At 40.5% G+C, this 57,671-nt stretch carries 51 protein-coding genes (2 of these 51 cut by a window edge); 30 read left to right on the top strand and 21 right to left on the bottom strand.

What is annotated here, in order from left to right; genetic code table 11:
* From FTV37_RS05880 to yccS, 3 genes are all read right to left on the bottom strand, one after another.
* Nucleotides 1-1,603, bottom strand: the 5' portion of a protein-coding gene (locus FTV37_RS05880; RefSeq protein ID WP_180063255.1) for a sulfite reductase flavoprotein subunit alpha. The gene continues 1,100 nt to the left of window position 1, outside the view; the window shows 1,603 of its 2,703 coding nt (coding positions 1-1,603); its start codon is at nt 1,601-1,603; the stop codon falls past the left edge of the window.
* Nucleotides 1,604-1,791: 188 nt separating this feature from the next.
* On the bottom strand, nt 1,792-2,352 hold the full coding sequence (locus FTV37_RS05875; RefSeq protein ID WP_078191438.1) for a YcxB family protein: 561 nt from the start codon (nt 2,350-2,352) through the stop codon (nt 1,792-1,794).
* A gap of 85 nt (nt 2,353-2,437) precedes the next feature.
* Complete coding sequence (gene yccS / locus FTV37_RS05870; RefSeq protein WP_180063254.1) at nt 2,438-4,606, bottom strand: YccS family putative transporter; 2,169 nt, start codon at nt 4,604-4,606, stop codon at nt 2,438-2,440.
* Nucleotides 4,607-4,741: 135 nt separating this feature from the next.
* On the opposite strand from yccS, the gene FTV37_RS05865 reads away from it, so the two are divergent.
* From FTV37_RS05865 to FTV37_RS05820, 10 genes are all read left to right on the top strand, one after another.
* Entirely contained in the window at nt 4,742-6,001 is a 1,260-nt protein-coding gene (locus tag FTV37_RS05865; protein WP_180063253.1) for a multidrug effflux MFS transporter, read from the top strand.
* Between the two features lie 645 nt (nt 6,002-6,646).
* The gene (locus tag FTV37_RS05860; RefSeq protein ID WP_180063252.1) at nt 6,647-7,924 is read left to right on the top strand and encodes a DcaP family trimeric outer membrane transporter; all 1,278 of its coding nucleotides are present in this window, start codon (nt 6,647-6,649) and stop codon (nt 7,922-7,924) included.
* Between the two features lie 633 nt (nt 7,925-8,557).
* Entirely contained in the window at nt 8,558-9,799 is a 1,242-nt protein-coding gene (gene gltS / locus FTV37_RS05855; RefSeq protein WP_180063251.1) for a sodium/glutamate symporter, read from the top strand.
* A gap of 59 nt (nt 9,800-9,858) precedes the next feature.
* On the top strand, nt 9,859-11,334 hold the full coding sequence (locus FTV37_RS05850; protein WP_180063250.1) for a sodium:alanine symporter family protein: 1,476 nt from the start codon (nt 9,859-9,861) through the stop codon (nt 11,332-11,334).
* A 242-nt stretch (nt 11,335-11,576) separates the two neighbouring features.
* On the top strand, nt 11,577-12,569 hold the full coding sequence (locus FTV37_RS05845; RefSeq protein WP_180009823.1) for a patatin-like phospholipase family protein: 993 nt from the start codon (nt 11,577-11,579) through the stop codon (nt 12,567-12,569).
* A gap of 386 nt (nt 12,570-12,955) precedes the next feature.
* Nucleotides 12,956-13,132: a hypothetical protein gene (locus tag FTV37_RS05840; RefSeq protein ID WP_171263721.1), complete on the top strand. Its 177-nt coding sequence runs from the start codon at nt 12,956-12,958 to the stop codon at nt 13,130-13,132.
* A 282-nt stretch (nt 13,133-13,414) separates the two neighbouring features.
* On the top strand, nt 13,415-13,936 hold the full coding sequence (locus FTV37_RS05835) for an acyl-CoA thioesterase (protein ID WP_078191431.1): 522 nt from the start codon (nt 13,415-13,417) through the stop codon (nt 13,934-13,936).
* 197 nt (nt 13,937-14,133) lie between these two features.
* On the top strand, nt 14,134-14,730 hold the full coding sequence (locus FTV37_RS05830; protein WP_180063249.1) for a TetR/AcrR family transcriptional regulator: 597 nt from the start codon (nt 14,134-14,136) through the stop codon (nt 14,728-14,730).
* On the top strand, nt 14,727-15,932 hold the full coding sequence (locus FTV37_RS05825; protein WP_180063248.1) for an MFS transporter: 1,206 nt from the start codon (nt 14,727-14,729) through the stop codon (nt 15,930-15,932). The genes FTV37_RS05830 and FTV37_RS05825 overlap by 4 nt, the downstream gene beginning before the upstream one ends.
* Nucleotides 15,932-16,825, top strand: a complete 894-nt coding sequence (locus FTV37_RS05820) for a LysR substrate-binding domain-containing protein (RefSeq protein WP_078191428.1) — start codon at nt 15,932-15,934, stop codon at nt 16,823-16,825. The genes FTV37_RS05825 and FTV37_RS05820 overlap by 1 nt, the downstream gene beginning before the upstream one ends.
* Before the next feature lie 119 nt (nt 16,826-16,944).
* Here FTV37_RS05820 and FTV37_RS05815 read toward each other — a convergent pair whose 3' ends face one another.
* Nucleotides 16,945-17,853 carry a DUF4349 domain-containing protein gene (locus FTV37_RS05815; RefSeq protein WP_180063247.1) on the bottom strand — a complete coding sequence of 303 codons (909 nt, stop codon included), beginning with the start codon at nt 17,851-17,853 and terminating at the stop codon, nt 16,945-16,947.
* Nucleotides 17,854-18,068: 215 nt separating this feature from the next.
* Between FTV37_RS05815 and FTV37_RS05810 the strand changes: the two genes are divergently transcribed.
* Entirely contained in the window at nt 18,069-18,677 is a 609-nt protein-coding gene (locus tag FTV37_RS05810) for a glutathione S-transferase family protein (RefSeq protein ID WP_180063280.1), read from the top strand.
* A 175-nt stretch (nt 18,678-18,852) separates the two neighbouring features.
* On the opposite strand, the gene FTV37_RS05805 is transcribed toward FTV37_RS05810, so the two are convergent.
* From FTV37_RS05805 to FTV37_RS05795, 3 genes are all read right to left on the bottom strand, one after another.
* The gene (locus FTV37_RS05805) at nt 18,853-19,356 is read right to left on the bottom strand and encodes a hypothetical protein (protein ID WP_180063246.1); all 504 of its coding nucleotides are present in this window, start codon (nt 19,354-19,356) and stop codon (nt 18,853-18,855) included.
* 298 nt (nt 19,357-19,654) lie between these two features.
* Complete coding sequence (locus FTV37_RS05800) at nt 19,655-21,259, bottom strand: bifunctional 3-(3-hydroxy-phenyl)propionate/3-hydroxycinnamic acid hydroxylase (RefSeq protein WP_180063245.1); 1,605 nt, start codon at nt 21,257-21,259, stop codon at nt 19,655-19,657.
* Between the two features lie 343 nt (nt 21,260-21,602).
* Entirely contained in the window at nt 21,603-21,824 is a 222-nt protein-coding gene (locus FTV37_RS05795) for a hypothetical protein (protein ID WP_078191424.1), read from the bottom strand.
* 570 nt (nt 21,825-22,394) lie between these two features.
* On the opposite strand from FTV37_RS05795, the gene FTV37_RS05790 reads away from it, so the two are divergent.
* From FTV37_RS05790 to FTV37_RS05775, 4 genes are all read left to right on the top strand, one after another.
* A complete protein-coding gene (locus FTV37_RS05790) occupies nt 22,395-23,408 on the top strand; it encodes a GTP-binding protein (RefSeq protein ID WP_168379278.1) in 1,014 nt (337 codons plus the stop codon).
* A gap of 65 nt (nt 23,409-23,473) precedes the next feature.
* Entirely contained in the window at nt 23,474-24,004 is a 531-nt protein-coding gene (locus FTV37_RS05785; protein WP_180041946.1) for a YaeQ family protein, read from the top strand.
* A gap of 504 nt (nt 24,005-24,508) precedes the next feature.
* Nucleotides 24,509-24,847, top strand: a complete 339-nt coding sequence (locus FTV37_RS05780; protein ID WP_180055505.1) for an FKBP-type peptidyl-prolyl cis-trans isomerase — start codon at nt 24,509-24,511, stop codon at nt 24,845-24,847.
* 187 nt (nt 24,848-25,034) lie between these two features.
* Nucleotides 25,035-26,831, top strand: a complete 1,797-nt coding sequence (locus FTV37_RS05775) for a diguanylate cyclase domain-containing protein (RefSeq protein ID WP_180063279.1) — start codon at nt 25,035-25,037, stop codon at nt 26,829-26,831.
* 145 nt (nt 26,832-26,976) lie between these two features.
* Here the strand turns inward: FTV37_RS05775 and FTV37_RS05770 are convergent, their stop codons facing one another.
* A complete protein-coding gene (locus FTV37_RS05770; protein WP_180005311.1) occupies nt 26,977-27,423 on the bottom strand; it encodes a GNAT family N-acetyltransferase in 447 nt (148 codons plus the stop codon).
* 435 nt (nt 27,424-27,858) lie between these two features.
* Here FTV37_RS05770 and FTV37_RS05765 point away from each other — a divergent pair, with 435 nt between their 5' ends.
* Nucleotides 27,859-28,347, top strand: a complete 489-nt coding sequence (locus FTV37_RS05765) for a hypothetical protein (RefSeq protein WP_180063244.1) — start codon at nt 27,859-27,861, stop codon at nt 28,345-28,347.
* Here the strand turns inward: FTV37_RS05765 and FTV37_RS05760 are convergent.
* From FTV37_RS05760 to FTV37_RS05750, 3 genes are read right to left on the bottom strand one after another with little or no spacing between them, the layout of a single operon-like run.
* Nucleotides 28,329-28,892: a TetR/AcrR family transcriptional regulator gene (locus tag FTV37_RS05760; RefSeq protein ID WP_180063243.1), complete on the bottom strand. Its 564-nt coding sequence runs from the start codon at nt 28,890-28,892 to the stop codon at nt 28,329-28,331. The genes FTV37_RS05765 and FTV37_RS05760 overlap by 19 nt on opposite strands.
* 50 nt (nt 28,893-28,942) lie before the next feature.
* Nucleotides 28,943-29,833 (bottom strand): alpha/beta fold hydrolase, encoded by an 891-nt coding sequence (locus FTV37_RS05755; protein ID WP_180063242.1) that lies wholly within the window; start codon nt 29,831-29,833, stop codon nt 28,943-28,945.
* 54 nt (nt 29,834-29,887) lie between these two features.
* Entirely contained in the window at nt 29,888-30,673 is a 786-nt protein-coding gene (locus FTV37_RS05750) for a crotonase/enoyl-CoA hydratase family protein (RefSeq protein ID WP_180063241.1), read from the bottom strand.
* Between the two features lie 223 nt (nt 30,674-30,896).
* Between FTV37_RS05750 and pnuC the strand changes: the two genes are divergently transcribed.
* The 4 genes from pnuC to FTV37_RS05730 all read left to right on the top strand — a co-directional run bounded on the left by pnuC (nt 30,897) and on the right by FTV37_RS05730 (nt 32,927).
* Entirely contained in the window at nt 30,897-31,481 is a 585-nt protein-coding gene (pnuC, locus tag FTV37_RS05745; RefSeq protein WP_180021225.1) for a nicotinamide riboside transporter PnuC, read from the top strand.
* Nucleotides 31,482-31,561: 80 nt separating this feature from the next.
* Entirely contained in the window at nt 31,562-31,861 is a 300-nt protein-coding gene (locus tag FTV37_RS05740) for a hypothetical protein (protein WP_180063240.1), read from the top strand.
* Nucleotides 31,862-31,970: 109 nt separating this feature from the next.
* Nucleotides 31,971-32,264, top strand: coding sequence for a hypothetical protein (locus FTV37_RS05735; RefSeq protein ID WP_180063239.1), 294 nt, complete (start codon nt 31,971-31,973; stop codon nt 32,262-32,264).
* A 165-nt stretch (nt 32,265-32,429) separates the two neighbouring features.
* On the top strand, nt 32,430-32,927 hold the full coding sequence (locus FTV37_RS05730) for a DUF2505 family protein (protein ID WP_180063238.1): 498 nt from the start codon (nt 32,430-32,432) through the stop codon (nt 32,925-32,927).
* Between the two features lie 406 nt (nt 32,928-33,333).
* Here FTV37_RS05730 and FTV37_RS05725 read toward each other — a convergent pair whose 3' ends face one another.
* The gene (locus FTV37_RS05725) at nt 33,334-34,614 is read right to left on the bottom strand and encodes an MFS transporter (RefSeq protein WP_180063237.1); all 1,281 of its coding nucleotides are present in this window, start codon (nt 34,612-34,614) and stop codon (nt 33,334-33,336) included.
* 377 nt (nt 34,615-34,991) lie between these two features.
* Between FTV37_RS05725 and def the strand changes: the two genes are divergently transcribed.
* The 7 genes from def (at nt 34,992) to FTV37_RS05690 (ending at nt 41,755) form a co-directional block, all read left to right on the top strand.
* On the top strand, nt 34,992-35,474 hold the full coding sequence (def, locus tag FTV37_RS05720; RefSeq protein ID WP_180063236.1) for a peptide deformylase: 483 nt from the start codon (nt 34,992-34,994) through the stop codon (nt 35,472-35,474).
* A gap of 190 nt (nt 35,475-35,664) precedes the next feature.
* Complete coding sequence (locus tag FTV37_RS05715; protein ID WP_180063235.1) at nt 35,665-36,876, top strand: GGDEF domain-containing protein; 1,212 nt, start codon at nt 35,665-35,667, stop codon at nt 36,874-36,876.
* Nucleotides 36,877-36,894: 18 nt separating this feature from the next.
* Nucleotides 36,895-37,347, top strand: a complete 453-nt coding sequence (locus FTV37_RS05710) for a hypothetical protein (protein WP_180063234.1) — start codon at nt 36,895-36,897, stop codon at nt 37,345-37,347.
* Nucleotides 37,348-37,411: 64 nt separating this feature from the next.
* Nucleotides 37,412-38,689 (top strand): glutaminase, encoded by a 1,278-nt coding sequence (locus tag FTV37_RS05705; protein ID WP_180063233.1) that lies wholly within the window; start codon nt 37,412-37,414, stop codon nt 38,687-38,689.
* A gap of 90 nt (nt 38,690-38,779) precedes the next feature.
* Nucleotides 38,780-39,820, top strand: coding sequence for a molecular chaperone DnaJ (locus FTV37_RS05700; RefSeq protein WP_180063232.1), 1,041 nt, complete (start codon nt 38,780-38,782; stop codon nt 39,818-39,820).
* A 197-nt stretch (nt 39,821-40,017) separates the two neighbouring features.
* On the top strand, nt 40,018-40,401 hold the full coding sequence (locus tag FTV37_RS05695; protein WP_180063231.1) for an endonuclease domain-containing protein: 384 nt from the start codon (nt 40,018-40,020) through the stop codon (nt 40,399-40,401).
* A gap of 58 nt (nt 40,402-40,459) precedes the next feature.
* The gene (locus tag FTV37_RS05690) at nt 40,460-41,755 is read left to right on the top strand and encodes a hypothetical protein (RefSeq protein ID WP_180063230.1); all 1,296 of its coding nucleotides are present in this window, start codon (nt 40,460-40,462) and stop codon (nt 41,753-41,755) included.
* 46 nt (nt 41,756-41,801) lie between these two features.
* Here the strand turns inward: FTV37_RS05690 and FTV37_RS05685 are convergent, their stop codons facing one another.
* Nucleotides 41,802-44,696 carry a valine--tRNA ligase gene (locus FTV37_RS05685; protein WP_180063229.1) on the bottom strand — a complete coding sequence of 965 codons (2,895 nt, stop codon included), beginning with the start codon at nt 44,694-44,696 and terminating at the stop codon, nt 41,802-41,804.
* 184 nt (nt 44,697-44,880) lie between these two features.
* On the opposite strand from FTV37_RS05685, the gene FTV37_RS05680 reads away from it, so the two are divergent.
* The 3 genes from FTV37_RS05680 to FTV37_RS05670 all read left to right on the top strand — a co-directional run bounded on the left by FTV37_RS05680 (nt 44,881) and on the right by FTV37_RS05670 (nt 47,494).
* The gene (locus FTV37_RS05680) at nt 44,881-45,552 is read left to right on the top strand and encodes a hypothetical protein (protein ID WP_180063228.1); all 672 of its coding nucleotides are present in this window, start codon (nt 44,881-44,883) and stop codon (nt 45,550-45,552) included.
* Between the two features lie 44 nt (nt 45,553-45,596).
* Nucleotides 45,597-46,403, top strand: coding sequence for an SDR family oxidoreductase (locus tag FTV37_RS05675; RefSeq protein WP_180007565.1), 807 nt, complete (start codon nt 45,597-45,599; stop codon nt 46,401-46,403).
* Nucleotides 46,404-46,477: 74 nt separating this feature from the next.
* Complete coding sequence (locus FTV37_RS05670; protein WP_180063227.1) at nt 46,478-47,494, top strand: hypothetical protein; 1,017 nt, start codon at nt 46,478-46,480, stop codon at nt 47,492-47,494.
* A 34-nt stretch (nt 47,495-47,528) separates the two neighbouring features.
* On the opposite strand, the gene FTV37_RS05665 is transcribed toward FTV37_RS05670, so the two are convergent.
* From FTV37_RS05665 to sdsA, 8 genes are all read right to left on the bottom strand, one after another.
* Complete coding sequence (locus tag FTV37_RS05665; protein ID WP_180005074.1) at nt 47,529-47,972, bottom strand: YbjQ family protein; 444 nt, start codon at nt 47,970-47,972, stop codon at nt 47,529-47,531.
* A 3-nt stretch (nt 47,973-47,975) separates the two neighbouring features.
* Nucleotides 47,976-48,332, bottom strand: coding sequence for a YbjQ family protein (locus tag FTV37_RS05660; protein WP_078192212.1), 357 nt, complete (start codon nt 48,330-48,332; stop codon nt 47,976-47,978).
* A 150-nt stretch (nt 48,333-48,482) separates the two neighbouring features.
* Entirely contained in the window at nt 48,483-49,934 is a 1,452-nt protein-coding gene (gene adeK / locus FTV37_RS05655; RefSeq protein WP_180005082.1) for a multidrug efflux RND transporter AdeIJK outer membrane channel subunit AdeK, read from the bottom strand.
* A complete protein-coding gene (locus FTV37_RS05650) occupies nt 49,934-53,113 on the bottom strand; it encodes an efflux RND transporter permease subunit (protein ID WP_180063226.1) in 3,180 nt (1,059 codons plus the stop codon). Before FTV37_RS05650 ends, adeK begins: the two co-directional genes overlap by 1 nt.
* Nucleotides 53,114-53,125: 12 nt before the next feature.
* Nucleotides 53,126-54,391, bottom strand: a complete 1,266-nt coding sequence (locus FTV37_RS05645) for an efflux RND transporter periplasmic adaptor subunit (protein ID WP_180063225.1) — start codon at nt 54,389-54,391, stop codon at nt 53,126-53,128.
* Nucleotides 54,392-54,433: 42 nt separating this feature from the next.
* Nucleotides 54,434-55,030 carry a phosphatase PAP2 family protein gene (locus tag FTV37_RS05640; protein WP_180063224.1) on the bottom strand — a complete coding sequence of 199 codons (597 nt, stop codon included), beginning with the start codon at nt 55,028-55,030 and terminating at the stop codon, nt 54,434-54,436.
* A 152-nt stretch (nt 55,031-55,182) separates the two neighbouring features.
* Complete coding sequence (locus FTV37_RS05635; RefSeq protein WP_180063278.1) at nt 55,183-57,234, bottom strand: site-specific recombinase; 2,052 nt, start codon at nt 57,232-57,234, stop codon at nt 55,183-55,185.
* Between the two features lie 31 nt (nt 57,235-57,265).
* On the bottom strand, nt 57,266-57,671 hold the 3' end of the coding sequence (gene sdsA, locus FTV37_RS05630) for an All-trans-nonaprenyl-diphosphate synthase (protein ID WP_078191391.1). 572 nt of this gene lie beyond the right edge of the window; only the last 406 of its 978 coding nucleotides appear in the window; its start codon lies beyond the right edge, outside the window; the stop codon is at nt 57,266-57,268.

The following is a 57,671-nucleotide window of genomic DNA, read 5'->3' as shown; positions in this document are numbered from 1 at the left end:
CTAAAGCTAATACGGCAAACTGAACATGACTCAAATCGAGGCTTTGTGTCATCAGTTTACGTTCAAAGCTTGAAGCAAGGTCAGGTGCTTCGCCAGTGCCATAGGTACTTGCAACAAATAAAACCTGAGCGGCTTGCGTTAAGTCATCTGCTGAAAGTTGCTGAACAGCTTTCACTGTTACAGGCTGACGAGCCTCTTGTAAGCTTGTTGCTGTACGCCATGCCAATTGTTCAGACTGACCTGTTTGTGATGCATAGCAAATTAACCAAGGCTGTGCATTTGGGTCGATGGTAACTGGTGCTAAGCTTTGACGGGCTTGCTGTGTCAGTTTTTTCTGTTTACGACGTTTGAGATAGAGCATCCATCCTGTGACAAAGAACAGCGGCATCATGAGGGATGCAATAACCACAAAGAACTGATAAATCGGTCCGAAGAAACTACCGCGATGTACAGGCAACATGCTGGTCATGATTTTTTCATTTAGCTTTTTATCTTCGTATAACTCGATATCGGTGAGTGCAGCCGTTTGGTAGTTATAAGTCGCTTTGTTGCGCGCACGCTCATGTTGAGGGACGGCATCCACAAAGTTAATTTCTAATTCACCATTGGCTTTTTTCGGAATATTAAAAGTGACACTTGAGTATTCACGACCAATATTTTGATTAAAGCCGTTCCAACTTTGCGTTAGGGCAATATTCACTTGTTCAGGTTTTAGACCACGTTTTTCTCCGCGACCTTCAGCACCATATTTATTTTCTTGAGCGCCGTGTTCAGATTGGCCTGACGTTGCAGGATTTCTTTCGGAACGTGCTTGGTGTTCACCTCGAGCTTGTCCTGCTTCAGTGGCTTGTTTTTCACCACTTTGCTTTTCACCCGCCTGTTCAGCAGGTTGCCCATTCGGTTTTGGACCTTCTTGTAATTGCGGCTGTGGACGTTCAACGCCCATGACCTTAAACATGCCATTACGCCACCAGTCATAAGACCAATACAAACCTGTACATGCCAAAATGAGATAAAAAACAATCACCCATGTGCCGACGACTGCATGTAAATCCCATAGGAAATTACGTCCTTTGAGCTTTGGTTTAACTGCAAGCCATTGTTTTACAGAATGTCTTTTTGGCCAACGTAGATACAAACCACTCAATACAAAATAAATCAGCATCAGTGTACATGCGCCGGTAATTTGTTTACCAACAGGGCCAACAGTTAAATTACGGTGTAGCTGCTGTACAAACTGGAAGAACTTTTGACCTTTGATTTCAGGTAAAACTTCGGCTGTATAGGGGTTAACCATCATGTTATAGCCACGACGAGCACCTTCTTTGACAATATTCACGGTACTTGAGGCGGTAGCATCTGAGGCAATAGAGATGCTGTTAATTTTCATGTCAGGATCAGACTGACTAAAGTGCTGATAAAGCTCAGCAGGGGTTAGTTTAGGCTGCTGTTGAGCCTGAACCACATAACTGTCCTGATTGATTGCTTTAAGTATTTGCTGTTCATAGGAATAAATGGCACCTGTAACCCCCATGAGCGAGAGTATTAAGCCGGCACTAATCCCCAAGAACCAGTGAATCTGGAAAAGGGTTTTCTTAAACATGATGAATTTAATATTGATAAAAGGTTGCTGAATTGCGACAAATTATAAACGATGATTTAGTAGAGAATGTGGAAAAAGTAAGTAATATTCATTCTCATTATTGTAATTATCAATAATTATTCAAAAATTAAACACATAAAAAAACCTCCAAAGAGAGGAGGCTTTTTATAAACAAATGTCTGTTAGGCTTAAATTGCTTTAGCAGGGCCTACAGTTTCATTTAAATGTTTACGAATGGTCGAAAATGGAAACTTCTTGCTATCCATACGTTTAGGCAAGATGTATGCGCCGTCTTGACCCTTTACTTTAAAGTTCAAAAGGATGAAGTCTTTGGTGTCATACCATTCATGAATGTCTTTCCAACCGACAGTCATCGTCCCCATGTTTGCGCCCATACGTTGCTGCATAGAGATCCCATGCGGCTGAACACCCATACGGATGCCTTTAATTTCTTGAACAGGGACTTCGTTCAGTTTGCGTTTCGCATACCATTCGATACCGAATTTACGCACAAGGAAGTAAATCACGACACAGACAATAGCTACCCAGCAAAATACTGTTGAATAGTTCTTAATAAAGATGAGGCCCAAGAGTGCCAGTGCAAGAATTGCACCCATAATTAGCCATGCTTTTTTGCCAATTTTGAAGTTACTGCGAGACAGAACAAGTTGAGCATAACGTTGTTCTTCTTCAGAAATTTCATAAGCCACTGGCTCTAGCGTGTAGGCGTATAAATTTTTTGCGGTCATAGTGAAAGTAACAGATTTAAAACTGTAAAAAGTTTAGCATTATTTATACCAATTCAGTGAGTATATTGTTCCAAAATCATCCAAATTATAGTGAAGCCAGTTCCGTCGATGCTTGATCATGCTCATGACTGAGATTTTGTTTCAATTGGCTAAATTGGTTCAACACGTTAAACATTAAGGATAGCTGTTGTAGCACAATCAAGGATTTTTGATCTTCCTCACTGTTTTGTGACAAACGCTGACGGATTTCTTGCAACATATTTTGCGCAGATAAGTCTGGAACTTCGTCACGCAGCAATGCACCTTGAATGTCATCCGTGGCTTTATCCAATAAGGTTAAGACTTGTTGATCTTGAATTTTTTCACGGTGTGCACCCAAGGCTGCGATATAACTAATAAAGGTATGATTGAGGCACAAAAACTCAAAGGCTAAAGCTTTTTGAGTCGGATCGGTATCGGGTTCGGTGGCTAAAGTGGAAATCAGTGAAGCCACTTCTGCATCGGTATTATGGGCTGCACGACGGACCACACGATAATTCAACCCGTTATTACGACCAGATTTGTATTGTTCAACCACTTCGGCCAAATAATCACACTGCGCTTGAATCGAACGGCTGATGGTTCGAGGCAGGCGACGGAATTTCCAATCTGGGAAAATGAAACTCACACCAAACCATGCCAAGGCACAACCAATCAGTGTATCAATCATACGCGGCATAGCTGCGGCAAAACCCATGCCATCTAAGTTAAAGTTGATCAGCGCCAAAATGGTAATAAATGCAGTAGCTTGTGCATATTGCTTACTGCGTAATTCAAAAAACAGTACGCCACTTAAAATGAGCAGTAATAACTGACCTTCGACAGAAGGGACAAAATATAAAATTGCATAACCTAAAATAATCCCGACCAAGGTGCCAATGATACGTAAATAGAGGCGGCGCTTGGTGGCGTTAAAGTTCGGCTGGCTGACAAACAGGGCAGTCAATAAAATCCAATAGCCATAACTGATATTGGTGACTTGGACAAAAATATAACCAATAAATAACACGGTCGACAAACGCACAGCATGACGGAACAGCACCGACTCAGGACTCAAATGTTGTTTGAATCGAATGACGATGTCGTCCCAACCTTTTAAATCATCATCTTTTAAACGATTTTCAATCAGGGCTTGTCGGTCAATATAACGCTCAGTTTCGACGTTGCGTAATTGTGCATCGATGCCTTTTAGGTTTTGGTATAAAGCAAATAAAGAGTTGATCCAAACTTCATCGTATTTTTGCTCTTCACGCAGCTTTTCGAGTGACAATTTTAGATTGTGGAATGCATGCTTAAAACGTTGATTATGATGATAGGGTTTTCGCTGTAAGATGCTGATACTCAAATCTTTACAAGCTTTTCCTTGAATCGAGAGCACGCGTTGAAAGCGAAATAAAATATCACTATGTTCAAAAATACGGGTCAATTTTTGATAATCAATATGTGCGGAATCGGCACGTTCATGAATGTCTTGCGCTACAAAATAATATTGCAGGCTACGACGCGTATCTTTTTGTCCACGGTCACCTTTTAAACGCGTTAATAAGACCGTTTTCATATCGTTGAAAATGCCAATTAATTTGCCATTTTCTAGTGATAGCTCAATCAAACTTTGCTGGTAACTTTCTGGTGTCATATCGACATCAAACAAGTTAGATTTTGCAAATAAGAAGTCACCTAGAGATGAATAGCTTTGCGCCAATTTGTCCTGAACTTGACGTACAGGAAACAGTAGAAAGCTCAAAGTCGAAAGCAGTCCATACCACATCGCACCGATGACCAATAAACCTGCTTGTGTATACCAATTTTCAAAAAGTTCGACCCCTAGCATGGAATACACGGAGATCACCAGACAGCCATAAGAAATGGTGGCATAGCGACGACCCAATGAACCCAAAAGAATCCAACCGATACAAGACACAATCAGGCCCAATGCAAATAAGATCGGATGCGGGAACAACAGATAAATGGATACCGCAGTAACAAAGAACCCAATATAAGTATAAATTTGATTGAGCACACGGACTGAAAAGCGGTCATCGATATCACTTAGACCAGCGGCAACCACACCCAAGGTGAGGGGAATGGTCATCAATTGCTGATCTAAAAAATATGGGACAAAGGCTGTTCCTGCGAAGGCAATGACCATGCGCAAGTTATACATAAAGGTCGTGTTATAGGTTGCTTGTTTCAGTCGTGCGAGCCAGGCGTTCAAAATTTTTCCTTTGCTAAAGCGATGGGGCAGTAAGCAATGTGTATCGTGTGAATTTTCACATTGAAGCCAAGAAATAATACTATGTGCAGTGTAAACTTGTCTGCAAAACTTGCTTGCGATAAATGAATTATTCTTATGAAAAGCGTCGAATCACAAAAGGAATTTTCTCAACGCTGGATCGTCTTATTGGCGTTACTGACTGCTTTAGGTCCACTTTCAATCGACATGTATTTGCCGGCTTTACCTCAAATGGCCGACGATTTTGGTGTGACAACGCAACAAGTGGCCAATAGTCTTCCAGCGTATTTCTTGGGTTTGGCGATTGGGCAGTTAATTTACGGGCCGGTCAGCGACCGCATTGGGCGTAAAACACCGCTATATTTCGGTTTGGTTTTATATATTTGTGCCAGTTTTCTGTGTGTCTTTGCCAAAAGTGAATGGAGCTTGATCGCGGCTCGCGTTTTGCAAGCCTTGGGTGGCTGTGTTGGTGTGGTGATTGCCCGTGCAGCAATTCGTGATCGCTTAAGTATGCAAGCTTCTGCTCAAGCCTTTGCCAGTATGATGATCGTGACAACAATTGCACCGATCATTGCACCTACTTTAGGCGCATGGGTATTGCAGGTGTTTGAATGGCAATACATATTTGCGGTATTGGTACTTGTCGGTATTTTTTGTCTTTTCTGCGTACATTTTTTCTTTCAAGAAACCCTGCCTGTTGAGCGACGCTTAAAATTAAGTTTGAAACAAGTCTTAGGTTTATATGGTGCGATTTTACAGGACGAAACTTTCCGTAAACCGATGCTCACAGGCTGTTTTTCTGGCGCGATTTTACAGGACGAAACTTTCCGTAAACCGATGCTCACAGGCTGTTTTTCTGGCGCAATTTTATTTTGTTATATCAGTGGCTCATCTGCCATTTTAATGGATGGTTATGGTCTGAGCCAACAGCAATTTGCTTATGTATTTGGGGCGAATGCTTTAGGGATTATGGTGTTTTCAACCCTCAATAAGAAACTTGCAAATCGACTGGATGTTCGCCATCGTTTGCAATTGGGTAATGCACTCCAATTGTGTGGTGTGCTGATCTTATTGGCGGCAGGATTATATAATCTTTCCTCTATCATTGTTGTAATGTTTGGCATGTTCTTATGTGTTGCTTCAATCGGCTTCACTGGGCCAAATGCCATGGCATTGGCGATGTCTGAACAAGGCTCACGAGCTGGCACAGCCAGTGCCATTATGGGAAGTATGCAATTTGCCTGTGGTCTATTGGCCGGAGTGTTTTTGAACTTTTTAGTATGGTCAGCGCTAATCAATATGGCTCTGATTATGCTGCTATTTGTGGTTGTTGCAATGTTCAACATGCGTAGTTTAAAAGCTTCAGCCATGGGTTGAACTGAATGCAGGTGATGACGTGTATAGCTAGTTTGACTTAAACGTCGGTCATCAACGTACGTGTCTTATTGATCAAATATCCGCGTCACTCATGATAAATGTTCATCATCCATAACGATGAATGAGGGCGCTATTTTCCCATTGTGAGTTCAATTGCTGTTTGCTCGAAACATATATCTAAGTAATCATGCATTTGAAAATAAAAAGTGAAACGGTGGATCGCTGTTGTCCCACTCGAATGAAATAGAGCAACTGATAAATAAGTATTATTTGCATTAAACACAGTGCTTTATGCTGAATCACTATCTATCGAATGCCTCTATCGGTAATGTGTCGGATTTTATCGTTTTTATGACATACCTATAGAGTATGGAATTTTACCTTTAAGGTATGGGTGTTGAGCTTTTTTGCCATCTGAATCGGCTAAGTCTGAATTTTAACTAAATATTTCAGTCTATTTTCAGTGATGGATTCAGCGTTTTTGCTTTTTGCTTTCAAGTATTTCGTTATTAAGGGCTGCAAGTTGGGACTTTAATGCGACTAAAGCACGGATATGCAGCTTGAAATTTGTCCGCTCAAATAGGCGAATAACAAAGCGCCCAGAGTTAGGGCATACAACAATGACAGGACAATAGAGAGCTTAGGATGAAAACTCAAACTGTATTCCACCCAATGAAAACCCTTGTTGTTGCCATGAGTTTGGCTACGGTCTCAATGGCTCATGCAGGCAGCAATACTTCTGAAATTGAACAATTACGTGCAGAAGTCGCAGAACTAAAAAGTTTGATTAAAGCGCAGCAGCAAGTTCAACAACAGCAACAAACAGAGATTCAGCAAGTTAAAGCGCGTCCTGTTGCACCACCGCCACCAGCTACTCCAGCGGCAAGCTTGAAATCTAAAGCAGGTGCAGATGTAAATCTTTACGGTTTTGTTCGTGGTGATGCGAACTACATCATTGAAGGTGCGGATAATGACTTTAACAGCGTACATACATCAACTGGTGCGACAAAAGACAAATTGCGCGCGACTGCTAAAACAACGCGTTTTGGTTTAGATTTTACCGCACCAGTGGGTGGCGATAATAAAGTCGGCGGTAAAATTGAAGTCGACTTTGCAGATGCGAGTGGTTCAAATGATGGACTTCGCTTACGTCACGGTTACTTAACCTTTAACAACTGGTTATTTGGTCAAACGACATCTAACTTCTTATCTAGCCATGCACCAGAAATGATTGATTTCAATACAAACTTGGGTGGTGGTACTACACGTATTCCTCAAGTTCGTTATAACTACAAATTAGCTCCAGATACTCAATTATTTGTTTCTGCGGAAGAAGGGGATAGTAAAGGGACTGTTGCTGCAGATCCGACATATCGCCTTCCAAACTTAACTGCCAAAGTGACTCAAGGTTTTGCAGCAGGTAAAGGCACAGCTTCAGCTCGTGCATTGGTTGAAAACTACAAATCTAAAGTTGCGGATGATACAGAAACAGCTTGGGGTGTAGCAGCGGGTGCATCTTATGCAGTGACTGATCAATTGAAATTGAATGGTGATGTCTCGTATACAGAAGGCAACAGCAACTATTTATATGGTTCTAACTCGGCTTACTCTGTGGTAGATGGCAACATCGAGCAAAACAAATTCACTGCTGTACAAGTGGGTGCAACTTATAAGTTTAATGAAAAACTACGTTCGACTTTAGCTTACGGCGCGCTATTTGCGGATGATGGCAGCGCGTATGCGAAAGATGAATCTAACTCAAATGCGAATGAAGAAGCACAGCAAGCTTGGTTAAATGTGATTTATACACCAGTGAAACCAATTGATTTAGGTGTTGAATATGTGAATGGTAAACGTGAAGCGTTTACAGGGAAAACATATAAAGATAACCGCGTTGGCTTAATGGCTAAATATAGCTTCTAAGCTCAAATCATCGATCAGAATCGATCAAAAAAGCCTGACTTAGTTCAGGCTTTTTTTGTTTAAACAGAGGATGTATTAACACAAATGAACTCACAGCACTAAACAGATAGATTCATTAAATCGCCTGAGTCATGATGTCGTACTGGTTAAAGCAGGCGTTGAACCACGTACAGTATATGGATTACGCTTAAATCTTTAATATTTTATATAGATTAAAAATGCGAATGTATTTAAATAAAAACAATTAGATATAACTTTAAATTATAGAAAAATTAACTTTTTGTAATAAAAAATACTGAAATTTTATTGTTCAGGCTGCATAATGTGCGACTTTTCAGAAATAGTGCGAAACAGTACAGACATACACAATGTTCTGTCATTGAATTTGCTTCATTTGAGGCTGTTTCTCAGTTTAAAACTTTTAGCGATTTGTTAGTCATTTTGAGTTAATTTTTAAAGCTCAGACTTACTTATTTGAATCAGATGATGAATATTTTTCAAACTCTTTAGCTTGAGTCGTTGAATTGCATTATTGATTTGAAATTACAAAATGTAGTTGTATTTCAGACCATAAAGGCAGCTAATGCTGATAGAAGAGCTTTAAAAATATTCAAATAATTTTGGACAAATTATATGGAATTTAGTTTTAACGCGTTTTATACCTTAATCGCAGCGGTAATTGTGCTTTTGTTGGGACGGTTTCTTGTTAATCGTATTGGTTTTTTAGGCCGATATAACATTCCAGAGCCTGTTGCTGGTGGTTTGGTTGCTGCAATAATTTCATTGGTTGTACATAGCATTTGGGGTTATAGCATTACTACGAGTAGTGAATTACAAACCAGTTTTATGCTGATTTTCTTCGCTTCTATTGGCTTAAGTGCAAACTTTGCCAAATTAAAAGAGGGCGGAATCGGCTTGGTCATCTTTATCGTCGCTGTTGCTTCATTCATCATGGTGCAGAACCTCGTAGGTATCAGTCTTGCGACGGTGCTAGGTATTGACCCTCTTATTGGTTTGATTGCAGGTTCTATTACCCTTACCGGTGGTCATGGTACTGCAGGCGCATGGGGTGAAATTTTAGAAGTTGAACACGGTATACAAGGTGCATTAGCCTTAGGTATGGCAAGTGCGACATTTGGTTTGATTATTGGCGGTATTATCGGTGGTCCACTGGCTAAGCTATTAATTAACCGCTATCAACTTGCAACGCCTCGTACTCATGAACAAATTGAAAAAAGTGATAACACTCCTCTAGCAGATATTAATTCAACAGAATATGTGCCGTTTGAATATCCGCATCGAGTTCGTCTCATTACAGCAGATAATGCGATTACCACATTAGGTTTATTTGCAGGGTGTTTAGCATTTGCGGACTTCATGACCGATTTTAGTAAAGGTACTGTATTTGAATTACCGACATTTGTATGGGCTTTAGCTGGTGGTGTCATTTTACGAAATGTACTGGAAGGTATTTTCCGCGTACAAATATTTGATCGTGCAATTGATGTATTTGGTAATGCTTCATTATCACTGTACTTAGCAATGGCACTATTATCGTTGAAACTATGGCAGCTATCAGATCTTGCAGGACCATTAGTTGTGATTTTGGGAGCCCAAACATTAACAATGGCACTATATGCTGCGTTTATCACTTTCCGTGTAATGGGCAAAAATTATGATGCTGCGGTTTTAGCGGCGGGTCATTGTGGTTTTGGTATGGGGGCAACACCTACCGCAGTTGCAAATATGCAAGCCATTACCAATATGTATGGTCCATCTCATAAGGCTTTCCTAATCGTTCCTTTATGTGGCGCATTCTTTGTTGACTTAATTAATGCGACGGTTATTCAATTAATTCTCAAATTTTTCGCTTAATTCTACAAAGGCTCTAATTTAGAGCCTTTGTTTTTGTATTCGCATTTTAGGTATTGATTATGGATGAACAATTAAATGCAACTCTCATGGGCTGGGTCAAAGTTTTTAATGATCCGCTTTGGGATTTCTTAGTCGTATTCTTAGTGGCGGTTGGTATTTTCTATACCTTAATCACTGGCGCAGTTCAGATTCGTCTATTTTTTCATAGTATTAAAGTGATGAAATCTAGCCGTAAAGAAGGCGATGATGAACATGGGATTACACCATTCCAAGCCTTTGTGACGGGACTGGCCAGTCGTGTCGGCGTAGGTAATGTCGCAGGTGTTGCAATTGCGATTGCGATTGGTGGGCCGGGTGCGGTGTTTTGGATGTGGTTTACCGCATTTTTAGGCATGAGTTCAGCATTTGTGGAGTCTTCACTTGCACAGCTCTTTAAAGTGCGTGATACGCAAAATCAGCAATTCCGTGGTGGCCCAGCGTATTACATTACACAAGGTTTAAAGCAAAAGTGGTTGGGTGTGGTTTTTGCCATCGCGCTGATTTCAACCTATGGTTTTGTCTTTAATGCAGTACAAGCCAATGCCATTACGGGTGCAACTTCACATGCTTGGGGTTGGGATAAAGCCAATCTAGTATTGAGTTTGGGCAGTTTTAGTTTTGAAATTTCATGGGTAGGGTTATTCCTTGTCTTTATAACAGCGCTGATTATTTTTGGCGGGATTAAACGAATCGCCAAAGTTGCAGAAAGATTTGTACCCTTTATGGCGTTGCTTTATCTCGCAGTTGCTTTCTATGTTGCATTTGCTAACTTTGCGATTCTCCCAGATATTTTCCAGTTAATTTTCAGTAAAGCCTTTGAATTTGATGCTGCGGCAGGTGGTTTTTTCGGTGCTATGGTTTCTATGGCAATGATGCAGGGGATTAAACGTGGATTATTCTCAAACGAAGCGGGTATGGGCTCTGCACCCAATGCTGCGGCAGCATCAGATGTTAAACACCCGGTCCATCAAGGCCTAGTTCAGATGCTCGGTGTCTTTGTCGATACATTTGTGGTGTGTACCTGTACGGCGATCATTATTTTGGCATCTGGCTTGTATGAAAATGCAGGCTTTGAGGGTGTTGCTTTGACGCAAATGGCGCTTGAAAGCCAGATTGGCGCATGGGGAGATGACTTCCTTGCCATAATCTTGTTCTTATTCGCTTATTCTTCAGTAATCGGTAACTATGCTTATGCTGAAGGTAATGTGCAGTTTATCAATAACAATCCTAAGGTCATGTTTATATTCCGCGTAGTCGTCCTCATGATGGTGTACTTTGGCTCAATCATGAGTGTTCCACTGATTTGGAACTTAGCGGATCTCTTCATGGGCGTAATGGCGAGTATTAACCTCTTTGCGATTTTATTGCTGACGCCATTCTTATTGATGCTGATGAAAGACTACACCTCACAGTTAAAACGGGGTGTAAAAGAGCCAGTATTTAAAATGGATGAACATCCAAAATATAAGGATCGCGTTAATTCCGATATTTGGTAAAGTCAAAAATTAACTTTAAAAAGCTCCGTTATCGGGGCTTTTTTTGCTAGATAAGGGCTTGAATCCTGATGTGGAAATTCTGCTAGACATTGAAATTTTGACAGCCAATGAATTTCTAGGTTGTATGTCAATATAATGTGCATCGGTCAGAGGCATTAACGAATAATAACAGTGACGTGAATGTGGACTGATTAGACTACTTTTTCTCTTCAAATATCGAGTTGCATTTGGAATATCTCTCAATGAAAAGCATAACTGTTTTGATGACTGCATTCGCAATCAGCCTTGTAGGTTGTCAAAGTGTGGGCTCAAAAAAGGTCAGCGCTGAAACAACATCACAAATTCGAACTTATACAGCAGCACCTGCTCAAGTGGCGAATAACCGCATTGACTTTAAAAAAGTGAAAAAGCAGGAAAAGCGTCCGATTGTTGCTTTGGTTTTAGGGAGTGGTGGGGCACGTGGTTATGCACACATTGGCGCCATTCAAATACTTGAACAGCAGGGAATACACCCAGATTTTATTGTTGGAACCAGTGCGGGTAGCATTGTGGGTTCAATCTATGCTTCAGGTAAAAGTGCCAATGAGTTAAGAGATATCGCCTTAAATATGAAAGCCAATGATGTTCGAGAAATACGCTTGGACAAAAAAGGCTTTTTTGATGGTAAAAAAGTTGAAGATTATATTAATGAGCAAGTTGATGACGTGCCTTTAGAGTTGCTAAAAACCCCAATGTATGTGGTGGCAACCGAGTTAAAGGATGGCAAAAAAGTCGTGTTCAACTATGGTAATACGGGACAGGCCGTTCGTGCTTCGGTGTCGATTCCGAGCATGTTTATTCCAACGATTATTGAAGATACAGAATATGTCGATGGTGGCTTGGTCAGTCCTGTTCCTGTGGACGTTGCACGCGATTTAGGGGCAGATATTATTATTGCGGTGGATATTTTGGCACGACCGATTCATACCGAAACGTCGAATGTTTGGGGCTTGTTTAACCAAAATATCAATATTATGCAAAATCGTTTAGCTCAAGAAGAGCTCAAGCGAGCAGACATTGTGATTCAACCTGATTTACGTGAAAAAGCACATATATTTGATGTGAAAGGGCGTGAAGCGACGATGCTTGCAGGTGAAGAGGCGACCTTAGAAAAACTTGGAGAGATTTCTCGGGTTTATGCTGAACATCAATACAGCAAGGGGCATCATATTCCTTATTTAGCAGCCAAAGATTAGGCAGGTACGATCAGCAAATTGATATGCATCCTGTTCACCTCTCAGGGTGCATTTTTATTTCAGCAAAGCATTTTAATTTTTGCTCTCAGCTTTTCCCATGCTCAATAGTATCCAGTAATCATTAATATATTGGATGTTGATTGGTTTTAGGTCTTAATCACAAGATTTGCCAAATATAAAAATCGTAATGATAAGAAAATATACAGTTAATTATTTGAAATTAATTAAGAAAATCATATTAATTGGTTTTACGTAGATTTTAAGAGTATATACCTATATTAGCGTTTTTATTCATGTGCTTACGTTTACCAATACTGTTGAAGTGTTTAGAATATCATCAGGTTATTAATACTTAAAACCAATAAATATTTTAAAGGTGGCTGTAGATGAAAACGCTTGATGTAGGACAAAAAGTAAAGCTTGCGATGATGGAAGATAACGTATTTATTGTCACTCATGTACATGTAGATAATTCTTACACGCTAGAAAGTACCAATGATGGTGGACAAAAAACCAGCTATGACAACGTATCTTTCGAGATGTTAAAAGTCTTAGAAGATTAAGTTTAATGCCGTGCTATGTTGAATCGATGAACAACGCGTTTTAATGAATATGTTTTAAATATAAAACACAGCATAGCTTGGATTAAAAAAAACTGATAGATAGCGCGATAAATACTTGTTTATCGGGTGTATATCGTTATCGATATATATTTTACTGAATGATGGTATGATCACTATAAATAATAATGATGGTTTTTTTGCCGATTTGAACATTTAATTTTGATTAAAATCTATATAATAATCACATTAATCATTGTTATATCACGAGTCTAGAGAAACAAGATGTCCCCATTAGATCAAATTGCGAATGCACTAGACGACCAGTCAGAATTATCGATGTCAGTTTTAATGACTCCTGACATGGCGAATTTTTCGGGTAATGTGCATGGTGGAACGATTCTAAAATTGTTAGACCAAGTCGCGTATGCTTGTGCAAGTCGCTATTCTGGTAGCTACGTGGTGACACTATCAGTCGATAAAGTAAATTTTAAAGAACCGATTCACGTGGGTGAGTTAGTGACTTTCCTTGCAAGTGTGAACCATGTAGGTCGTACTTCTATGGAAATTGGTATTCGTGTTGAAGCGCAGAACATTCAAAAACGTACAGTGCGTCATACCAATAGTTGCTATTTCACAATGGTCGCTGTTGATGATCAAGGTAAACCAAAACAAATTCCGGCATTAAATCTAGATAATGACTGGAAACGTTGTCGCTTCGAAGCTGCGGAACATCGTAAAGTGGCGCGTTTACAGGAAAATCATCATCCTTCTTGCAGTATTTATAAAAAGTCGACACAAAGCTAATCGCTTTGGTGGCTGAATATTTGAAAAGATCGCTTAGGCGATCTTTTTTTTAATCTGAAATTTGTTTGGATAGTGCAGTAAGGATTTTAATTCCGAGTGTGCGACTAAAGTTTATTCTTCAAAGCTCAGTTAAAGATAGTCATTCAGTCCAATACTGTTTAATATAAAACGATACGTATCGTTTCGTTTTTTAAATTATGAGTGAAACTGAAAAAACTTCTCGGCGTAAGCAATGTATCTTACAAGCGGTCACAGATGCTTTGGCGGAAAGTGATTATCGAAGCATGACCATTGAAGATATTGCGGCTCGCGCAGGCGTGGGAAAATCGACGATTTACCGTTGGTGGAAGCATAAGTCCGATCTGGTTTTCGATGCTTTTAAAGCGCACACCGCGTCGGTGTTTGAGCTCGATTTATCACAAAGTTTAGAGTTCAATCTAAATCAACAATTGCTCAAACTATCACGGGCTTTAAATCAGCATGTGGGTCGAGCATTGCTGGTCGTTTTGGCGGAGCATCGTGAAGCAGCGGGTGAGTTTTTTAAACAGTATTTGTTACCTCGACGCGAAGCGACACGTGAGCTGATTCAATTGGCCATTCAACGTGGAGAAATTCGAGCGGATTATCCTTTTGAGCTGATGTTAGATATGTTGTATGGCCCGATTCATTATCAGATCATTTTCTTTAATACTCAGCCAGATGAAGACTATATCAAGCGACTGGTGCAGTTGGCGCTTAAGCCGATTCTGATTGAATCAGAAGCCACACATGGTGGTGAGGCAAGGACATCATGATCCATCAAAATCATGCATCACTATGGAACAAGTCTTTTGTTTTTTGTTTGTGTAATAACTTGTTTTTATTTAGCTATTACTTTGCGCTGCTGACCATATTGCCCATTTATATTATGAAAGAATTGGGTGGTACGATTCAGCAAGCGGGTATGGCTTTGACCTTATTTTTAGTGTCATCCATTGCGATTCGTCCCTTTTCCGGCATGATTGTTGAGCGTTTTGGTAAAGCCAATTCTGTGCGTATTTCAGGCTTTATTTTTGTCGTTTTTGCGCTGAGTTATTTGTGGATTGACAGCATGTGGTCGTTGTTGGTCATTCGTTTTTTACATGGTTTTTGGTTCAGTATATTAACCACGGTCAATGTTCCCATCGTAAATGATTACATTCCAGATCACCGAAAGGGCGAGGGCATGGGTTACTTTGTCATGTCGACCAACTTAGGCGTGGTGATCGGGCCATTTTTAGCGCTGAGCATGATTCAATTCAGCAGTTTTAGTACCTTATTTGCAGTATTAGCCTTCTTGGTTGCAGTGGGCTATGTTTTTACGTGGTTAGTTCAAATACAAGAACACGTACAGCTTAAATCAAGTGATCAAGCGAGCAAATCCGCTGCCATCCAATGGCGTGATGTGATCGAAACACGGGTACTTGCCATCAGTTTTGTGGCGCTACTCACTGCGTTTGCATATTCGAGTGTGATGAGTTTTATCACCGCTTATGCAGAGTTGAAGCATTTACTCGCTTATACCAGTATCTTTTTTATTGTCTTTGCTGTGTCGATGTTGGTCGTCCGTCCTTGGGTTGGCAAAGTCTATGATCGCAAAGGCCCGAGTGCAGTCATCTATCCGTCCTTTATTTGCTTTGCCATTGGTTTGGTGATTGTGAGTTTTCTCACGAATCAATGGGTGCTTTGGATATCGGCAGTTTTTATGGGCATCGGCTACGGTTCAGTGTTCCCATGTCTGCAAACGGTCGCGATTCAAACGGTAGAAAAAGCCCGAATGGGACATGCAATATCCACCTTTTTTGCCTTGTTTGATATTGGCCTTGCTGTCGGTTCGGTCATTATGGGTGTGCTGATTGCATACTTTGGATTTCAGGCAACCTATTTATTTTGTGCGGTGATGGTACTGTTCACTTTGTGGATGTATCGTTTATTCGTGGCAAACCAATTTAAACGCAGTGCTTTAGGAGCTGAATAATGGAATTACGACATCTACGATATTTTGTTGCGGTTGCCGAAGAGCTAAATTTTACCAAGGCTGCGCAGCGGATGTGTACTGTGCAACCTTCTTTAAGTCAGCAAATTAAAGACCTAGAACAGGAAGTTGGGGTGCAATTATTGATGCGAACCAACCGAAAAGTTGAACTGACTGCAGAAGGTCAGGCCTTTTTAAAAGAAGCGCGTTTGAGTTTAGAGCATGCAGAAAAAGCTATGATTGATGCGCGTCAAATTGCGCAGCTCAGTAAAGAACAACTGAATATCGGCTTTGTTCCTGTGGCTGAAATGAAGGTCTTTCCTTATATCATGCCAAATATTCGAGCTCAGTTTCCTGAGTTAAAAATTCATTTTCATAGTTTAATGGATGTCGATCAGATCAGCGCAGTGCGTAAAGGGGAAATTGATATTGCCTTTACCCGTTATGTCGAAGAAAGCCCTGATATAGAATCTGTTCAGATTTTTACTGAGCCTTTGGCGCTGATTGTGCCGAAAAATTCGCCTGTGGCAGAACAGCGGCATATCAGCATTAAAAACATGAATAATCAGGATTTTATTATTAGTGATGAACATTCATCACCTGAGCTATACCGAATTATTCAAGATTTCTTTAAGCAAAATAAACTGAATGTGAACTTGGTACAGCATTCGACCAATATTTTGTTAAATGTCAATTTGGTCGGTATGGGCGTGGGATGGAGTTTGGTGCCGTCTTATGTCATTCCATTGCTCGGTGATAAAATATTGGTTAAAAGTACCGTTGAACCTTTGCCGACCATTGGTCTGTATGCGAGCTATCGAAAAGATCGTAAAAATGATGCGATCGAATTGATTTTAAAAGTCTTAAAAGAGCAGTTCTATATGGGTTTTTTCTAAGCCTTTAAATATTGCCCTAAGATTTAAATAAAAAAATCCTGAATTAAGCGCTTCGGGATTTTTTATTTATCATATTTTTAATCAAAGACTCAATGATATGTTGCCTTTATCGCTCTGATTTATTTAAACCATTTTTGTAAATAGGGTTTCATCACGCGGTAGGCAATCAAACAGATAAAAATAATCAGATAGAGTGGCCAAATCGTAATAAGAACAACCAACAGGCTCAACACAAATTGCCACCCTTTTTGAATACCGTACCATGCTCTTTGCCAGAAACTATCGCCATTTAATTGAGCAACAGCATCAAGGTTAATATCGATATGTTCACGGACAGTGGCAGGTTGAGTAAAGCCAATCACAATCGTGCTATAGCGGACACGATCTTGAACTTCTAAGCGGGTCAGTCGTGAGATTTCATTGACTTGCGCAGTTGCAACATGGTCGGGCACGACCTGTGTTTGTGACATTTTTTCTTCGAGTAGTTTTAGCTCATAGCGTTTTGCCGAATATTGCTGACGGTTCAAAAAATGCATAAGCGGCAACAGTTGATTGACGAAATGTGCAGCTTTTTCACTTGGCACACGAATGATCATTTCCGCTTGCGGATTTACTTTTTCAAAGATTTTAATTTTACCGTCAGCAATCGGGTAGGATTGACTCTCTTGCACCATAAAGTCGATATTTTTCTGTTCAATAAAGCCGCCTAAACTTAGCGTCAGTTTTTCAATTTCTAAGGCCGTTTTAACCACATCTTTCGACTCAAAACTGACATTGGCTTCTCGTACCATTTTACGAGAGGCTTCGGCTGGGTTGACCTGCTCATTTAAAATAGTTTCAGGTTTCTGTGTTGTTGCAGGCGTGGTAGACGGCTCATTGGATGTGATTTCCGCTGCTTGATCTTGCTGTGTACTGACTTGAGCAGGTTGTGCATCTGCGCTGGCTTCAGTTGCCATTTCTTCGGTTTTCTTGGAACAGCCTGAAATTAAAATCACCGTTAACATGGCAATTAAATATTTATTTTTCATTGATGTAGAGCTCAATTGTTTGATTGTCAGAAAGTCGGAGTAAATACTTTTTGCTTTAAATATAAATTCAAATTTAGCGTAATTATTAGTCGGGCGTATTGTATCGGAAAGTGTTTAAAGCACGGATGAACGCAACATAATTCTACATAAAGCCGCGTATAGTAATAGACAGAACAACAAGGATGAAAATAAGGATATCTACAATGAACCCAGCAATGAAACTCTACAGCAATCCACGCTCACGCAGTAATACTATTCTGCCTTTATTGAAAGAATTAGACATCGAGTCAGAAGTTGAGATTATTGAAGTGCCATATGAAGAGATGCACCAAGCGGCATATCTCAATATTAACCCCATGGGCAAAGTTCCCTGCTTGGTCGATGGTATTGCCGTGATTAGTGAGACCGCAGCCATCTTTAGTTATTTAGCCGATAAATTCAGTGACAAAGGTTTGGCACCCGCCTTGGATGATCCCAAACGTGGTGAATATTTGAAATGGATGTTTTTCTGTCATGGTCCGCTGACTGAATACATGGACATGAAAAATGTCGGCATTAGTACTGAGTTGATGGATGAGAAACGTGGCAGTTTGAGTTTTGGTAATGAAAAAATACTTTTAGATTTTATTAAAACAGGGCTTGCGCAGGCACAGCCATATCTGTTGGGGGATAAAATTAGCGCAGCAGATTTGTATTTAGCTTATTGGATGGTGTATGCAATTTCATTCAAAATATTGCCATATTTAGAGGAATTTAAACCTTTTATTCAGCAGATTCAGCAACGTGAATCGGTAAAAGATGTGCATTGGTTTCAGTCGGTTTAACTTGGATGCTTATTTGATTGTTGGCTGAACGTGGTATTGCTATATGTCTATTCATATAACTCTTTCTTTGAGAATTAAAAAGAAAGAGTTTTAAATATCAATCACTAAGATGATAAAGCGATTTTAATTATTGCCTAGATAATGTATGGCATATATTGCGCTAAATTAAATAGACTCAATCGTTGTTGGGTCTATTTAAAAAATCATCGGCTTCATCATCAGATAGAGGTGGGCCTAAATCTCTTTCAAGTTTGGCATATATTTCAAGCAGTCTTTTTTGATGTGGATCGATATCTAAGGCACGATGCTGCTGATATGTTAATTGATCATCAATCCAATAATAATCTTGAATCGTAGACCCGGCGAAACTGGTTTTCAAATGGAGTTTGTAATAACCATAAAAGTTGTGTTTCTTGGTATCTAGACAGAGATAGGCGAAGGTAGACCAACCACTTTCGGGAAATTTAAGGCGAGTTCGGCAGGGCTTCTTTTCTAGTGTAAATGTGGGTGAATAGACTTGGCCTTTTAGAATGATATTTTTATCTTGACCAAAATATTGAGTTTGTAATGCAAATAAAGCAAGAATCACTGTGGTGAGAAAAAAGCTGGCAATGACTGCATAAAAAAATGAAATGTATAAATGGAAGGACAAAAAATTAGATTCTTCGTTTTTGTTCACATCTTTTTCTAAGCGTAATAAATAGCAATTCAAAGAAATAAGAAAACAGAGGCAAAAAACGAAAATAGCTAACCAACTATTGGCATGAAAATGATGTATCTCTACGAAAATGAGTGAACAGATAAAAATAAAGCCCAACAAGCTATAAATGAATAATTTCTGAAATCTTTTTTGCATTTTGCGAAGCTTATAATTATATATTGAACGATTATAGCATGCGATGTTTATAGTGATTATAGAAAAAATCACCATGCTTTATGCATGGTGATTTTTAATTCTTGCAGATCTATTTAGATTATTAAGCATGCAATTTTGCAAACAATTGTTGGCTCACGCTGTCTAAAGTTTGTGGAATTGCAATCGCTGCAACAAAACGGTCTGGGCGAAGAATCGTAACAGATTCAGTGGTTTTACCAAACCAACCACGAATATCGGTACCAATATCACCAATCGTAATCACATTGTCGTACTTGGTGCGATTTTCATTGCTAAGCTGAACAGCAGGCAATACTTGGATAAATTTAACGCCCAATTTTTGCCATTTTTTCATGGTCGCATCTGACAGACCCCATTTCGGATCGACGCCCCAAGCAATGATTGCAAAGTCGTTACCGATGACTTCATCAAGTAGGACTTTTTCGCCAGATTCAAGTTGAACATGTGGCTGAATGAACATTTTACCTACAGGTGAGTCTTTAACACCGTTATTGATCAATGCACCGTCGTTGTACTTCGGCATTGGCTTGAAGCGCATTTCCAATAGATATTGCTTGATCGGTTTGATGTAATTGAGTGCATAGGCAATACCATCACGGACGAAACCTTGCCATTTTTTCGGTGGAGCAAGGACATGACCCGCCATTACAGAAAGATCAATCATCGCTTTTGCATGATCTTTACGTTCAACTTGGTATGTATCTAAAAGCGCAGGGCCAGCTTTGCCTTGTACAACCATTGCAACTTTCCACGCAAGGTTGAACGCATCACGCATACCACTGTTATACCCTTGACCTTGCCATACTGGCATGATGTGCGCAGCATCACCTGCAAGTAAAATACGGTCTACACGGAATTTATCTGCAATACGGGCATTGTGGGTATAAACGCGCTGACGAATCACTTCAATACCGTCGGTCGTTGGAAGCACTTTCGACAATAATTTGGCAATGTTTTCAGGTTTGCTTAATTCATCTTGAGTTTCACCAGGCATCACCATAAATTCGAAACGACGAATACCGTGTGGAAGCGCAGCAGATACATAAGGACGCACAGGGTCACAGCATAGGTAAATGTGTGGCGTTGCAAGTGGGTCGTTATTGATGTCGATCACGATCCATTGGTTCGGTGCAGTTTTACCATCGAAGCCGATGTTGAGGGTACGACGTACCACTGAGTTACCACCATCACAAGCAATCAAATACTGCGCTTGAATTTTTTCAGCTTCACCGTCTTTATTTTGAATATTTAGCGTTACATCATTGGCATCTTGGCTAAAATCAGACAATTGACGAGAGAATAAAACATTTGTGGTTTCGTACTGTTTTAAACCTTGTAGCAGTACATTATCGACTTGTGGTTGAATAAAGGCATTACGACGTGAGAAACCAAATTCACGAGTGAGCGGTTGAATGTCAGCGAAACAACGACCTTTAGGGGTTAAGAAACGCATCGCGTGGTTCGGTGTTGTATGTGGTAATACTTGGTCCACTAAACCTAATGATTGGATGGTACGTAATGATTCATCATCAATACCAATCGCACGTGGGTAGTCAATCAGGCTGTCTAGTTGTTCAATCACAGTGACTTTGACACCTTGCTTACTTAAGTAGTTTGCAATGGTTAAGCCGACAGGACCTGCGCCCAGAATGGCAACTTCCGTTGTGTAATTTGCTTTATTGCTCATGCGTAAACATCCAATCACTTCACATATGCCACTATTAAGTTCTAACCCGAGGCTTTCAACAAGCTAGGCATAAGTCGAAACGATGAATCGAATTGTCGTGTTTTTTGCAGGGTTTTATTTTAAGTGAATGATATATATTTATTTATATTAAAATGATCAATCATTTTGAATGATTTATCGATCATTAAAATCTATCAATTAGTAGCTTTGAGCATAAAAAAGCCGAACCATTTTTCAATGATCCGGCGACTTTAATTCATTTAGCACAACATTTTATTAGTGAGGGATAAATGTTGAGCAGCAGACTAAATGAATTTAGCGTGTGGAGTACGCTATTCGTCTATTACTGAGCAGGTTGAGCTGGTGCAGAACCTTCAGCATTTGCTTCTGAAGCAGGTTGAGCAGCAGTACCTTCAGCAGCAGTTGTTTCAGTCGCTGGCTGTTCTTGAGTGCTAACCACTACTTTTTCTTGTTCAGGCGCTTCTTGTTTATCTTTGCTTGCAGCAAAACTTGTTGCAGCTGCAGCAGCTAGAGTAGAAGCAAGTAAAATTTGAGTTAATTTCATTTTGAGCATCCTTATATATTTTAGTAAGTCCTGAAAAGATCATCACGTCCATCAGGAGAGAGCTCATGCTAAATCGAGAAAACCGAGTGATCAATGCGAGCAACAAAGTGAAACAGACTGGTTAACTGGCTGAATACATAACCGTCCATCCTGTGTTTTAAATGTAAAAAAAATATCGGAATCTTCATTTAACTTTGCAAGAAAAAATGACCAAATCGACTTTATGATTCATTCATTGTTTACATGATGATTACATCGATGTCGTAAATAAGCAGAATCTAGAAATTTCACTAAAATCCAAATGTAAGGATTCTTTTCGATATGGCTATTTTTTTTAAATATAAGAGTTAACTTTGTCAATAAAGTATGACCAGATATGTCATGCATTCATGCAAATGGAATAAACAGGCTGTTTAACAGCCAGATCATCATTCAATGCCTCGGATACTAGGCTGATCTATGCTTTAGAAAAATGAAGACAGAGAAATGAAGACTAGACTTGCAGCATTTTTTTGAAATCATTATGGTAAAGGCCATCAATCATTGGCTATTTATTTGAGTGACTCACTTTTGAAATTAGTTTCTACCCACGGTGCGATTCCGGTTCATATTATTTCTGGCTTTTTAGGTGCGGGTAAAACCACAGTTTTACAGCAGTTATTAAAGCAAAAGCCAGCGGGCGAAACTTGGGCCGTACTGATGAATGAGTTTGGGCAAATCGGGGTCGATCAACAGATGTTGCCGCAAGATCAGGGCTTTGCGGTGAAGGAATTATTGGGTGGATGTCTATGTTGTAGTAGCCAACTGCCGATGCAAATTGCGTTGTCACGATTATTGTCAGAGGTGAAACCCGACCGACTGTTTATTGAGCCGACAGGTTTAGGGCATCCGGGACAACTATTGGAGCAATTGACCGAGCCACATTGGCATCCGCATTTAGCCATGCGGGCATTGGTGACCGTGGTCGATGGCTCACGCTTACATGATCAAGATTGGACTTCGCAAAACCTGTATGCCGATCAACTCAAAGTGGCACAAATCGTTGTGGTGTCTCATGTCGATTGTATGAGTGATGCCGATCAAGCTGGTTTGGAACGACTCAAACAAGCGTATTTACCGTATCAGCAGCAATGGATCAATGTCGTCAAAGGTGAATTAAAACTGGCAAATATTGATCTCGCCTATGTGGGAAGTCCGCGTAAAATTCAGCCTTTATTGGCGATGCAAAAGCAAACGTTGGTCGATGTACCCACAGAAATTAAACAGTTGCCTTATCATTATGTTGAATCCGCTCAGGGCTATAGTGTCGCAGGTTGGAAACTCCCAAAACGATGGATTTTCGACTTTTTTGAGCTGTTAGATTTACTCTGTGAGCAGCAAGATTGGCTACGGATCAAAGGTATTTTTCAGACAGACCAAGGTTGGAAAACCTTTAACTTTAATCCTGATCAGTTTAATTATCAGTCGAGCGAGGAAAGTATCGATAATCGTGTCGAAATTATTTACCAAACTGAACGTGAATGGCTCGAATTTGAAGATCGATTAATGCAGTGCCGGATTGATGCCGATAAAGCGGAGAAATAAGTAAATCAGCGCAGCAAAAGCTTGCTAAATCTTATATGCTAGGCGCCAAATTTGAGGACTTTCACATGGCGCTAAAAGCTACAATTTATAAAGCAGATTTGAACATTGCCAATATGGATGTACACCAATATGGTGATTATCAATTGACGATGGCTTTGCATCCTTCTGAAACGATTGAACGTTTGATGGTACGTGTCTTGGCATATGCACGCTATGCTGACGAAGCATTAGAATTTACCAAAGATCTTTTCGAAACAGATGAACCAGCGCTGTGGGAAAAAGATTTAACAGGCCAATTGGTGAAATGGATTGAAGTTGGCTGTCCTGACGAAGACAAAGTCAAAAAAGCCAGTGCACGTTGCCCAAACGTTGCTGTGATTACTTATGGTTCATCAGTAGATGAATGGTATAAACGCAACAGCAAATTGAAAACACTGAAGAATGTTGAGATTTGGCAATTATCTGAAGCGAGTACAGCTGCCATTCAAGAGTTATCCGAACGAACCATGTCTTTACAATTAAACGTAATGGACGGCGAATGGACTTTGATAGGTGATAAAGCTCAAGCTGTTATTGAATGGACACAATTGCAATAAGTTTATCATTTGATTTAACTCTTCATGATGGGTGTGAGTTTAGGCTTGCATCCTTATATATAACAATTTTTTAGTGAATACTATTCTGTTGATTTAAAAGTTGATTTGAAACTCAGTCGATCTAAAACCATCATAAAAATCTAATTTGGGGAAAATTTCCAGGCCTCAATTTATGTAATGCTCATGGATGAATCCTCTTTATTATCATTGTAAATAGCGTTGTTTTTACCGCATAAACGTCTTCATTCAATGAACGTTCAAACTTTTAGAGCGCTTTAAATTTTTTATTCGTTTCTTACCAATGCATCTTAGTGATAACGGAATACTCCTAAATGTTTCAAGACATGTGAGCTTTACTAGTAAATGTTTATTTGCATGCTGATCTAAATCATTGTGTTCTCAACTTTGAATCGGTAAGTTCTAACGCATTCAAGGGCATCATGTTCAGACTGATTCTGTTTATAATAGGGCTTTATTTTGATTGCGGCATTTGAGGTTGAGAGCATGAGCACGGAATTAGAAATTATTGACTTAGTGGTAGGCGAAGGTAAAGTGGCGGTTAAAGGTGCTTTGATTACAACTCACTATACTGGTTGGTTAGAAGATGGTACTAAATTTGATTCATCATTGGATCGTGGTAATTATTTTGAAACGGTGATTGGTACAGGCCGTGTAATTAAAGGTTGGGATCAGGGCATCATGGGGATGAAAGTCGGTGGTAAACGTAAGTTAATCGTACCATCACATTTGGCTTATGGTGAGCGTAAAATGGGTAATGTAATTCCTGCCAATTCAAATCTTATTTTTGAGATTGAATTGTATGACGTAAAAACTCGCGATTAATAGATCAATAGTTTTAGATCAATGACATGGACGTTATTGATCAATTGGATAAAATAGATGTTGTTATTTTTGTCTTTTACCGTAGATTAGAATAATTACTCGAGTATAAACGCAGGAATCAAAGCCATTGTATTTACAGTTGCCTTGTACCAGATTGTTCTGGGTTTTTACCTTTATTATTTTTACACTGGCATTTACTGTATCGACTGCTCAAGCACAGTATGAAACTGCTCCTAAATCGTTTTATTTAAAATATCAAAACGAAGTTAACCAAATCTACTTCACGGAAGACACCAGTAGCCTCTTACAAGGCAAATGGTTGTTTTATCCAAATCAATTTTTAACGTCTCCGAGTTCGGTTCTAGTCGGTCAAACGGTCTATCTGCCTGCATCATTTAAAGACATCACAGGGGACAGTAAAGGTTTTGGGACATTTACTGGACATTTCCAAATCCCTAAACAATTTATTGGTCGACGTATCGCGGTATTGATTCCAAATCAGTACGGTGCGTATCGGGTATTTTTAAATGGTGATGTGATCGTTCGTTTGGGCGAGGTGGGGCGTACTGAAGCAGAACAAAAAACGGAGAATGCACCGCGAATTGCCTATTTTGTGGCACAAGATGAATATTTCACTTTAACCATTCAAGCTTCGAGTTTTAACAGTATGCACGGCGGGTTTGAAAACCCGATGCGTATTGGTATTGCTAAGACAGTAAACCGCCAATTCCAACAACAAATGATGAGTATTGGAATGGTGTCGGGCGCCGTCTTGGGTGTGGGACTATTTACGATCCTATTTTCTGTTTTCCGAGGTTTACGCGGTCGCAATAGCCGAAGTAATTTGGTGTTTGGCTTATTTATTGTCTTTTTAGCATTCCATAATTTATTTTCAGCACCTTATGCCTATACCACTTTTACCGATATCAATTGGTTGTGGGGCACGCGATTAGAATATTTATTTACTTATTTGGCGTCGATTTTCTTTTTAAGTTATATCCACTTGCTCAGTCGTCGCTATTTATTTACCTTTAATTATCAGATCGCGATGTTGCTATTGTCTTTGAATATTTCAGTGACTTTTGTTTCGACGCCTGAGATTTTTCAGCCTTTGGCAACCTACAGCTTTGCTTATGTGATCGTTGTTCTGAGTAATTTTGCTTATGGTTTTTACGTAACACTGAAAAAGAAAGAACCGTATTCAAAATTAAATTTAATCGCGGTTATTTTCCTGTGCATTACCTTTTTAAACGACTTTTTGCTGATGATGAATTTGATTGATTCAGTCAATTTATCGTTCATTTCAACCAGTTTGTATGCCTTGTTGATCATGTTTCAGCAATCGCACCATTATGCACAGCAGTCTATGCATACCGAGCAGTTGAATAATAGTTTGCTTGAGCTAAACAGTTCACTCGATCAGAAAGTCAAAGAGCGCACCTTACAGCTTCACGAGCTGAATAAAAAGCTAGAGCTACAAATTCGTATTGATGCCTTAACGGGGGCATTCAACCGCCGTGCACTGAATGCTGAAATTCAACGTTTATATTCAGAAGTCCGTTTTCATAGTCACCGAACGTTGGTCTTTGCCATGTTAGATGTCGATTATTTTAAAAATTATAATGACCACTATGGACATCTCAAAGGCGATGAGGTGTTACAGCAGATCGTGAAAACCATGCAAAATACCCTGCCAAGTTCAGCCTATGTGGCTCGCTACGGTGGAGAGGAGTTTGCCATATTGATGCATGATGTTCCGTATGCGATTGCCCAAGAGCAATTGCAATTGGTACTCGAAGCCATGCGTAATGAACAACTTGAACATGTTAATCGGGGTGATGAAAAAAATTACGTCACACTGAGTTTGGGCATGGCATGGATGGATAAGCAAAATGACTTCGAAAGTATCGAAGCTTTAATGAAGCATGCAGACTATTATTTATATATGGCCAAACAGGCAGGACGCGATCAACTTAAGCCTTGATACCATGAATTGTATAGGTTTAAAAACTCTGAGGTGATATCGCTAGTATTCTTTGCCAATCCTTATTTAGATTCATTTATCTTTAAATTCATCTATACAATCATCTTATTTGAAAATCTATCCCTCTACGAACTTTATCTCTCTACTAGCAGAGTTGTTTGACCAATTTAAGCGGAACATCAGCAGGCTCAAAATCCTGATGTGCGACAAAGCCATATTTTTGGTAAAAGGCGAGTGCCGTATGGGTACTTTCTAGACTGATCTCGGTAATATTCTTTTTCCGGACGCAGTGCATCATGTTTAATAATAACGCCTTACCAATGCCTTGGTACTGACGTTCAGGGCAAATATAGTTCAGTAAAATTTGTCCCTGATCACTGACTAAAATAAAGCCGACCACTCGATTGTCACTGACGTAGACCCAACTATCGTTGTAAAGCATCCACATTAAGATATTTGATTGATTTGCCTCCTCAAGCCAAGTTTGAATCACACTTTCATTACGTTGATGGTCCTGGATACATGAACGAATGCTGTTGTGAATCACGTTAATAATTTCGGGTATGTCCTGGATTTGTGCTTCGCGTATCATAATTTTTTCTTTTTATAGAAAACTCCAACAGCCTGTCATTTCAGAAGATATCGCCATGTGCTTAAAGAGGTTTCTTGTTGCGTTTTATGTTTTTTTGCTGCCATTGCGCTGTTGGGTTGGGTTTTTATTTCAAAATTGTTGCAAAATTTACAAATATATATTTATAAATTAATCGTTAAATACGGATAAATAACGACATAAATGCATTTAACTATACTGTTTTTAAAGTAATAATAGATTTTTTAGAAATGTATACATACTCAATGATTTCAGCAGGTGTAATAGTTTGAAATAAATTAGCAAAGAAAATAGGCCAAATTTCAGCTTTAAAATAATTTTGTATGAATTTTAAACGTTATTGTGCGTTATATTAGTCCATAAAAATATTCGGTGATTCAAGATGTGCATGCGCGTCATCGGCAGTAGGTTGTTATTATGGTTAATTTTCTCATTGTGATGTGTATTCTGATTGCGTTGTCTGCAGCAGGAATCGTGGTCAAAAAAATAATAAAAACAGAAAAATATCGTCAAAAATATACGCGTTACCAAGCACCAAAAAAATCGAACAGTATCTCTTTAGCATCGAATGATGATGCTATTCGTGACGTCGATCAAGTCATTGAAGTAGATGAATATGAACAGCAACTTTTTGATGATATTGCGGAAATTTTCTTTCAACAACAATACAAATTAGATTCGCTACAGGCAGCCGAACAGTTACAAGAAGTTTTTTTACGTCGCATGCCAGTCAATTGTAAAACTCAAATTCGCCAATTAGATCTGAATGAATGGTCGATTTATTGGAGTTTTTATAATCAATCGCTCGAGTATTATTTAGGCCGATACGGTGAGTTTTATACACATGTCGACCGTTTTGGCGAAGAACACAAAATTGAATATCGCTATCAATACTCCGCAAGTTGAAGCAAAATGCGATCTTGGACTAAATCGAGATAACTCAAATCATCGGTTATTCGGGCCATTAAAATCGCGCCTTCATAATCCGCCAAGCTGACTTTGGCAAGTTGAGCGGCATGTTCGATGCTCATGCATCGCTGAAAAAACACTTCAAAGGCAAGTTGCCACTCGTGAAAGATGGATTGTAATTTTGCAAAAATCTCGGTAGGCAAATGTTGCCGTTCCATACTTAAAATCCCGACCAAACAACCTAATCCACCTTGGCTAAAAAACTGGATGGCCTGTTGATGGATGTTCGAGAAAGCCTGTTGAGGGGATTTAGTAGTTTGCTGTAATTGCTGAAAAATACTGTGTTGTAACTTTATATGCGTCAGGTTTAAAATTTCCATCAGTAAAGCGTCTTTATTCGGATAGTCATAATAAAACGCAGCTTTTGAGAGTCCACAGGCTTCAGCCAATTTCCCCATGCTGCAGCCCATATAGCCATAGCGTTTAAAGGCGTGTGCTGACTGTAGCAATAGATATTCTGAGGTGTTTTTCCGTGGACGCATGTATCTCTCTATATGAATAAATCAATGTGATGTGTATGGAGTAAATTGCTCTAGGCGATTAATAGTTCATCAAACCTTCCTATCACTTCCTGCCATAAGGGTTCAGCACCTTTGCGGAAATATCCCATATGACCAATCTGTTTTAGGCCGTAATCTTCCGCTTCAATATTGATATAGTGCATTGACGCTTGCGCATAATGTTGCATAAAAGCATGTCGTGAATTGGGTAATGCCCAGTCATCATCAAGTGCAGCGACCGCATAAATCGGCGTTTGAACTGCAGCATATTGTTGAGATAGCTCACTCAGCTCAGGGTCGGCAAAGAAATAGGTTGGGTTTTTACACCAACGGCGCCATTGTTTATAGACATCGACAGGAAGGTCAGCGCCCATATTGAGTTTGCTCCAAGGCAAATACCCTTTGATGGCAACCATCGGCGGAAAAACGATATTCCACATAACATGAACTTTCATTTTTTCTTTAAAGGGCATATAGCCATGCCAACCTGCGCCAGTGCCAAAACAATACATGGCACGTATCTGATCGTGATTTGAGGTAAGTCCTAGTGCTTGACCGCCATAGGAGTGTCCCACTAGAAAAGTTTCCTGACCGTGTTGTTGCATATAAGCTATGGCACCAGAAAGGTCATAACGTCCCCAGTCGAGGTAGGACATTTTAAAGCCTTTGAGTTTTGGAGGAGCAGAACGTCCAATACCACGATAATCAAAAGTTAATACTTGATAACCGAGTCCTGCGGCATACTCGGCAAAACGACGGTAAAATTGTTGAGGTACACCTGTAGCACTTGAAATAATAATATTGGCCTTAGCGGCAGTATTAGGCCGATATTCAACGCCTGAAAGCGTATAACCATCGGTTGCAGGGAAACTCACGGGTGTACTATGTATTTCTTGCGCTGCTGGTTCTAAATCCGTTGACATAATTTTTCTCTTGATAGGCAGGACGTAAAGGGTTTACTCACTTTAAATAAAGGGTTATTTGCCCTGAAAATTGGCTGCGCGACGTTGTAGCATGGCCATCACACCTTCTTGTACATCTTGTGTTTTTAGTAGTGGTTGTAAGTGCTGATCCAATTGAGCAAAGGCAGCATCGGCTCCCAAATGCACCCCTTGCTGTACTGCAGCGAGTGTTGCCTGAACCGCCAGTGGTGCAGCCTGTGCAATTTGTTCTGCAAGTTCTATTGCACGAGATAAGGGCGCTTGGTCGGTGATTTCAGTCACCAAGTTCATGTCATATGCCGTTTGCGCATTGAAACGTTCACCTGTGAGTAAATAGCGCATGGCCTTATTCCAACCCGCTGCTTGCACAAAGCGAACTGTTGCACCACCAAAAGGAAGAATGCCACGTTGCACTTCCATTTGAGCGAACTCCGTCTGACGCTGTGCGATCACGACATCGGCATTCAGCATGAGTTCAATACCCGCTGTAAAACAGAACCCTTGTACCGCGACCACAACTGGTTTTTTTCGTTGTCGTGAGTTGGTTCCCCACGGATTAATTTGCTGATCAGGAAAATTAAACAGCCCGCTGCCAAGTTTGGGTTGTAGTTCGACCAGATCTAGACCCGCAGTAAAATGATCGCCATGAGCAAAAATCACCGCACAGCGTAAATTTGGATCATCTTCATATTCAGTGAGCGCCAGTGAAAGGTCATGAATTAAATGACTGTCAAATGCATTCCGTTTATCTGCACGGTCCAAACCGATCAAATAAAGATGACCACGAATTTCTCGACTTACACGACCTTGTTGTTCTGACATTTGGATGATTCCTTCTGATTATTCTTTAGGCATACCTAAGTTTTTAAACGATTGTTAGAAAACTGTCAAAACTGATGCGTTCAAAACATCAAAATCATCGTCTGGTGGATGAGTGTTTTGATTTAAAATTTACAGAGTTGATATGAAATAGTGCAGGATATAGCTTGCCTTTAGGCCGATTTTTTCCATAATAGCTGCAGCTTTTTTTAAGGCCCAATCAACCATGTCGAACTTAGAAATTTTTGCAGTCATTATTAGCTTAATTGGCGTGACTTTAACCATTAAGCGAAATATGTGGTGTTGGTGGTTTAACTTTGCAGCATTTCTACTGTATGCCTACCTGTTTTATACCTACAAACTTTATGGCGAAACCATTTTGCAGTTTTTCTTTGTGGTAGTGAACTTCTATGGTTTCTATCATTGGTTGAAGGGCAAACAACAAGATCATGACATCCGTATTGAACCGATTGCGACCAAACTCGTGATCTTTCAAATGCTCTTAGCAGCGGTGGGCGGTTTGATTTTTGGTTTAAGTTTGCACTATTTTACCGATGCAGCCGTACCGATTTTAGATGCACAATTGGCCGCGTTTAGCTTACTCGCAACGTATTGGACCAGCCGGAAACATATTGCTACTTGGGTGCTTTGGGTATTTGTCGATATTATCTATGTGGGTATGTTTATATACAAAGACCTGTATCTCACCGCAGCACTGTATGCCGGTTTTGTGGGCTTGGCGGCGTTTGGTTGGTGGCAATGGACACAAGTCAAAAATAATCAGCAGCAACAGGCGATGAAAGCTTTATAAGGATCATTGGGTGATGGCAAAGCTTAATTTTAATAGCCGATGTTCTGAACCCGATGAACAATTAAAGAGCGTGCAGAGTCATGATTATCGACTTTCAACTTGAGCAGCAACTGCGTTTTGATCGACAAGCTGGGTTTCTACTGCGGCAAAAGGCGAGCTTTTTTCAGTTTGAGCAAATAGCAGATGTGTATAACGCTGAATGGCTCAAGGCATTTCCACAAGGGACGCAATGTAGCATCAGCGGTTTGGATGATGGTGCAGATGAATACGGCATCCAAATCAGTTATAAACACCAAAGCATCTTGATCGATTATTCACAACCAATCAAACTGGTACACCGTGATCGGGATGGTGTAGTGCATAGCATGCTGTTAAATTAACAGCTTAAATTAAACTGAGATTTATAAAAGCAGTACCACAAAGATTTGTTATAGAAATATAAAAATAAGCGCAAGAAGAAATGAAAAGATATGGGAAGCTATTAAAGCAATGACGCAACTTGATCCCAAAGATTCAACATTTAAAATTTTTAAACAGCTATGTTTCGAACTTTTTCATGATTATGGCTCGCACTGCACGTCTTTTGAACCCAGCGCTTTGATACATGCAAAACCAATGCAACAGCTCCCTGAACAAGCCCGCTTTGATATTGTAAGCCTCGACTTTGGTCATTGGTACGCAAAGTTGTCCTACGCGGAGATGTATTTAAAAATTGATGCGGGCTGGGAATTTCAGCTCGAGTTTAAAGATCAGCATGGGCAAATCTATCAAAAAGTCCTTTAAGGCAGAGTCCAATGAGTTGCAGTATGGCAATTCTGTTTTTTCAGTTTGGTTTCAGGTCAATGACAGCCACAGCGCTTTCCGATTTAATCCAAAGCACAGTTTTAGCAACTGTAGACTGGGCGAAATAAAACAATAAAACCAATATTGACCTGAAGGATTACGAGAATGGCACATCAATTTACCGTCAATGCCACAATTCATGGCGTTTCACTTGAAGATTTTAAACGACTAGCCGCAGATATCAGCTTGCATGAAGCGGTGTGCAAACGCATACCGGGTGAAAATCTAGAAATTTTAGAATCAAAAAAAACAGGTGATATGTATACCTTAAAACGTGCCTATAACTTGGATGTAAATATTCCAGATATTGCCAAGAAGTTATTAAAAGATGCGTTTCGTCTGAAACGTACGGATATTAGTAATTTGGCGGCATTAACCTCTGACGTCAAACTAGATCCCAACCTACCGCTCGAAGCCAGTTGTAAACGAAGTGTCAGTGGTGATGCAACACAAGTGAGTTTCAATTTGGACTGGACGGTGAAAGTCAAAGTTCCACTGATTGGTGGATTACTTGAAAAACATGCAGAAGGTGAAATTCGTCGTTTTAGTCAGCTTGAGATTGAAATTGTAGAAGATGAATTGCGTAAAAATTTAAAAGCCTGAATTGATTTGAAAGAGATTTAAAAAAAGCGGTCATTGACCGCTTTTTTTAGTGACTGATGTTACGCACGTAAAAGTAATTTCACAATTTTTAAATGATATTTAAGTCTATTCGACGGGGTCTTACATCTATGGATTGAATAAAGGGATTAGCCTTCGGCTGGAGGTACTCTTACGAAACAATGTTTCTCATTAGGCAAAATGAGAAGCGAAGCTTCGTAAGGAAACCATCTTGCGGAGCAATGCTCCTCACCGCAAAACTCGTTCACTAGCGTCAAATTTTTCAAAGTATTGCAAAAACAATTTTGATTAAAAGTAGTCCTGTCTCAAACACTTGCGGATGACCTTAGCGCGTATCGTTCATTTATTTGAATCAAATTGTGCTGCTGATGTTACTTTGTAACATCAGTTAGCGAGATGTTTTTTCAAAACGTTGACGATAAAGCATCGCAGTAAAGAAGGTCACCAAACAGACAGTCCATATATAATACATTGCGCCAATGTTGCTGTATAAACTCAACCATTGAACCAATGGCAAGGTGATACCACCCGCGATGGCATAGGCCAAATTGTATGAAAATGAAATGCCCGAGAAACGAATCTGTGCAGGGAACATTTTCACCATACTATAAGACACCATACCAACCGTACCTGATGCCAAACCGAGCAGCATATAAAGCGCAAACACGGTCGATGCTGCCACATGGCCCAGGCTGTTATAGAATACGCCCGCAATTATCGCGACAAGGAGGGAACCGAACAGCATCACTTTGCCCGCACCTAAGCGATCTGCCAAAAGACCTGCCAAGATACAACCGACCATTTGCATCACAATAGCGGCACTTTGCATTTTAAATGCATCGGCACGTTCAAAACCAAAGGCGCCCGTGAGTAGATTTGGCATCGCTAAAATCAGCACAACAACACAGCCGGTTAAGAACCATGTAAACAGCATACCAATCACAACGCCTGTTTTGTGTTGTTGCAGCACTTGTTTTACTGGAAGCTCTTTAGCCAATTGTTTCTTTTCTTGCATGGCTTTAAATACAGGCGTTTCTTTTAAATAACTGCGGAGATAGAGCGCAACAAAACCAAAGATCCCGCCTAGAATGAATGGAATCCGCCATGCCCAATCATGGATTTCTGACTCTGTAAATTGTAATGAAATAAACAAAGACATCAGTGCGCCCAATAGGATACCTAAAGATAAGCCAGCAGTGAGTAAGCCATTGGCGATCCCAATTTTTTGCTCAGGCACATGCTCTGAAACAAAAGTCCATGCCGCAGGGATTTCACCACCAATCGCGATGCCTTGAATCACACGCATCAGTAGGAGCAAAAGTGGTGCTGCATAACCAATACTTTCAAAAGTCGGCATCACACCGATCATCAGTGTAGGTAGAGCCATGAGTAAAATAGACAAACTAAATAAACGCTTACGACCAATCAAATCGCCAAAATGCGCCATCACCACACCACCCAACGGGCGGAAAAAATATCCGGCTGCAAAAATACCGTAAGTATTCAGCATCGCCCAAAATGGACTGAGTCCAGTGGGGAAAAACAGTTCCGAAATAATTTTGGCGTAAAACACATAAATGACAAAGTCATAAAACTCGAGTGCGCCACCGAGGGATGACAGTCCGAGGGTACGTTTATCTTGACGAGTCAGGCGTGGCTGAGCTTCCATGCAAATATTTTCCAGCAGCAAATAGCATTTGAGGATTTTAGTGATTCAAATTTTTATTGAATAATCAAACTTTTTTGCCTTATTAAAAACTTATAGTTATGGAAATATCATTAAATAAGAACAAAATAATATAGATAAAGCCACGTTAATTTAAAAAGTGATAGGCAATGGGCGATGGTGTGCTTTAATTTTAAATGATAAATATCAATCATATAAAGATTTATGATCCGCTATTTTATTCAGTACTCTATATAAACCATAAAAGATTCAAAGCCATAGCACACTGTTGTTTTATACTCAGAACCGATAATAATGAACACAGCATCGTCATTATAGTCAACGTGATTTAAGTCAGTTAGACGAAAAAGGATAAAAACATGAGTCATATTGCTGCTGTTGCACAGCGTGGTGAAGCGATTTTGACGCTCACTGCCGCAGAGGTACAAGCATCTGAAATAGGTTCTGCATGGTTAACTGCACTGAGCGAAACACTTTATGCCACCATGCTTGAACGTCAAGGTGTAGGTATTGCCGCACCGCAAATTTATGTTTCTAAGCGGGTAATTATCGTGGCTTCACGTGCAAATTTACGCTATCCAGACGCGCCTGAAATGGAGGCGATCGTGATGGTGAATCCAGTGATTACATCTCGATCGACAACGACTGTATTGGGTGAAGAAGGCTGCTTAAGTGTGCCGAATGCACGAGGACAAGTCCCGAGAGCTGAGCAAATTCACGTGCGATATTTGACGCTTCAAGGTGAAGTTAAAGAGAAAACCCTGAATGGCTTTCCCGCACGGATCGTGCAACATGAGGTCGATCATCTGAACGGGATCTTATTCACCGAGCGTTTAGAATAAAAACCGTACTATTTCAAAAAGATAAAAGTGACCAATTGGGCTAAAAAAAATAGCGGAATAGTAATTTGAATAGTGATGCAAGTGAAGTTTAAAGGCTTCAAAGGTTGCATGCTCAACTGTGAAAATAGACTTTCTTTTTGAAGCTAAAACCTTGTATAACTAGCGAAATAATAAATAAAAAAGAAGTTTAATGGGGAAAAATTGGGGCAATGCTGTCTGTACGAAATGGGGCGTGCAATGGCGTAAATTGAAGCATCTTTTATTTGAGTCGGACTATCTCATCATCAATTGGTCTGACTACGATAAAGGGCGTTTACTCCTCATCTTTGGCATGTTGAGTCAAGTCAGCGTGTTGAAGTGGTGCATCATGAATTTTTATTATTCGTCCAATCGGATCTGGTTTAATCCGAGTGCACTCAAGTTGAGGATCATGGTCGCTTGTATAGCCCTACTCAGTTATGGCGTATTGGCCGTACTCAGTCTTTATTTCAAAAAATATTTAAATTTCAGACTGTTTTTTAGCTATTTTGCGCCCGTCCTGTTTGGGATTGGCATGATCTATGGTGGCTATATGATCGGGATCTATAGTCCTACCACCATGGCGGGGACGGTCAATCTGCTGATGGTCGGTTTAGTTTTTTATCGTCCTGCGATTATGCTCAGCATTACATTTCCGATCACACTGTTTATTGGCTACATTTGCTATCAAACTTCGATTGACCATCTAGAATATGCACCGATTTTCAGCCCAGCTTTAAAACAGAGTGAGTTTTACGACAACGCCTTTTGGCTCATGAGTATGGCGGAGTTGTATTTACCCATATTGATCGTCAGTGCAGTATTTTTTCAGATTTTGCTTTTACAGTGGCGACACCGTGAACAAAAGATGGAAGTCCTCAGCCGTGTTGATGGCCTGACCAATGTGTTTAACCGTCGTTATGTCAGTCATGAACTTGATACGCTCAGCAAACAGACACGGCCTGAATTTGCAGTGGTTTTGCTTGATCTCGACCATTTTAAATTGATCAATGACCAATATGGACATGATGCAGGAGATGCCGTTTTACAACGTGTTGCTCAAATTTTAAATGACAATACTCGTGTACAAGATGTGGTTGGGCGTTATGGCGGTGAAGAATTCATTTTAATTCTAAAAAATCAGAGTTTAGAGCAGGCGATAGAGGTCGCTGAACGTTGTCGATTGGCCATTTCTGACGCTGAAACCATGATAGCCAACCAACATATGTTGAAGATTAGTGCAAGTTTTGGTGTAGCAACTGCGATCGAGGGGACACCGTCTGCTATGGTCACGCGTATGGCCGATCAAGCGCTGTATATGGCAAAGCAACAAGGTCGTAACCAAGTACGCAGCTTTCGTGAGTTAAAATTGGCAGAAGATTAAATAATTTAAACGATAGTTATGCAGCAATTACAATTTCAGCTCGGATTAGCGCAGCTCGACTTTCAGACCGAGCAACAGAATATTCATTTTGATCATGGCTTAGTCGCTTTGGTGCAAAAATGTGTCCGACATCAGCGCTTCGATGCTTTAGCGATTGAATATTTGATCTATGAAATTGAAGAAATTTTAGAACTATTACAGCTCGATTATCAGACGCAGCGCTATGCTCAGTCGAATGATGCGATGCTGCATCTATTGGCGCAGAGCTTTTTTGAACATGCGACCCACATTGACCGACAAAGCCTAGAACATGGCTTTAATGAAATGATTGAACATACCGAATATTATCAAAATCTATTTGGTGAGCAGGCAATCATTCAACTCAGTTATTTCGTTTTTATTCGAGAAATGATGCACCATTTAAACCTACAGCACATACAAGTTTTAGCTCAGAATGCGTCTTCACCATAAGGACTTATACAGATGCAGCTCAATTTGTTATAAATAAAAAAGCACACAACAAAAAATAGACCTTATGAAAACGCCTGTTCCAGATTATTTACAGCATGTCTTTAATGCCTGCGATGCCAATCAGCACGGAGATTTGGCAGATTATATTCCTGAGTTAGCCCATGCCAATCCGAATAGACTGGCTTTGGCACTGTCTACCGTAGATGGCACGATTTATTCCACAGGTGATGACGAAGTCGAGTTCACCATACAGTCGATGTCTAAACCCTTTGCTTATGCCTTAGCGATTCGTCATCTTGGCTTGGATAGCGTTTTACAAAAGGTCGGTGTCGAGCCATCGGGAGAGGCGTTTAATCAAATTGCGCTCGATCCACAAAGCAATACCCCGAAAAACCCGATGATCAATTCGGGGGCAATCACCACACATTCACTTTTACCACATGACAAGCACAGTACCCGAGCTGACAAACTCCGTGAATTTTTAAGTGAACTGGCAGGGCGTGAGCTGAGTTTTGATGACGCGGTTTACCAGTCTGAAGTGAAGACGGCTTTTCGAAATTTGTCGATCGGTTACATGCTGCGCACAGTCGGTGTACTTGAAGAAGACCCTGAAGATGTGGTGAACGGCTATATTCGTCAGTGTGCAATATTAGTGACGGTTAAAGATTTGGCAAAAATGGCCAGTGTACTTGCCAATGGTGGCGTGCAAGCTGCCACAGGAAAACGGTTGCTGTCACGTTCGGTGGTGCGCCAAGTGTTGAGTGTGATGATGACTTGTGGCATGTATGATGCTGCGGGTGATTGGCTGACAACGGTCGGTATTCCTGCCAAAAGTGGTGTGGCCGGTGGCATCATGGGGGCTTTGCCGGGGCAGGTTGGGCTAGCGGTCTTTAGTCCGAAACTCGATACACATGGGAATAGTGTTCGAGGCGTCGAAATATTTGAACGACTGTCTAAGGACATGGGACTACATGTCATGGAGGGAACGCCTTCGGCGCAAACGATCGTCCAAAGTCGCTATAGCTGCGGGATAGATCATTCGTTGGTGGTGTATGAACTGCGCGGCGTATTACAATTTACTGAGTCGGAAATGTTGCTGCGAATATTAGAGGATGAACCTGTTGCGACTAACCATATCGTTTTAGATCTGACCAATATTTCTTTGATACACGATGTTGGTGTCCGAATGCTCTTTGAAGGTGTAGATCGTTTAATTGCGGATGGTCATCGCGTGGCAGTGATCGACTCAGAGCATCTCTTGGAACAAAGTCGAAGTCATGCAGGACATGAGGTGGTTGTTCGAGAAGAGCTGAGTCAATATTTACAACGGTTTGAGCGTTAATGGATAAAAGTCCATTGTTGATTTATACAACGTGCTCATAAGTTTCGTGCTTAGATCGGCTATAATTTTCTTTTTGCGTTAAATTTGCTTATGTCTTTTGAGTTAAAAGTCAGTTTACTCCCGAGTGCTGAAGCTTTATCCCCACAGCATAAAAAGCTGAATAAACTGATTGAGCAAATCGAACAGCAAAAGCTGGATTTAGATCTTTGGCAAAATGCCAAAAGTGAGATTCAGAGTTATATTCAGTTAAAACTTGTGCCGATTTATCGTGATTTGCATGCGGTGGACTACCGCCAGCTTGCACAGCTTTGGCACCACATACAGCAAGAAGACTTTGCCAAAGCAGACTTAGCACAGCTGGATGCAAAGCTTGCGAAACTGGCTAAGCAGCTAAAAAAATCCAACTATTTAAATACTGCCGAACTTGAAAAAGTCACTGAGGTAGATGCCTTTTATCAGCAGCACCATGCACATAATCAAAAGCCAAATAAAAAGGGCAAGTCAGCACAAGCAGAACAGCTAAACACAAATAGTCATGTTGATATAGAACTGGACGCTGCAGAACAACATGAGTCTTATGAAGAATGGGACAGCGAACAATATCAACGTGAGAAAAAAGAGCATCAGCGTAAACGACTTGCGCAAAAACGTGAGCAAGCTGAAAAGTTAATGAACCAATCACTGAAAACTGTGTATTTAAAAATCACTGCCATGATTCACCCTGACCGTGAGCCTGATGAAGCTAAAAAAGCAGAAAAAACAGAGTTGCTGCAAGTGGTGAACCAAGCTCATGAAGCACAGGATTTGTTTTATTTATTAAAGCTGCAATTACAGCTTGAAACCAATAAAGACAAAAGCCCTAAAGCCTTAACTGATGAACATTTAAAGTTTTATCAAATGGCGCTAGAAGCACAAAGCCAACGCCTTGCAAGTCAAATTGATGACATCAAGGATAGCTTTCACTGGAGTGAAAAACCGAAGCCGAAAAATATGCAGGTGAAAGATGTGTTTAAGGTGATTGATGGCGATGTTTCGGTATTGAAAGAACAAGTGAAGTGGGAAAAAGAACGGCTGAAATATATGGAGAAGGTGAAAGGGTTGGAGGTGTTGCTGGAGAATGGGGTGCTTTGATACTTTTTTCATTAAAAGCATGTTTCCCTCATCCCCCTTGCGAAGCAGTGCTTCTCATCCCATAGGGAGAAGGAGCTGCATCTAATTAAATTCCGTCAATTGGCTTAATAATGAATATTCCCTCTCCTTGTAGGAGAGGGCTAGGGAGAGGTTATAAAATTTGATAATCTAAATAAAATAATAAAAAGCAAAATACAATGAACAATAAACTCGACCCCCAACTTTTAATATTCGCCAAATCCATGCGCCACACCGCCACCGATGCAGAACACTTGATGTGGCAAATTCTACGTGCCAAACGATTTATGAATCTTAAATTTCGTCGTCAGCATGTGATTGAACCTTATATTGTGGATTTTTACTGTCATGAAATTGGTTTGGTCATTGAGTTGGATGGTAGTCAGCATGGTACTGATGATGCGATTGAATATGATGCTGAACGAACCAAGTTTTTAGAGGCTTTGGGTTTAACCGTTGTGCGGTATTGGAATCATGATGTGTTGGGGCGGATAGATGTGGTGTTGGAGGATTTGTGGTTGATCTGCTCTAAATTAAAAGATTCCTTCGCAGATTCTTTTTAAAGTACTTATATAATTACTTTATTAATTTTTTATACAACTCATTACAAGAAGGTGATGTGTGGCTGAATTGAATAATACTTGGAAAGATTTTTTTAATAAAGAGAATGTTTATAGCTATGCTAAAGCTTCAATGGATTTATATGAATATTTGAAAACTTTAGATGGAGAATACAGTAGTATTGTAGTTCCAAGTCGTGGAGCTATGCCATTTTTAAGAAATGCTTCTTCATTAAATTATTTAAAATTACAAACATTTGAAAATAGAGAAGAAAGATTTGCTTTTAAAATAGAAAGTTTAAAAGACTGTTTAGGTAATTATTGTGTATTACCTTTTTCAGCAGACCCTTTCGATGAGTTTAATACTCAATCTATAAGAGGTTTTTGGGTAAAAGTACTTAAGGATTTAATTAATGCTAAAAAAGATAGCACGTATTTAAAATTTTACAGATTTTTAGTTGAAAAAGTTGCTCATGAAGGATGGTATCATTCACTTCACTATAATTTACCTAATGATAAATTTATTTTTATTGATACTGTAGTTTCAGGTCAAGCTATTTGTGAAATTATTGAACATTTTAAGGAAAATGATCTTAATAACTTCTATTTAATTCTAATAGTTGATGAAAATGGTGAAAAAATTAAACCTGAATATAGAAGAGTTCTTGATCAATATATAAGTATGCAGAAATGTACTTTAATAAATGTTAAAAAACTTTATACAGAGGATCAAGGTCCCGCTGTGAGTGGGATTTGGAGTACAGTCTATCCTCAGCTAATGTCTAGACTCAATGAAAAATATGAGTGGGCAAAAGATATTTATGGTGCAGGAACATTCTATACAAAAGTGTCAAGCTCTCAAGAAATTAATGGTTTTACCACGAGTGAGGCGGATTATAATTTGCCTATTACTATTATGTATAGTACGTTAAACCATCACGTATCGATGGTTTTGCAGTATTGGGTTAGAAATGAATCTTTAAAGAAAAATAAACGATTTTTTTCTTCTGAGTTACTGTCTGATGATTTGGTTCAACAACAAATACGTGAAAATAATTCAAGATTAGATCACATGCTTGATTTTTCTTTTTTTCATGATTGGGAATATTTAGAAAAATTCATTGATGGAAATGAAAATCCTTTAGATAGAGAAACAACCAAAAGATTATCAATTCCAAGGCTTGCAGAAAAATATGATGAGTTTGATATTAATATTAGCAGCTCACATTTAGTAAGAGTTACATTTCCTGAATCTAAAGTTAGAGATCTTTTTAATAGCTTTGAAAAAGATTATATGACATTAGATAATGTATTTCATGATTCTCCTTTTGAAAGAATTAATCAAAGAGTGAAATAAAAAATCCCCTCATTAAGAGGGGATCTTTTTGAATCAAGCTACAGCATTACAGCGCCGCAATCTGCTCCATATTCGCTTTAATCTTCGCTAGCTGGTCAGCAAACTCAGCAAGTTTTACTTTCTCACCTTCAACCACAGCAGCAGGTGCTTTTGCCACAAAACCTTCATTACCAAGTTTAGTTGCAATTTGGTCATGCTGTTTTTGAACCTTGTCTAAGTCTTTTTGCAAACGACCCAATTCCGCTTTAGGGTCAATTAAACCCTTCATTGGAACGAATACAGACACGTGACCCACTACAGAAGAAGAAGACAATGGCGGTTGTTCAGCATCAGCCAAGAAGGTAATGCTTTCAACTTTTGCCAACGCAGTGAATAAAGCTTCAATACGAGTGATCTGTGCTTTTTCAGCATCAGTGGTATTTTGCAGAAGAACAGGCAATAAACGTGCATTACCTAGACCCATCTCACCACGGATGTTACGTACCGCACCAATCAAACCTTGTAGCCATTGCATATCTGCTTCAGCTTGTTCATTAATCAATGCTTGTTCAGCAACAGGGTACTGAGCCAACATGATTGTTTCGCCAGAAATGTTTAGTTTCGGCGCAAGTGTTTGCCAGATTTCTTCTGTTAAGTAAGGCATCAATGGGTGAGCCAAACGTAAAGACGCTTCCATGACTGCAAGAAGAACACGACGTACTTCAGCTTTACGCTCAATCGATACGTTTTCGTCATTTAGAACAGGCTTAGTCAGCTCTACATACCAGTCACAGTATTCATTCCAAATGAACTCGTAAATCGCTTGTGCAGCCAAGTCTAAACGATACGTCGCGAATGCTGTTTGCACCGCTTGTTCTGCTTTTTGCAGACGGCTCACGATCCACTGTTCAGGCAATTCCCAAAGGTCTTGACGAGCATCGATACCAATCACTTGCTCTTCGCAGTTCATCATCACGAAACGGGTAGCGTTCCAGATTTTGTTGGCAAAGTTACGGTAACCTTCAACACGTTTCATGTCGAACTTAATGTCACGACCAGTGTTGGCAAGCGCACAGAACGTGAAACGAACCGCATCTGTACCGTAAGACTGAATGCCTTCAGGGAACTCTTTACGGGTTGATTTCTCAATCTTGGCTGCTTGTTTCGGGTTCATCAAACCAGTCGTACGTTTTTGTACTAAAGTTTCAAGGTCAACACCGTCAATCAAGTCTAATGGGTCAAGCACGTTGCCCTTAGATTTAGACATTTTCTGACCTTCGCCATCACGTACCAAACCGTGAACGTACACAGTTTTGAATGGAACTTGAGGTGTGCCGTCTTCATTTTTCATGAAGTGCATGGTCATCATGATCATGCGGGCAACCCAGAAGAAGATAATGTCGAAACCAGTCACCAATACATCAGTCGGGTGGAACGTATTTAAGAAATAGTTTTCTTTATCTTTTGCTTCGTCACCAGTCCAACCTAAAGTTGAGAATGTCCAAAGACCAGAAGAGAACCAAGTATCGAGTACATCTTCGTCTTGTTTTAATTCAACTTCAGGTGCAATGCCGTTTTTCGCACGAACTTCAGCTTCATCACGACCTACAAATACGTTACCTTCAGCATCGTACCAAGCAGGAATACGGTGACCCCACCACAATTGACGTGAAATACACCAGTCTTGAATGTTATTCATCCAAGCCATGTACATGTTGCTGTATTGCTCAGGGACAAACTTAATTTGACCGTCTTGAACCGCTTTAATTGCAGGCTCAGCAAGTGGTGCAATTTTTACGTACCATTGGTCTGTTAGAAGTGGCTCAACGATCACGCCTGAACGGTCACCACGAGGTGGCTTCAAGGTATATGGTTGAATTTGGTCTAACCAGCCTTCAGCTTCCGCTTGAGCAACCAATTTTTTACGTGCTTCAAAACGTTCTAAACCAATGTAGTCCGCAGGTGCAGGAATGGTTTTAGAAATTTGCTCGCCCGCTTTTGCGATGTATTCAAACTCAGCCAACACTTCAGCATTTTTGTTGAAGATGTTGATGATTGGAAGTTCACAGCGTTTACCCACTTCATAGTCATTGAAGTCGTGCGCAGGGGTGATTTTCACACAGCCTGTACCAAATTCTTTGTCTACATATTCGTCTTTTACGATAGGAACAGCACGGCCTGTGATTGGCAGGATAATGTTCTTGCCAACAAGCGCTGCATAGCGTTCATCATCAAGCGCAACCGCAACAGCTGTATCGCCAAGCAATGTTTCAGGACGTGTTGTCGCCACAACGATGTGATCTTTGCCGTCATGGGTACGAAGTGACTTATCTTCAAAGAAATATTTGAAGTGCCAAAGTGAACCTGCTTCTTCTTTATCAGACTCAACTTCTAAGTCAGAAAGGGCAGTTTGTAGTTTAGGGTCCCAGTTTACGAGGCGTTTACCACGGTAAATTAAGCCTTCTTCATGTAGCTTAACAAATACTTCTTTAACCGCATTTGATAAGCCTTCATCCATGGTGAAGCGTTCACGTGACCAGTCTACAGATGAGCCTAGACGACGAATTTGACGGGTAATGTTCCCGCCAGATTGTTCTTTCCATTCCCACACTTTTTCGATGAACTTTTCACGGCCAAGGTCGTGACGGCTAATGCCTTCTGCGCCCAATTGACGTTCAACAACCATTTGCGTTGCGATACCTGCATGGTCGGTACCCGGCTGCCAAAGGGTGTTTTTGCCAGACATACGGTTATAACGAGTCAACGCATCCATAATGGCATTGTTGAAACCATGACCCATGTGCAAGCTACCAGTGACGTTTGGTGGTGGAATCATAATACAGAATGAATCACCTTTTTGAGATGGCTTGAAGTAGCCTCTCTCTTCCCAAGTCTTGTACCATTTTTTTTCGATCTCGGTCGGATCGTAGGTCGTAGCAATATTTTGCGCTGAATCAGTCATAGTCTAAACAGATCAAAAGTGGATAAAAAATTAGATCTATTGTAGCAAAAAAAATGGTGAATTAGGGATGTTGGGCGAATGTTAACTTTTAGGATTTGGCAGTAAATAAAAGAGTCCGTATGATAGGACCTAAGATAAGAAGTATCCATTGATCCCAAAACTAAGATAAAAGGAGCAATATCAAATGACTTATTCTATTTCTTTAAAGATTCAACCTACGACATATCAACGTTTTGAGACGATTCATCAAAAACTCAATGCAGGTGAAACAGAAAGTCAGTCCAAAGCCTTAGGGGATAATTTAGCGGATATTGCATGTGAAATTTTAGATCAAGTTTTTGGCCAAATGGCGCGCATGAATAAGTCTGGAGACAATGAATCCGAAAAAATTATTCAGCAAATACGTGAAACGACCCGTAAATATATGCCGTGGTCGGTGTCTTTTTTCAGCAATGACCGCCTTGTACCGATGGTAAATTATTTATATGGACGTTTTTACAGCGAAGATGGTCAGCATTATATGCATTATCCGATCGATGCCTCTTTAGCCACTGACTTGCTGGGCTATGTCAGTCAGATGAAAGATGGGCAAAATCAATACGTGCCGCTCGCGTTGAAAGCATTCACGCAAGTGGTCGATGCAGGGGTGACGCATTTGGTGCGTGAACCGAAAAAAATGCTGAAATTTAACATGGTGGTGGATAAAACTTTAACCGGTGTCATCAATCTCACCACGCAACTCGGTTATAAACGTTTTGATAAACTCGGCAAAATTTATGATGCACAATCGATGAGTCAGTACTTTGATCATTTTATGGTGTTTTTGAACAATGAGCCTGTACTACGTAAAGCATAAAATACATATAAATGAATAAATTAGTTATTTAAAAGGATGTCAAAATGGCAAAACGTGATGATTTGAACGGAAAAGTGGTATGGATTACTGGGGCATCGTCAGGTTTGGGTGAAGCTTTAGCAAAAGAATGTGCTTTGCAAGGGGCGCAGGTCATTTTGACCGCACGTCGTTTTGAAGAGTTGGAAAAAGTCCGTGTTTCATTATTACATCCAGATCAGCATCTTTCAGTGTGTGCAGACATTACCAATGAAGAACAAGTTCGACATGCTTATGAACAAGTCCTTGCGCATAAAGGTCGAATTGACTGGCTAATCAATAATGCGGGATTGAGTCAGCGTGCATTGATCACGGATACGACCATGCAGACTGAACGAGCCATCATGGAAGTAGATTATTTTTCTCAAGTATTTTTGACTAAAACCGTTTTACCGACTTTTTTAGCGCAAAAGTCTGGTCGAATTGCTTTTGTTTCAAGTGTTGCAGGCTTATTAGGGACACAATACCGCGCGACCTATTCTGCTGCAAAAGCTGCCATTCATATGTGGGCGAACAGTCTACGTGCGGAAGTTGCGGATCAAGGGGTGGGCGTATCGGTGATATTCCCCGGATTTGTCAAAACCAATGTTTCATTTAATGCACTCAATGGTGCCGGCAAGCCACAAGGGCATCAGGATGAAGCCATTGAAAATGGTCTAGAAGCCAATGAGTTTGCCGAAACAGTAGTGCAATCTTTGCAACGAGGGGAAGAATACATCGTGGTGGGTGGTTCTAAAGAAAAGCTCGGTGTTTGGGTATCACGTTTATCACCGACAACGTTGTATAAAATGATTCGTAAAACCAAAGTGAAGTAAGTTTTATCAAGTTTAAATTGTTTAAAAGTCACTTTTAAGAGTGACTTTTTTAATGAGTAACGAGATTATAAGAAATGAAAAAGAATAATTTTAAAAAATGGGGAATAGCCATCATTTTGTGCGCAATCATTGGTGCAATCGGTACAGTGGCATATTTTTATTTTAAACAGAAAACTCAAAAAATTGAGCAGAAGTCAACGCTCGAAAAGCCTGAAAAAGAAATAGGAACTGTATCAGAACCCGTTACTGAATCTGTTGAGATTGAACCTAATGTTGAAGCGGCGAGTGCAGAAGTTGTAATACGAGGACCAAATGAGGGGTGGTTACCGATCGAAGCACTGTTTGATGAACAAGGATTATTGAAGTCTGAGTATTACAGTCAAAATCCTCAAGATTCAGATGTTGATAAATTACCTTATAGCTCGAATAAAATTGGTGATTTTAAATGGCGAGCTGAATTTCATCCTGTTGATGATTTTAAAGGCGATCAGGCTAGATTCAAAGATCAATGTTTTGGATATTGTGTTTTAGTGAAAGATAAGTTGCTGACCAGTGTTGAATCGACTGTATTTACGGGAGCATTTATTGCGAAAGATCATTTGGTCGAAGTGATTGCACATAAGGGGAGTGGCGCATATATGCCTGTCAACTATAGCTTTATCAAAATCGACAAAGCTGGTAATGCAGAGTTAATCTCAGATGATCATAATTCTTACAAAGATCAATTGGCTCGTATCAATCATTCGGGACTCGAGATTGACTTAAAACCATTTAGAAAACTTCAATATTTTCTTCTAATGAATGAAAATGGTTTAAATGTGTCGATGCAAAAAACCAATAAGGTGGATGTCGAAGCGACTCAGTGTAAAGAGTATTACGAAGGAACATTAGAGGCATGTCCAACTTTATATGGATGTAAAGCTGACATTGTGGTGCAAGATCTGGCACGTGCTTATGCTGGAGATGTTGCATTTAGTTATCATGATCCAAATATTGATGAAAAAAAATTTAATGAAGTTTGTTTTAAAGTTTGTCGCAATGAAAATGTGAGTTATGAAGAGTTTGAAAACACATTGTGTAAAGTAAATTAAATAGTAAAAATGAATTGGGGGAGAAGTAGAGAGATCAGATGTCTCTCTTTTGAATTGCAGTCCCATACGCAAAGACTTCGACCATGCCGCCTTGCATACCCAGCTCAGTGGTGCTTAAACGCAGACCCATAATTTGCGTTGCGCCCATTTTTTCAGCTTCTTGCTTTAAACGCACCACGGCTTCACGACGTGCCCGATCGACGATGCTTTCATAACTGGTTAAACGTCCGCCAAAGAAGTTCTGAATATTGGCAATCACATATTTAAAATAATCATGTGAAATCACTACATTACTTGAAATCAGTTGTCCGAATTGTTCAGTAGTTTTAAAGCGGTTGTTGTCTATGCGAATATGCGCCAATCGCTTTTCTTGAGCTTCGAGTTCTTTGAGATGTTTTTGTTCGATATGGCGACCGAAGCCCCAGCCAATACAAAAGAGCACCACAAAGATCAGGACTTTAAAAATAAAGGCATCCATGACTTAGTCCTGAGTTGGAAATGGGTCTGGGAGTTTTGCTGAGTTGGCTTCTACGCGAACTGCCGTGCCATACACAAATAATTCAGAGGCGCCTTGAGCAATATTTGAGGTTGAAAAACGGATACCGACGACCGCATTCGCGCCTAAGGCACGTGCTTTATCAATCATACGGCTCATAGCTTCTTGACGAGATTCTTCGAGTAGTTCTGTATAACCTTTGAGTTCACCACCCACGATATTTTTTAGGCCAGCCATAAAGTCACGACCAACATGTTTACTGCGGACAGTACTGCCATAAACGACATCAAGTTGTTGTGTAATGGTATGACCTGGAACAGATTCAAGATTACTTAAAAGCATTTTTAGTTATCAATATAAAAAGGTGAATTGAAGATAGGAAACTCTTCAACAAAAAGCAATATGTTCATTTTTATTTTGTAGCTCCGATCTAAAAATGAAAAAGCCCACCGAAGTGAGCTTTTCAAATATTACGGGCTAGGCTAAATCAAATTATTGTTTTGATGCAGCTTTACGCTCAGCAGTAGAAGGTTGGTATTGCACAGCATCAGAAGTGTTGGCTTTGATACCACCACCAAGTGTTTTATACAATTCAACTTGATTGTTGAGATTTGCTTGTTCAAGCAACAACAAACCTTGCTCAGCCGCATAAGATGCACGCTGCGCATCAAGTACAGTTAAGTAGCTATCAATACCAGCACGGAAGCGGGCATTTGACAGTTTGTAGGTTGTATTGGTTGCATCAACTAAACGGCGCTGTGCTGCAATACGGTCACCAATGTTTTGGCGAACTGCAAGCGCATCATTTACTTCACGGAAAGCTGACTGAACTGATTTTTCATAATCAGACAATGCAATTTTCTGGTCAGTTTCAGAAACTTTAATATTGGCCTGACGTGTACCCCAGTCGAAGATTGGAATATCTAGGCTAGGGCCAGCAGACCATACAAAGTTGCCTGATTTAAATAGATCACCTAAGTCCGTTGAAGCATAACCCGCAGAACCTGTCAGGCTAATCGTAGGGAACAGACGTGCTTTAGCTGCACCAATGTTCGCACCAGCGGCAGACAGTTTGTATTCAGCTGCACGTACATCTGGACGGTTGTTCAACAAATCACTTGGAATACCTGAACCAATGGTATTGGTCGAAGTAATACGATTGACACGTTGGTTCGGCAGCAAGTTCGCAGGCACTTGTTGACCCACTAATAGGTTCAATAAGTTTTGCGCTTGAGCAATTTGAGTCTTGTAGTTCGCAACATCATTACGTGCAGTTTCTACAGAAATTTGAGCCTGACGAACAGGAACTTCACTGTCAATACCGACATCAAAACGCTTTTTGTTGAGGTTGTAAGATTCAAGCTGAGCCTTTAAGGTTTGATCCGCAAGCTTCAAGTTCGAGTTAGCGTATGCATAGTTTAACCATGCTTGAGCCACTTGACCGATCAACGCAATTTGTGTTGCATCACGGGCACTTGCAGTTGCAAGGTAACTGTCTAAAGCATTGTCTTTTAAGCTACGTACACGACCCCAAAAATCAAGTTCATAGGCAGTGACACCTAAACCGACATTATAAGAGGTGATAGGCTTTGAATTCATCGTGTCTTGACGAAGTACACTACCACTTGCACCAATGGTTGGTAATTGACCATTGGCAGTGATTTGATACTGTTGCTGTGCACGTTCAATATTTAAAGCAGCCGTACGTAGGTCACGGTTATTGGCTAAAGCTAAGTCAAGAACTTGTACCAGACGTTGGTCAGCAAAGAAATCTTTATATCCTTGTTCAGCAACAGAAGTACCAGAAGCACTTGCTGTGTAGCTTTCGGGGATATTGGTCTGAACAACCGGCTCTGGACCACGCATGCTTTGGCAGGCAGCCAAAGCAAGCGCAAGTGAAGAAACCGCAATGCTACGACCTGCAATAGACCATACATTTTGCATCACGATAAATGCTCCTGATTATTTTGTTGTTTTGGTTTGTACTTAAAGATACTTCGGATCCATACATAGAACACAGGAATAAAGAAGATACCAAGTAGGGTAGAACTGATTACGCCACCCAATACACCATAACCTACGGAGTGCTGACTACCTGCACCTGCACCCGAAGAAAGGGCAAGCGGAAGTACACCAAAACCAAAGGCTAAAGTGGTCATGATAATTGGACGTAGACGCATTTTAGCGGCATGCAATGTTGCGTCAAACAGATCTTCACCTTTTTCTTGAAGTTCTTTGGCGAATTCTACGATCAAGATCGCATTCTTCGCAGACAAACCAATGACGGCAATAATAGCCACCTGGAAGTAAATGTTATTCGCCAAGTTTGGATTTTTGAAGAACACCATTCCAAGGAAAGTCAGTAATAACGCACCCAATACACCTAATGGTACAACCAGTAATACTGAGAACGGAATAGACCAGCTTTCATACAAGGCAGCAAGACATAGGAAGACGATTAACAATGAAAGTGCGTATAAGAATGGTGCTTGTGCGCCAGACTCACGTTCTTCTAGAGATAAACCAGTCCATTCATAGTCAAAGCCTTGAACGCCCATCGAAGGAAGTTTTTGTACAATTTCTTCCATCGCTTTCATCGCATCGCCCGAACTTACACCCACACCCGGTGAACCTTGAATGTTCACAGATGCGATACCGTTATAACGTTCAAGACGTGGTGAACCATAAGTCCATTCGCCAGTAGCGAAGGTCGAGAATGGAACCATTGTGCCTTGGTTGTTACGAACATACCACTGGCTCAAGTCTTCAGGCATCATACGTGCCGCAGCTTCACCTTGTACATAGACTTTCTTCACACGACCACGGTCAACGAAGTCGTTGATGTAAGAACCACCCCATGCCATACCCATTGTGGTATTGATTTCAGCAATGCTGACACCCATGGCACCAGCTTGAGCTTGGTCAATCGTGATTTTGTACTGTGGCGTATCTTCTTGACCGTTAGGACGAACACCCATGAGGCGTTTATCTTGAGCAGCCATACCGAGCACCATATTACGGGCATCGATAAGTTGTTGATGGGTTTGACCTGCAGAAGCTTTTAACTGCAAGTTGAAGCCGGCAGTTACACCCAATTCAGGCATTGCTGGTAATTGGATTGGCATGATGTATGAAGCATCCTTCACGATCATGTTCAATGCCATACCACGTTGAATAATCGCACCCACTTGAGATTCAGGTGATGTACGGTCTTCCCAATCTTTTAACTTGATGAATGCAAGACCTGCGTTTTGACCTACACCTGTGAACGAGAAACCGGCAACACTGAATACAGAATCGACATATTTTTCTTCGTTTTTCAGGAAGTAATCGGTCATTGCAGTGACAGTTTTATCCGTACGCTCAAGTGAGGCATTCGGTGGTAACTGTACCAGTGTCATTACAACACCTTGGTCTTCTTCAGGTAAGAATGATGATGGTAACTTTTGGAATAAAAGCACTAATAAGCCGATTACAACTGCATAAATCACACCAGAGAAAATCTTGTGGTGTGTCATGAAGTTCACGCCGCCTTGGTATTTATGCGCAACTTTATCAAAAGAGCTGTTAAACCAACGGAAGAAACGGGCAAAGATATTGTTGCTTTCAGGTTTGTTTGGATCATGTTGTTTCAACATGGTCGCACATAGGGCAGGGGTAAAGGTCAATGCCACAATCAATGACAGAATCATTGCTGTTACCAGCGTGATTGAGAACTGACGATAAATTACACCTGTCGTACCACCGAAGAATGCCATCGGCACGAATACAGCGGTTAACACAGAGGTAATACCGATGAGGGCACCCGAGATCTGTTTCATTGAGATTTCAGTTGCAGTCACTGGGTCAAGATGATCTTCAACCATGACACGTTCAACGTTCTCTACGACAACAATCGCATCATCCACGAGGAGACCAATCGCCAGTACCATCGCGAACATGGTGAGTGTGTTGATCGAGAAACCAAACATGTTAATGACAGCAAAAGTACCCAATACCACTACAGGTACAGCCAATGTCGGAATAATCGTTGCGCGCCAGTTCTGTAAGAATAAGAACATCACAAAGAATACAAGAATCACGGCTTCTACAAGGGTATGTACAACACTTTCAATCGATAACTTAATGAATGGAGTCGTATCAAATGCAAGCGTGTCTTCTAAACCTTCAGGGTAGTTTGTGCGAAGTTCTTTTAAACGTGCTTCAACAGCTTCGGCTGTGTCTAATGCGTTTGCACCAGTTGCTAGTTTGATCGCTACACCACCAGCAGGTTTGTTGTTGAACTTAGAGTCGAACTGATAGTTGTCAGCACCTAATTCAACACGTGCAACATCACCTAAACGTACCTGAGCACCATCACTACTGTTACGCAGGAAAATGTTTTTAAACTGCTCTGGTGTTTGCAACAAACTTTGTGCTGTAACTGTCGCGTTCAGTACTTGACCTTCAGTTGCAGGCGCACCACCTAACTGACCAACAGCAACCTGAGCATTCTGTGTACGGATAGCCGCAGCCACATCACTCGGTGTAACTTGTAGGTTTGCCATTTTGGCTGGATCTAGCCAAATACGCATCGCATAAGAACCACCGAATACTTGGACTTCACCTACACCTGCCACACGGCTGAGAGGTTCAGAAATATTCGAGTTTACATAGTCCTTAATGTCGTCCGCAGTCAACTTACCCGATGGTGAGTGGAATGCTACAACTTGTAGGAAGCTTGCGCCAGATTTGGTGACTTTTACACCTTGACGTTGTACGTCTTCAGGTAATAGCGCTGTCGCAGACTGGAGTTTGTTTTGGACTTGAACTTGGGCGATATCTGGATCGATCCCTTGTTCAAAGTTCAATGTAATAGATGCTTGACCGTTACCCGCACTGTTTGACGAAATATAACGTAAGCCATCCAAACCATTCATTTGTTGTTCAATGATTTGGGTTACGGTGTTTTCAACTGTTTCTGCAGACGCACCAGGGTAAGTCGCAGAGATTGAAACCGTTGGCGGCGCAATGGTCGGATACTGTGCAATTGGCATATTAGATAGCGTGAGTACACCCGCCAGCATAATCACCAATGCAATCACCCATGCAAAAATGGGGCGGTGAATAAAGAATTGAGCCATTCAGTCTACTCCCTATGCGTTTGAAGTAGCTTTTTGTTCAGATTTAGGTGCTGCTTGTTCTGCAACTTTAGCATCTGGCTTTGCTGCAGCAGGTTGTTGAGCACCTTGAGGTGCAGCAGCCTGAGGTTGATACGGTTTGGCTACAACTTGTTGCTCAGCTTTCACTTTTGCAATACCGTCAACAATCACTTTATCGCCAGTGTTTAAGCCTTGAGTCACGATCCAGTTTGCACCTTGAGTACCAACAGTGGTTACAGGACGAGATTCTACAGCACCTTTTGCATTCACAATCATTGCCATTGCTTGACCTGTAGGGGTACGTGTAATAGCAGCTTGTGGAATAATGTAAGCGTTTGGAATCACACCCTGAACGATGCGAGCATTGGCAAACATACCCGGAAGTAATAAATGGTTCGGGTTAGAAAAAACAGCACGAAGTGTAACCGTACCTGTATCTGGGTTTACACTTGCATCAGAAAATGCTAAACGACCTTCAATCGGGTATTCACTACCATCTTCAAGACGTAATTTCACTTTGGTGTTATTACTGCTGTCCAAGTTGCCTTGGCTTAATTGTTGACGTAAGCGAAGAAGTTCAGCACTTGATTGGTTAATGTCAACGTACATTGGATCAAGACGTTGAATTGTGACTAATGGATCAGCTTGAGATGCAGTAACTAATGCACCAGCAGTCACTGTTGAACGGTTTGTTTGACCCGAAATTGGCGCACGTACAGTTGAATAACCTAAATTAATTTCTGCATTTTTAAGTTCTGCCTGAGATGCCGCAACATCTGCTTCAGCCAGTTTAACTTGAGCAACAATATCGTCGTATTCTTGTTTAGAAATCGCATTTGAGCCAACAAGCTGACGGTAACGACCTTCTTTAACACGTAACACGCCTAAATTTGCTTGTTGACGTGTTAAAGCAGCACGAGCACTGTCAGCTGAAGCACGGTTTGTACGCGAGTCTATCTCGTACAAGGCTTGTCCTTCGCGAACATAGCTGCCTTCTGCAAATAGACGTTTCAGTACTACACCACTGGTTTGTGGACGTACTTCTGAAATTTCATAGGCAGATGTACGGCCAGAAAGTTCAACAGATTGTTCAACGCTTTGCGGTTGGGCAACAATGACACCGACTTCAGTTGGTGGCATTTGCTGTGCAGCAGCAGCTTGCTGTGCATTTTTAGGATCTTTGCTACAACCAACAAGTGCAATACTTGTTGCCAATGCGCAAGCAGTCAGGGCGGGAGCCCAAAGCTTTGCAGACATCATTGTTCCACCTCAATTAGATATTTATCTAAATTATTCATTTGTTTACGCTTTACTGATTTTGATGTAACTCAAATAAAGTAGCGCGATCCAAATAAAACTTATGCTCCAACCGGATAAGACATCTGTCGGAAAATGAACCCCAACATATACTCGCGAAACACCCATACACAGCATCCATAACAATGCCAAAATGGTGATCAAGCGATGTTGAGCATGTTGTCGGCAAATCAAGATCATCAGACACGCAAGCGATGCAGCATAACAACTGTGTGCGCTTGGGAATGAACTCCCGTAAGACGCTACAAGATGGTACATTTCTGGGGGGCGCGGTCTGGTGAACGTAAATTTAAGCAACCATGCAAGGCCGATACTTCCAAAGATCCCTATACTGATAAAAACAATCTCTGTGTATTTTTTATACCACGCAAAGTGTAAACACCATAGCGTGGTGAAAAATAATACAAAAGGCATGCCGCCTAGCGCGGAAAGTCCGATGGCAATTTGATTAAAAACAGCAATACGGTGCTGACTCATCCATTCCACGATATTTAAATCTAATAGATTTAAATAGGTGGGATAAAGCGACAACACACTGATAATTAATGCAAAAAAACCAACAAACAGTAGCGTTCGTGGCATATTTTATTCCTTGTCATTTTAACCGGTTTGAGCTCGGTTAATTAATGGACTAAAGTGTACTCATCAGTACACTTTATTTCAAGTCTGTGTAAATCATACTGATTTTATTTTTTGTGTTCATTTACATCTTACTAAAATAAAACACAAATCTGCTAATGATTGTTCTTACTGGCTTGTGTGCCATCTTCAACTTCAAGTGGGGCTTTTGGTGGCCAGAAAAAGTCACTTGGTCGCGTTAGAAAATGAGTCATCACCAATTTAGCCAGTGGTTTCCATTGTTCAAATCTTACGCGACGTGCCCGTAGTGCCACAATAATGGTTAACGTGAAACTGACGAATAAGTTAGTCAGACCGATCAGAATAACTCCTAAGAATGACACAATGATTAAGCCAATGTCTGGTGAACCATTAATATTGATGAGGCCTTGAATGAAGTTGGCCGAGGCGAAGGCGATATGGCGAATATCTAAAGGTAAACCAAAAATAAATCCAATCGTTCCCATACTGCCTAGCATGATCCCGAATAAGAAGTTACCTGCTAAAGCACCTAAGTTTCGCTCAATGTAAGCGGCAAGCTTATCCAGTCTCTCTTGACCCATGATGCGTTTTAACTTTGGATGTGCTTGAATCCGTGGTCCAACTTTGCGATAGATCGCCATGTTGTCAAAGTACCCAGCAAGCAAACCTGATAAAAACAAACATACCCCAGCTATCGCAGCATGTGGCACAGCCAATGAGGTAAATGGATTGAGGTCGTGTAAGGTTTTAGCTGCTTTTGCATGATTCATTAATGGCTCATGTAAAGCCATGTCCCAACTGAGGGCGATCAATGCTGCAACAGGAATCGCAATACTAATGTTGCCTAAGATTGCAATAAACTGGGTTCGAATGATGTTAATAATCAGCGCGGCAAGTTCGGCAATCTGCGCCATTTTCGAGCCTTTACGATGTTGAACTGTCGAGGCAAGGGCGGCAGCTGTCATCGCAGGCTGTTTGGTAGCAACCGTAAAATGTAAGACATGAATCAGCATAAAGCCGAAAGAGTAGTTCAGACTATATGAAATGGCTTGCATGAGCGGTGCCATGCTGACACGGGCCATCAGCACTTTTAAAGTTGCCATACATGCAATGATCACACCGGCACCTGCCGCAGATCGGTACATGCTCATAAAGCCTTGTTTGTCCGTACTTACATAGTGTTCGCCAGTTTTACTTGCGTTTTCGGTGACTTGTAGGGCAACCAATTCACTATTGGTGGCGAGCAAATCGCGCACACTGCGTTCGTTATAAATCGCTGACGTCACATCACTGAGTAAACTACCCATAGACACATAGCGGACATCATCTTCTTCAACAATCAGGTTGAGTAAGATTTCTAAGCGATCTAAACACTGTTCTAAAAGCGACAATAAGTACGTTAGGCTGACACTTACGCCAATTCGTTTGGTCGCACGCCGAATCTTCAGCACCACATCACGACATTGTTCCAGCATTACCAACGCTTGAGAAGCATCTGGCGGTAGCACAGCACTCATTTCTTCAGCACTTTGATGGAGCTTTTTATACTGCTGAATAAAATCATTTATTTCACGGTTTTGCACCAAAAAAGGTGATTCATATTCGGTCAGTTCAGGCTGTGCATTAATAAATTCAGGATATAAGCCAATACCACTTACCCGATAGGACAAAACGGTAATGGCTTTAATTAACTCACGGCGAATTTTCTTTTTTTCTTCCTGATTGCTATGACCTTGATTAAATAGTCGAAAGAGCTGCATCCATTGCTGATCATCAATACTGTCCAGCCAATATTTGTCGCTATGACGATAAAAAACTCGACGGACTAAATCTTGTAATTGAGTTTCGTCATTGATCAGAGGAAGAAAATGTGCGCCAAGCCGTTGGAACAGTTGTCCCCAGAAACCATCGAGAGACAAAATACCCGTGTCCGCATATAAACTGGTTTGTTTATATCGGCTAATGAGCTTTAGGACAAAACTTTGCAGGGTAGAGGCTGCATCTGGCGTGATGAGTAAAGCTTGGATGAAAGCCTGAAATTTTTTCTTAATTTCGTTGGTATTTTTTGTATCTTCTGGTCGAATTCGGTTGACCAATTCGATCAGCAGGTTTTCATCCAGCACAGCCCGAGGGGTATCGAGCTGTTGCTGCATGGTCAAAAAGATATCATTGAGTTTTATATGCATAGGCAAGGGGAATTACGATGAATATTGTTAATTATTGAATTCGGTGTAATGCCAAGTTTGCGAGGTTGATTAAAGCTTGACGATATTCAGTATCTGGTAGCGCTGCTAAAGCGGCTAGTGCTGCTTCAGTTTCTTCAGTCGCACGTTGGCTACAATAATCGAGTGCCCCAGAGCTTTGTACAATTTGAATAACACGCTCTAAATCTGCCGTACCACCTGTGGCAATACTGCGGCGAATAATGTCATGTTCTTCGCCAGTGGTATTCTTTAAGGCAGAGATTAAAGGTAAAGTTGGTTTACCTTCCATCAAATCATCACCAATATTTTTACCTAATGTTTCAGCATCTGATGTGTAATCTAAAATATCGTCAATAATTTGAAAGGCATTTCCAAAGTGTCCGGCAAATTTTCTAAGCGGTTCACGGTACTCTGGTGTA

This window comes from Acinetobacter sp. YH16042 (genome assembly GCF_013417245.1).
Lineage (GTDB): Bacteria > Pseudomonadota > Gammaproteobacteria > Pseudomonadales > Moraxellaceae > Acinetobacter > Acinetobacter amyesii.
Note: the sequence above shows the minus strand (reverse complement) of the source record. Positions and strands in the feature narration are given on the sequence as shown.

Coding starts and splice junctions, on each gene's coding strand:
- FTV37_RS05875 (WP_078191438.1), bottom strand. CDS start 2,352: ATGACCGCAAAAAATTTATACGCCTACACGCTAGAGCCAGTGGCTTAT.
- FTV37_RS05865 (WP_180063253.1), top strand. CDS start 4,742: ATGAAAAGCGTCGAATCACAAAAGGAATTTTCTCAACGCTGGATCGTC.
- FTV37_RS05860 (WP_180063252.1), top strand. CDS start 6,647: ATGAAAACTCAAACTGTATTCCACCCAATGAAAACCCTTGTTGTTGCC.
- gltS (WP_180063251.1), top strand. CDS start 8,558: ATGGAATTTAGTTTTAACGCGTTTTATACCTTAATCGCAGCGGTAATT.
- FTV37_RS05850 (WP_180063250.1), top strand. CDS start 9,859: ATGGATGAACAATTAAATGCAACTCTCATGGGCTGGGTCAAAGTTTTT.
- FTV37_RS05845 (WP_180009823.1), top strand. CDS start 11,577: ATGAAAAGCATAACTGTTTTGATGACTGCATTCGCAATCAGCCTTGTA.
- FTV37_RS05840 (WP_171263721.1), top strand. CDS start 12,956: ATGAAAACGCTTGATGTAGGACAAAAAGTAAAGCTTGCGATGATGGAA.
- FTV37_RS05835 (WP_078191431.1), top strand. CDS start 13,415: ATGTCCCCATTAGATCAAATTGCGAATGCACTAGACGACCAGTCAGAA.
- FTV37_RS05830 (WP_180063249.1), top strand. CDS start 14,134: ATGAGTGAAACTGAAAAAACTTCTCGGCGTAAGCAATGTATCTTACAA.
- FTV37_RS05825 (WP_180063248.1), top strand. CDS start 14,727: ATGATCCATCAAAATCATGCATCACTATGGAACAAGTCTTTTGTTTTT.
- FTV37_RS05820 (WP_078191428.1), top strand. CDS start 15,932: ATGGAATTACGACATCTACGATATTTTGTTGCGGTTGCCGAAGAGCTA.
- FTV37_RS05815 (WP_180063247.1), bottom strand. CDS start 17,853: ATGAAAAATAAATATTTAATTGCCATGTTAACGGTGATTTTAATTTCA.
- FTV37_RS05810 (WP_180063280.1), top strand. CDS start 18,069: ATGAAACTCTACAGCAATCCACGCTCACGCAGTAATACTATTCTGCCT.
- FTV37_RS05800 (WP_180063245.1), bottom strand. CDS start 21,259: ATGAGCAATAAAGCAAATTACACAACGGAAGTTGCCATTCTGGGCGCA.
- FTV37_RS05795 (WP_078191424.1), bottom strand. CDS start 21,824: ATGAAATTAACTCAAATTTTACTTGCTTCTACTCTAGCTGCTGCAGCT.
- FTV37_RS05785 (WP_180041946.1), top strand. CDS start 23,474: ATGGCGCTAAAAGCTACAATTTATAAAGCAGATTTGAACATTGCCAAT.
- FTV37_RS05780 (WP_180055505.1), top strand. CDS start 24,509: ATGAGCACGGAATTAGAAATTATTGACTTAGTGGTAGGCGAAGGTAAA.
- FTV37_RS05770 (WP_180005311.1), bottom strand. CDS start 27,423: ATGATACGCGAAGCACAAATCCAGGACATACCCGAAATTATTAACGTG.
- FTV37_RS05765 (WP_180063244.1), top strand. CDS start 27,859: ATGGTTAATTTTCTCATTGTGATGTGTATTCTGATTGCGTTGTCTGCA.
- FTV37_RS05760 (WP_180063243.1), bottom strand. CDS start 28,892: ATGCGTCCACGGAAAAACACCTCAGAATATCTATTGCTACAGTCAGCA.
- FTV37_RS05755 (WP_180063242.1), bottom strand. CDS start 29,833: ATGTCAACGGATTTAGAACCAGCAGCGCAAGAAATACATAGTACACCC.
- FTV37_RS05750 (WP_180063241.1), bottom strand. CDS start 30,673: ATGTCAGAACAACAAGGTCGTGTAAGTCGAGAAATTCGTGGTCATCTT.
- pnuC (WP_180021225.1), top strand. CDS start 30,897: ATGTCGAACTTAGAAATTTTTGCAGTCATTATTAGCTTAATTGGCGTG.
- FTV37_RS05740 (WP_180063240.1), top strand. CDS start 31,562: ATGATTATCGACTTTCAACTTGAGCAGCAACTGCGTTTTGATCGACAA.
- FTV37_RS05735 (WP_180063239.1), top strand. CDS start 31,971: ATGACGCAACTTGATCCCAAAGATTCAACATTTAAAATTTTTAAACAG.
- FTV37_RS05730 (WP_180063238.1), top strand. CDS start 32,430: ATGGCACATCAATTTACCGTCAATGCCACAATTCATGGCGTTTCACTT.
- FTV37_RS05725 (WP_180063237.1), bottom strand. CDS start 34,614: ATGGAAGCTCAGCCACGCCTGACTCGTCAAGATAAACGTACCCTCGGA.
- def (WP_180063236.1), top strand. CDS start 34,992: ATGAGTCATATTGCTGCTGTTGCACAGCGTGGTGAAGCGATTTTGACG.
- FTV37_RS05715 (WP_180063235.1), top strand. CDS start 35,665: ATGGGGAAAAATTGGGGCAATGCTGTCTGTACGAAATGGGGCGTGCAA.
- FTV37_RS05710 (WP_180063234.1), top strand. CDS start 36,895: ATGCAGCAATTACAATTTCAGCTCGGATTAGCGCAGCTCGACTTTCAG.
- FTV37_RS05705 (WP_180063233.1), top strand. CDS start 37,412: ATGAAAACGCCTGTTCCAGATTATTTACAGCATGTCTTTAATGCCTGC.
- FTV37_RS05700 (WP_180063232.1), top strand. CDS start 38,780: ATGTCTTTTGAGTTAAAAGTCAGTTTACTCCCGAGTGCTGAAGCTTTA.
- FTV37_RS05695 (WP_180063231.1), top strand. CDS start 40,018: ATGAACAATAAACTCGACCCCCAACTTTTAATATTCGCCAAATCCATG.
- FTV37_RS05685 (WP_180063229.1), bottom strand. CDS start 44,696: ATGACTGATTCAGCGCAAAATATTGCTACGACCTACGATCCGACCGAG.
- FTV37_RS05680 (WP_180063228.1), top strand. CDS start 44,881: ATGACTTATTCTATTTCTTTAAAGATTCAACCTACGACATATCAACGT.
- FTV37_RS05675 (WP_180007565.1), top strand. CDS start 45,597: ATGGCAAAACGTGATGATTTGAACGGAAAAGTGGTATGGATTACTGGG.
- FTV37_RS05670 (WP_180063227.1), top strand. CDS start 46,478: ATGAAAAAGAATAATTTTAAAAAATGGGGAATAGCCATCATTTTGTGC.
- FTV37_RS05665 (WP_180005074.1), bottom strand. CDS start 47,972: ATGGATGCCTTTATTTTTAAAGTCCTGATCTTTGTGGTGCTCTTTTGT.
- FTV37_RS05660 (WP_078192212.1), bottom strand. CDS start 48,332: ATGCTTTTAAGTAATCTTGAATCTGTTCCAGGTCATACCATTACACAA.
- adeK (WP_180005082.1), bottom strand. CDS start 49,934: ATGCAAAATGTATGGTCTATTGCAGGTCGTAGCATTGCGGTTTCTTCA.
- FTV37_RS05650 (WP_180063226.1), bottom strand. CDS start 53,113: ATGGCTCAATTCTTTATTCACCGCCCCATTTTTGCATGGGTGATTGCA.
- FTV37_RS05645 (WP_180063225.1), bottom strand. CDS start 54,391: ATGATGTCTGCAAAGCTTTGGGCTCCCGCCCTGACTGCTTGCGCATTG.
- FTV37_RS05640 (WP_180063224.1), bottom strand. CDS start 55,030: ATGCCACGAACGCTACTGTTTGTTGGTTTTTTTGCATTAATTATCAGT.
- FTV37_RS05635 (WP_180063278.1), bottom strand. CDS start 57,234: ATGCATATAAAACTCAATGATATCTTTTTGACCATGCAGCAACAGCTC.